Source organism: Bacillus sp. 2CMS4F (assembly GCF_023161785.1).
GTDB classification, from domain to species: Bacteria; Bacillota; Bacilli; order Bacillales; family Bacillaceae; genus Bacillus; species Bacillus halotolerans.
In genome coordinates this window covers 1-42,142 of record NZ_JALNTO010000023.1, presented here as the reverse complement: position 1 = coordinate 42,142, position 42,142 = coordinate 1, and the positions used below count along the sequence as shown (strand labels likewise).

The 42,142-nt window shown below is 42.6% G+C and carries 41 protein-coding genes, 2 tRNA genes, 3 pseudogenes and 1 riboswitch; of the genes and pseudogenes, 32 read left to right on the top strand and 14 right to left on the bottom strand.

Features of this window, described 5'->3' with window-relative positions:
• Nucleotides 1-247 precede the first annotated feature (247 nt).
• Entirely contained in the window at nucleotides 248-1,021 is a 774-nt protein-coding gene (locus MTN95_RS21035; protein ID WP_202853502.1) for a GNAT family N-acetyltransferase, read from the top strand.
• 86 nt (nucleotides 1,022-1,107) lie between these two features.
• Here MTN95_RS21035 and MTN95_RS21030 read toward each other — a convergent pair whose 3' ends face one another.
• Entirely contained in the window at nucleotides 1,108-1,869 is a 762-nt protein-coding gene (locus MTN95_RS21030; RefSeq protein ID WP_202853503.1) for an MBL fold metallo-hydrolase, read from the bottom strand.
• 285 nt (nucleotides 1,870-2,154) lie between these two features.
• On the opposite strand from MTN95_RS21030, the gene MTN95_RS21025 reads away from it, so the two are divergent.
• On the top strand, nucleotides 2,155-2,574 hold the full coding sequence (locus MTN95_RS21025; RefSeq protein ID WP_024120359.1) for an Lrp/AsnC family transcriptional regulator: 420 nt from the start codon (nucleotides 2,155-2,157) through the stop codon (nucleotides 2,572-2,574).
• 74 nt (nucleotides 2,575-2,648) lie between these two features.
• Nucleotides 2,649-2,735, top strand: a pseudogene (locus MTN95_RS21020) (methyltransferase); the annotation flags it as partial.
• Between the two features lie 129 nt (nucleotides 2,736-2,864).
• Here MTN95_RS21020 and MTN95_RS21015 read toward each other — a convergent pair.
• Nucleotides 2,865-3,449, bottom strand: coding sequence for a DUF421 domain-containing protein (locus MTN95_RS21015; protein ID WP_059291876.1), 585 nt, complete (start codon nucleotides 3,447-3,449; stop codon nucleotides 2,865-2,867).
• Nucleotides 3,450-3,778: 329 nt separating this feature from the next.
• On the opposite strand from MTN95_RS21015, the gene MTN95_RS21010 reads away from it, so the two are divergent.
• The 4 genes from MTN95_RS21010 to MTN95_RS20995 all read left to right on the top strand — a co-directional run bounded on the left by MTN95_RS21010 (nucleotide 3,779) and on the right by MTN95_RS20995 (nucleotide 5,816).
• Nucleotides 3,779-4,114, top strand: coding sequence for a thioredoxin family protein (locus MTN95_RS21010; protein WP_059291875.1), 336 nt, complete (start codon nucleotides 3,779-3,781; stop codon nucleotides 4,112-4,114).
• A 159-nt stretch (nucleotides 4,115-4,273) separates the two neighbouring features.
• Nucleotides 4,274-4,873 (top strand): TetR family transcriptional regulator, encoded by a 600-nt coding sequence (locus MTN95_RS21005; RefSeq protein ID WP_202656708.1) that lies wholly within the window; start codon nucleotides 4,274-4,276, stop codon nucleotides 4,871-4,873.
• Entirely contained in the window at nucleotides 4,870-5,214 is a 345-nt protein-coding gene (locus MTN95_RS21000) for a DoxX family protein (protein WP_202656709.1), read from the top strand. The genes MTN95_RS21005 and MTN95_RS21000 overlap by 4 nt, the downstream gene beginning before the upstream one ends.
• Nucleotides 5,215-5,342: 128 nt before the next feature.
• Nucleotides 5,343-5,816, top strand: coding sequence for a GNAT family N-acetyltransferase (locus MTN95_RS20995; protein WP_105955112.1), 474 nt, complete (start codon nucleotides 5,343-5,345; stop codon nucleotides 5,814-5,816).
• Between the two features lie 10 nt (nucleotides 5,817-5,826).
• Here the strand turns inward: MTN95_RS20995 and MTN95_RS20990 are convergent.
• Nucleotides 5,827-6,128 (bottom strand): annotated as a pseudogene (locus MTN95_RS20990) (HIT family protein).
• 272 nt (nucleotides 6,129-6,400) lie between these two features.
• Here MTN95_RS20990 and MTN95_RS20985 point away from each other — a divergent pair.
• From MTN95_RS20985 to MTN95_RS20970, 4 genes are all read left to right on the top strand, one after another.
• Nucleotides 6,401-7,426 (top strand): Gfo/Idh/MocA family oxidoreductase, encoded by a 1,026-nt coding sequence (locus tag MTN95_RS20985; RefSeq protein ID WP_248339903.1) that lies wholly within the window; start codon nucleotides 6,401-6,403, stop codon nucleotides 7,424-7,426.
• Nucleotides 7,427-7,518: 92 nt separating this feature from the next.
• Nucleotides 7,519-8,523 (top strand): LacI family DNA-binding transcriptional regulator, encoded by a 1,005-nt coding sequence (locus MTN95_RS20980; RefSeq protein ID WP_248339901.1) that lies wholly within the window; start codon nucleotides 7,519-7,521, stop codon nucleotides 8,521-8,523.
• Between the two features lie 83 nt (nucleotides 8,524-8,606).
• Entirely contained in the window at nucleotides 8,607-9,950 is a 1,344-nt protein-coding gene (locus MTN95_RS20975) for a sugar porter family MFS transporter (protein ID WP_248339899.1), read from the top strand.
• A gap of 15 nt (nucleotides 9,951-9,965) precedes the next feature.
• Nucleotides 9,966-10,787 carry a sugar phosphate isomerase/epimerase family protein gene (locus MTN95_RS20970; RefSeq protein ID WP_248339898.1) on the top strand — a complete coding sequence of 274 codons (822 nt, stop codon included), beginning with the start codon at nucleotides 9,966-9,968 and terminating at the stop codon, nucleotides 10,785-10,787.
• Nucleotides 10,788-10,840: 53 nt separating this feature from the next.
• Here MTN95_RS20970 and abc-f read toward each other — a convergent pair whose 3' ends face one another.
• From abc-f to MTN95_RS20955, 3 genes are all read right to left on the bottom strand, one after another.
• On the bottom strand, nucleotides 10,841-12,490 hold the full coding sequence (gene abc-f / locus MTN95_RS20965; protein WP_105955107.1) for a ribosomal protection-like ABC-F family protein: 1,650 nt from the start codon (nucleotides 12,488-12,490) through the stop codon (nucleotides 10,841-10,843).
• 318 nt (nucleotides 12,491-12,808) lie between these two features.
• Entirely contained in the window at nucleotides 12,809-14,188 is a 1,380-nt protein-coding gene (locus MTN95_RS20960) for an amino acid permease (RefSeq protein WP_105955106.1), read from the bottom strand.
• A 178-nt stretch (nucleotides 14,189-14,366) separates the two neighbouring features.
• A complete protein-coding gene (locus MTN95_RS20955; protein ID WP_248339897.1) occupies nucleotides 14,367-14,876 on the bottom strand; it encodes a DinB family protein in 510 nt (169 codons plus the stop codon).
• 167 nt (nucleotides 14,877-15,043) lie between these two features.
• On the opposite strand from MTN95_RS20955, the gene MTN95_RS20950 reads away from it, so the two are divergent.
• The 3 genes from MTN95_RS20950 to MTN95_RS20940 are packed head-to-tail and all read left to right on the top strand — an operon-like array spanning nucleotide 15,044 to nucleotide 18,490.
• Nucleotides 15,044-15,502 carry a MarR family transcriptional regulator gene (locus MTN95_RS20950; protein ID WP_248339896.1) on the top strand — a complete coding sequence of 153 codons (459 nt, stop codon included), beginning with the start codon at nucleotides 15,044-15,046 and terminating at the stop codon, nucleotides 15,500-15,502.
• Nucleotides 15,499-18,156, top strand: a complete 2,658-nt coding sequence (locus MTN95_RS20945; protein WP_248339895.1) for an MMPL family transporter — start codon at nucleotides 15,499-15,501, stop codon at nucleotides 18,154-18,156. Before MTN95_RS20950 ends, MTN95_RS20945 begins: the two co-directional genes overlap by 4 nt.
• A 22-nt stretch (nucleotides 18,157-18,178) precedes the next feature.
• On the top strand, nucleotides 18,179-18,490 hold the full coding sequence (locus MTN95_RS20940; RefSeq protein ID WP_312842980.1) for an SDR family oxidoreductase: 312 nt from the start codon (nucleotides 18,179-18,181) through the stop codon (nucleotides 18,488-18,490).
• A 40-nt stretch (nucleotides 18,491-18,530) separates the two neighbouring features.
• On the opposite strand, the gene MTN95_RS20935 is transcribed toward MTN95_RS20940, so the two are convergent.
• From MTN95_RS20935 to MTN95_RS20925, 3 genes and pseudogenes are all read right to left on the bottom strand, one after another.
• A complete protein-coding gene (locus MTN95_RS20935; protein WP_229150107.1) occupies nucleotides 18,531-19,160 on the bottom strand; it encodes a nitroreductase family protein in 630 nt (209 codons plus the stop codon).
• Between the two features lie 15 nt (nucleotides 19,161-19,175).
• Nucleotides 19,176-19,668, bottom strand: a pseudogene (locus MTN95_RS20930) (MarR family transcriptional regulator).
• An 82-nt stretch (nucleotides 19,669-19,750) separates the two neighbouring features.
• Nucleotides 19,751-20,308, bottom strand: a complete 558-nt coding sequence (locus tag MTN95_RS20925; RefSeq protein WP_044161601.1) for a helix-turn-helix domain-containing protein — start codon at nucleotides 20,306-20,308, stop codon at nucleotides 19,751-19,753.
• 118 nt (nucleotides 20,309-20,426) lie between these two features.
• Here MTN95_RS20925 and MTN95_RS20920 point away from each other — a divergent pair, with 118 nt between their 5' ends.
• From MTN95_RS20920 to MTN95_RS20910, 3 genes are all read left to right on the top strand, one after another.
• Entirely contained in the window at nucleotides 20,427-21,152 is a 726-nt protein-coding gene (locus MTN95_RS20920) for an AzlC family ABC transporter permease (protein ID WP_248339894.1), read from the top strand.
• Nucleotides 21,149-21,472, top strand: coding sequence for an AzlD domain-containing protein (locus MTN95_RS20915; RefSeq protein WP_059291864.1), 324 nt, complete (start codon nucleotides 21,149-21,151; stop codon nucleotides 21,470-21,472). The genes MTN95_RS20920 and MTN95_RS20915 overlap by 4 nt, the downstream gene beginning before the upstream one ends.
• Before the next feature lie 197 nt (nucleotides 21,473-21,669).
• Entirely contained in the window at nucleotides 21,670-22,875 is a 1,206-nt protein-coding gene (locus MTN95_RS20910; RefSeq protein WP_024120381.1) for a Bcr/CflA family efflux MFS transporter, read from the top strand.
• Nucleotides 22,876-22,915: 40 nt separating this feature from the next.
• Here the strand turns inward: MTN95_RS20910 and MTN95_RS20905 are convergent, their stop codons facing one another.
• Nucleotides 22,916-23,653: a sulfite exporter TauE/SafE family protein gene (locus MTN95_RS20905; protein WP_059291862.1), complete on the bottom strand. Its 738-nt coding sequence runs from the start codon at nucleotides 23,651-23,653 to the stop codon at nucleotides 22,916-22,918.
• Nucleotides 23,654-23,905: 252 nt separating this feature from the next.
• On the opposite strand from MTN95_RS20905, the gene MTN95_RS20900 reads away from it, so the two are divergent.
• The 3 genes from MTN95_RS20900 to MTN95_RS20890 all read left to right on the top strand — a co-directional run bounded on the left by MTN95_RS20900 (nucleotide 23,906) and on the right by MTN95_RS20890 (nucleotide 27,642).
• The gene (locus tag MTN95_RS20900) at nucleotides 23,906-24,580 is read left to right on the top strand and encodes a GntR family transcriptional regulator (RefSeq protein ID WP_024120383.1); all 675 of its coding nucleotides are present in this window, start codon (nucleotides 23,906-23,908) and stop codon (nucleotides 24,578-24,580) included.
• Between the two features lie 138 nt (nucleotides 24,581-24,718).
• Nucleotides 24,719-25,981 (top strand): glycoside hydrolase family 18 protein, encoded by a 1,263-nt coding sequence (locus MTN95_RS20895; RefSeq protein ID WP_248339893.1) that lies wholly within the window; start codon nucleotides 24,719-24,721, stop codon nucleotides 25,979-25,981.
• A gap of 473 nt (nucleotides 25,982-26,454) precedes the next feature.
• The gene (locus tag MTN95_RS20890) at nucleotides 26,455-27,642 is read left to right on the top strand and encodes a macrolide family glycosyltransferase (RefSeq protein WP_105955096.1); all 1,188 of its coding nucleotides are present in this window, start codon (nucleotides 26,455-26,457) and stop codon (nucleotides 27,640-27,642) included.
• A 96-nt stretch (nucleotides 27,643-27,738) separates the two neighbouring features.
• On the opposite strand, the gene MTN95_RS20885 is transcribed toward MTN95_RS20890, so the two are convergent.
• The gene (locus MTN95_RS20885; RefSeq protein WP_248339905.1) at nucleotides 27,739-28,446 is read right to left on the bottom strand and encodes a membrane lipoprotein lipid attachment site-containing protein; all 708 of its coding nucleotides are present in this window, start codon (nucleotides 28,444-28,446) and stop codon (nucleotides 27,739-27,741) included.
• Nucleotides 28,447-28,510: 64 nt separating this feature from the next.
• Complete coding sequence (gene phoB, locus MTN95_RS20880; RefSeq protein ID WP_248339892.1) at nucleotides 28,511-29,899, bottom strand: alkaline phosphatase family protein; 1,389 nt, start codon at nucleotides 29,897-29,899, stop codon at nucleotides 28,511-28,513.
• Between the two features lie 305 nt (nucleotides 29,900-30,204).
• On the opposite strand from phoB, the gene MTN95_RS20875 reads away from it, so the two are divergent.
• Both MTN95_RS20875 and MTN95_RS20870 read left to right on the top strand, forming a co-directional pair.
• On the top strand, nucleotides 30,205-31,182 hold the full coding sequence (locus MTN95_RS20875) for an HD domain-containing protein (RefSeq protein ID WP_248339891.1): 978 nt from the start codon (nucleotides 30,205-30,207) through the stop codon (nucleotides 31,180-31,182).
• Nucleotides 31,183-31,402: 220 nt separating this feature from the next.
• A complete protein-coding gene (locus tag MTN95_RS20870) occupies nucleotides 31,403-31,969 on the top strand; it encodes a YdhK family protein (protein ID WP_044161583.1) in 567 nt (188 codons plus the stop codon).
• Nucleotides 31,970-31,985: 16 nt separating this feature from the next.
• Here MTN95_RS20870 and pbuE read toward each other — a convergent pair whose 3' ends face one another.
• A complete protein-coding gene (gene pbuE / locus MTN95_RS20865; RefSeq protein WP_105955092.1) occupies nucleotides 31,986-33,152 on the bottom strand; it encodes a purine transporter PbuE in 1,167 nt (388 codons plus the stop codon).
• A 54-nt stretch (nucleotides 33,153-33,206) separates the two neighbouring features.
• A riboswitch (purine riboswitch) is annotated at nucleotides 33,207-33,306 on the bottom strand.
• 178 nt (nucleotides 33,307-33,484) lie between these two features.
• On the opposite strand from pbuE, the gene MTN95_RS20860 reads away from it, so the two are divergent.
• From MTN95_RS20860 to MTN95_RS20825, 8 genes are all read left to right on the top strand, one after another.
• On the top strand, nucleotides 33,485-33,796 hold the full coding sequence (locus tag MTN95_RS20860; RefSeq protein WP_024120394.1) for a PTS sugar transporter subunit IIB: 312 nt from the start codon (nucleotides 33,485-33,487) through the stop codon (nucleotides 33,794-33,796).
• The gene (locus tag MTN95_RS20855) at nucleotides 33,796-34,128 is read left to right on the top strand and encodes a PTS sugar transporter subunit IIA (RefSeq protein ID WP_105955091.1); all 333 of its coding nucleotides are present in this window, start codon (nucleotides 33,796-33,798) and stop codon (nucleotides 34,126-34,128) included. The genes MTN95_RS20860 and MTN95_RS20855 overlap by 1 nt, the downstream gene beginning before the upstream one ends.
• 17 nt (nucleotides 34,129-34,145) lie before the next feature.
• A complete protein-coding gene (gene celB, locus MTN95_RS20850; protein WP_202853879.1) occupies nucleotides 34,146-35,471 on the top strand; it encodes a PTS cellobiose transporter subunit IIC in 1,326 nt (441 codons plus the stop codon).
• A gap of 18 nt (nucleotides 35,472-35,489) precedes the next feature.
• On the top strand, nucleotides 35,490-36,887 hold the full coding sequence (locus MTN95_RS20845; protein ID WP_248339890.1) for a glycoside hydrolase family 1 protein: 1,398 nt from the start codon (nucleotides 35,490-35,492) through the stop codon (nucleotides 36,885-36,887).
• A gap of 150 nt (nucleotides 36,888-37,037) precedes the next feature.
• Entirely contained in the window at nucleotides 37,038-37,751 is a 714-nt protein-coding gene (gene gmuR / locus MTN95_RS20840; protein ID WP_248339889.1) for a GntR family transcriptional regulator, read from the top strand.
• Between the two features lie 28 nt (nucleotides 37,752-37,779).
• Complete coding sequence (locus MTN95_RS20835) at nucleotides 37,780-38,679, top strand: ROK family protein (RefSeq protein WP_248339887.1); 900 nt, start codon at nucleotides 37,780-37,782, stop codon at nucleotides 38,677-38,679.
• Nucleotides 38,676-39,623, top strand: a complete 948-nt coding sequence (gene manA / locus MTN95_RS20830; RefSeq protein WP_248339886.1) for a mannose-6-phosphate isomerase, class I — start codon at nucleotides 38,676-38,678, stop codon at nucleotides 39,621-39,623. Before MTN95_RS20835 ends, manA begins: the two co-directional genes overlap by 4 nt.
• Before the next feature lie 19 nt (nucleotides 39,624-39,642).
• Entirely contained in the window at nucleotides 39,643-40,731 is a 1,089-nt protein-coding gene (locus tag MTN95_RS20825; protein ID WP_248339884.1) for a glycoside hydrolase family 26 protein, read from the top strand.
• A 58-nt stretch (nucleotides 40,732-40,789) separates the two neighbouring features.
• On the opposite strand, the gene MTN95_RS20820 is transcribed toward MTN95_RS20825, so the two are convergent.
• Nucleotides 40,790-41,644, bottom strand: a complete 855-nt coding sequence (locus MTN95_RS20820; RefSeq protein WP_024120402.1) for a manganese catalase family protein — start codon at nucleotides 41,642-41,644, stop codon at nucleotides 40,790-40,792.
• A 335-nt stretch (nucleotides 41,645-41,979) separates the two neighbouring features.
• Here MTN95_RS20820 and MTN95_RS20815 point away from each other — a divergent pair.
• Both MTN95_RS20815 and MTN95_RS20810 read left to right on the top strand, forming a co-directional pair.
• Nucleotides 41,980-42,056: transfer RNA gene (locus tag MTN95_RS20815), tRNA-Arg, on the top strand.
• A 13-nt stretch (nucleotides 42,057-42,069) separates the two neighbouring features.
• A tRNA-Gly gene (locus MTN95_RS20810) sits at nucleotides 42,070-42,140 on the top strand.
• Nucleotides 42,141-42,142 lie beyond the last annotated feature (2 nt).

Below are 42,142 nucleotides of genomic sequence, written 5' to 3'. Positions count from 1 at the left end.
TAATTTCGGCTAACAATCATCCGTTTTCAAACTTGAAGGTGTTTTTTATTTGTCTCATCTTATGGGGTCAGTCCCCAATGTTGGTATGTTTTTATTTTTATACGTTCTTAGAAATTATAAGATGAATATGCAGAGGAGTAGGTATCTCTTTATCATACTGGCTGTTCTAAAAAACAGAAGTGTCCTTAAAAGAGGGGAATTCTTTTACGGGTAGAATAAAAGAGAGAAAGTGATAGGAGGGTACAGTTTGCAGGAGATAAAAAAAGAACAATATAGTGATGCCAAAACATTGATACATCATAAAGAAACATGTTGCCCGACATTTGTTTATTCAATATTAGAACAAACAGTTCCGGGAGTTGTTTATGCAGATGATCAATCGTTTCTGATAGGAACCAGCTCAGGAATTTATTATGTTGCAGGGGATGAAAGGAATCAAAATGTAAATGAATTTATCGTTGAATTATACAAAAAGAGAGTTAAATCCAAAAAAAGATTTACTCTGTTTTCTCCCAATCGCTCATGGGACAGCGTAGTAAAAACTGTACTGCATGATGAATTGAATCAAATGATGCGATATGCGTTTTCTCAACAAATTTCTGCCAAAAAGGCTTTTCAGCTTCCAAAGGGGTTTACATTAAAAAGAATAAATGAAGATATCATTTCAAGCAGCACTGAATTTCAAAAAGCTTATTATGAGGAGTATTGGGGTTCAGTCTCGAATTTTTTAAAAAACGGATTTGGATTTGCTGTTATGTATGACAATTATGTTGTCAGTGAGTGCACTTCCATATTTCTAGGCGGCGATCGTGCAGAAATGGATATCTATACACGCGAAGAATATAGAGGAATGGGGTTCGCTTATATTGCTGGGAGTAAGTTTATAAATGATTGTCTCGAAAACGGCGTCAGCCCTAGCTGGGATTGTGATGTCAGCAACAAATCATCTATTCATTTAGCAAAAAAACTAGGATTTGAGATATCAACCAAATACTCCATCTTTTTTAAAAAATCAGGTTAAAAAAGACCCTTCTAAGGAAGGGCCTTTTCTTGAGCACCAAGCTGACGGAGAATATCATGCTTATTCACATGAACTCTTTTCTCCATTTAAAATGAATATGATTCGCCATCATCCGGCACTAGTACATGAGATGACATGCCTTTTTCATGAATAAAGCCTTTTAATTCTTCTCTGGATAATGCCCAATGGTTTACCGCTTCCATATGGCTCACGATTATTTTTGCATGAGGGGCAGCTTGATGCGTTTCATAGATATCTTCTTTCCCCATGACGAGAGAGCCGCCCTCAAAGAATTGATTGTTTCCTCCGTTCACTACAATGATTTCTGGCTGGTGTGTATCGATCTCTTCTTGGATCGCATCATACCAAACCGTATCTCCGGCTACATATAACGTTTTCTCGCTTTGGTGTTTGAACACGACACCGCATACAAGACCGGCAAGTTTTAAAATGTCTCCTCTGCCGTGTTCGCCTTTGGTTTTGATTAATTGAATACCATCAAAGTCTGTGTCGGTTGTGAGAACCTCGACATTTTGAAAACCGGCGTTTCTGACTTCTTTCGCATCTTCTTCATTTTGTACAAACATTTTTATGTCTTTTGGCAACATGTCTTTGGCTGCATCATCAAAGTGATCCAAATGCAAATGAGTGACAATGACTGCATCAAGATTGTTGATGATATGATCCACTGATGTCGGCAAGCTGACTAAAGGATTTTTTTGGTCTTGTCGTGGTGAATTTGGGAATGGAGGATAAGTGCCCTTTTCTGCTAACATTGGATCTATTAAAAACGTTTTGCCTGCATATTCGACAACAAGTGTGGCATTACGAATTTGTTGAATGTTCATATTAAAACTCCTTTTCTTTGATATATGTATAGCTTATACTATGACCAATCGCCAAATACATGGATGAAATCAAGTCTTTTGGCCGTTTTACTTGAATGTTGAAAGAACCTATTACACATGAACTTCGAACGGGCTAGAGTGCATCCTGATTGAAGAGAATGCAGGAGACAACCAAAATCGTACGCGGGTTTTAAAAAAGTGAATGTGGTTTTGGAACTCGGACATAGGTGCCAATTTCCTTAGCGCATACGATGTTTTCATTTGTTTTTGAAAGGATAGGATATGATGTTGGATCACACGGATATGCAAATAATAGAAGAGTTATCTAAAAACAGCCGTATTACAATGAAAGAATTAGGGGAGAAAGTTCATTTGACGGGCCAAGCTGCTGCATCCAGGGTTGCCAAATTAGAAGATAACGGAGTGATTGAGGGTTATACCATTAAAGTGAATCAAGACAAATTGGGATATTCTATCCATGCCTTGATTAATATCTATACAAAAAGCACGCATCATCAGCCTTATCTTTCCTTTATCAAAACGCAAGAGACATACGTCATCAATAATTATAAAATCAGCGGGGATGGCTGTTATCTTCTGGAATGCAGATTTCCCTCTAACGAATTGCTGGATGAATTTTTGGTAGGCTTAAATCAGCATGTAAACTATAAATTGTCTATTATTATTAATAACATGCAACAATAAAAATGCATAAAGTAAGAATATATAAATGCTAAAAAAACCAAGGGTGTCAGCCTTTGGTTTTTGTTATAAGGCGGAAGGATACTGAAGTGATGAAGACATTTAATCAGACTGTGGCGAATCATCCGCAATTGGAATCCATTCTTATTCCAATTAGTGATTAACAAATTACGAATATCATCTGGATCTGTGGGGTTCTTTGGAACAGGAAGGCGCTGCACCAGCTGTTCAACTGAATGGCCGACAATGATGAAAAAAGGCACACAAAGACGTCAAAATCACAGGCGTCTTTTTTAATGCAGCTTTTTAGGACTGGGATTTACATTTTCATGATCGATTTCATCAAATAAATTTCGGTTCTTTGAATGGGATGGCTGAACATCTTCTTTGATAAAGTCGGGGTGAATGATCTTTTTTAAATCCCTGACTGTTAAAGGCTTGGCTTCATCAATTAATTCTAAGCCTAATAGGCCGTTTGCTTCTAACGTCGCCTTTTTGACATCCTGTAAAGTGGAAACGCCGTGCAGCCTCAATTGCATTTCCAGCTGATCTAACGTCAGTCTCATTCTCTTTAAATTGTCTAAATGTAATTGGCCATCTTCAATGATAATTGTCGCTTTCCCGGTTAACAGCTTTTCAATCAAATTAGACTTTAGCTGAATCCATTCCATAAAAAGGAGTGAGAGCGTAAAAATGACAGCTGCAACTAGTGTTTTTAATAGGCTGTTTTCGATGATCGGCTGAACAATGATGGTTCCGATCGAAATCATGACAACCGTTTGTGCTGAGGTCATTTGCGCAATTGATTTTCTTCCTGAAATTCTAAGCAAAATCACACCAGATATTATGAGGACAAATGCTTCCCAAGTAAAACTCATCCTACCACCTGACCAGTAATGTAAAGGATTATAACGCCGGAGGCTAACTGCAGAGCGTCTTTGACCATTTGAACGTTAATATATCCGAAAGCCTGGTTGTTCATTCAGCATGATGAATGACTTTGTATGTTGCCAAGCTGCCCGCATGAGAATAAACAGCGATAAAGTTGCCTTACAGCGGTTCGCGTTCCAAGCGGCTTAGATTAGATGAAAAGATTTGTCTTACAATTTTGGACAGGTTGTATAAAAATAAAGCAGATATATGGACATTCTCAAGGCTGGTCCAGTATATTTCAGGCAGGTAAATACCAATCAGCAGGAGGAATGGGATGAAAGAGGTTACTGAATTACTATCACTGAATGCAATAGAGAATTTTATAAACCGTCACCAGTTAAGTTTTATCTATATATCAAGATCAAGCTGTACAGTATGCCATGCAGTTTTGCCGCAGCTCAGAGAATTGCTGGAACAGTTTCCGCATATCAAACTAGGACACGTAAATGCTGACAGGGTGGAAGAGGTTGCCGGCAGATTTTCGGTCTTCACCGTACCTGTTCTTCTTTTATTTATTGAGGGTACTGAATTTCTGAGAGAAGCGCGTTTCGTGCATTTTGAACAGCTGGAACAGAAATTAAAAAGAGTTTATCAATTATATGAGGAATAAAATGTGCAGCTAAACGAACATGGCATCAAGTCATGTTCGTTATGTTTTTATGAAGGAAGCAGCTGAATATGAAATTCATTGACATAAAATCCAAATGCATGAAATAATACTCATGAGTAATATTACTAAGGAGTATCTTTTTGTGGAGGCTGATCCGATGTGAAAAGCAGAAAAGGACGTAAAGGGGAGGAGAGCCGGAAACGATTGCTCAAAGCTGCTGCACATGAATTTTCGATTCGGGGATTTCATGAAACGAAGGTAAGTGCCATAGTGAAAAGAGCCGGGCTGACGCAGCCTTCCTTTTATCTGTACTTTCAAAGTAAAGAAGCCATCTTTGAGGAGTTAATCAACGATTTCCACTCTCGCTTAAGAAAGCTGACAGAATCACTTCTCTTGGAAACCAGATTACATGCGAACGATGTAACAAACGGAGTGCTCTCTGCTGTGGAAGCTGTTTTTCAGTTTCTGGCGGAGGACAAGGATTTAACAAGGATCGGTTTTTTTCTCAACCCAGAAGCGAAACAATTGAAACAAGATGTCGAGATGGTTTTGAAAGACAACTTAGAAGCAGAACAGCGCCTTGGCTATTTTCGTTCCGAATTGGAAATGGAAACCGTGGCGGAATGCTTGATCGGCATGATTGAACATTTGACCGATTCATATTTGTTAACCGGAATCAAAGATCCGGCAAGTCTCGCCGAGCAGGTTGTCAATCTCTTAATATACGGGATGCTTCCAAAAGGGAGTGACGCAAGATGATATCTATGATCATGAAAGCCAGTTTGGCAGCTTTTATGCTCGCGGGAGGCATCATAAAGGTGTTCCGCGTGCCCTTTCAAGTAAAGCATTGGCGGCATTATCAATATCCGTTATGGTTTCTGACTGTTACTGGTATTCTTGAAATAGCGGGGGCATTTGCTATGACAGCGGGAATTTGGAATCGGTATGCAGCATTTGGAGCAGGCGTCCTGTTTGTCGTTCTCATGGCGGGAGCGGTTCATGCACACATTGTTCGAGCGCGCCAATCAGTACTCATGACGATCCCTGCAATAATCTGTTTGATTGTTTCTATCATTATAATCATTTGGGAGTCCACATAAGCTATTCACTTAACAAACCAATTTGCAGGAGACCTCCTTCTCTTATCGAATAATAGAAATAGATCTTCATTTGTACGTTATTCGTCCGGCACCAGCTGGACTTTTTTTTCATAAAGGAGGAATACAGGATGGCGTTAACTTTGGAAGACATGACTGTGGAGGAGTTCGAAGCATTTCGCGGGATGTCCGTGCAAAATTATGCGAAACAAAACATACAAGCGGGAACTTGGACGGAAAAAGAGGCGCTTGAGAAATCGGAACAGGCATATGAGAAAATGATTCCGAATGGACGAAACAGCAGCAATCATTTCTTTTGGAACATCACAAATGAAGAAGGGGAAAGGATGGGCTGGCTCTGGCTGTATGCAGATCCGCTTCATCCGCAAAAGGAAGCGTTTATCTATTCCTTTGGATTGTATGAAGCCTTCCGCGGTAAAGGGCTGGCTCAATTGGCGCTTCAAAGTCTGGATGAAAGAGCAAGAGAGCTTGGTGCGGAAAGACTTGCTCTCCATGTGTTTGCGCATAACGAGACAGCCGTCTATCTTTATCAGAAGATGGGATATGCCATGACCAATATACGTATGCGGAAACAGCTGTGCTGATAATAGCTGCTTATTTAAGCAGTTTCCCAAACACAATATGCCAATGCAGATGTTTAGAGTCCTGGTAAGCTCCTAAGTTGGTGATCACACGGCATGCACCTTTTTCATCCAGGGTAATCATGAGGAGATATGTTTCTTCGGGACAGCCACAATATGGACTGGATAAAAAGGGTTTGTATGACAGTAAGCCAATACGTTATCTGCCTCTAATGCCTTATTTGCTTCGTTTTGCCGCTAAATACCGTCATCACAGTAAAAGTCTTCAGTCATATGATCCATCCTCACTTTGTTGCATTTACGAGAAGTTTCCATCTGAACGATCAGGGGCCGCACACCCTTGGTATTTTTTTGCCCCTGAACCCTTAGTCATTGCTGGCTTGATCGACGGGCTAAAGGAGAGGTCTGCTTTACACACAGCAAAAAAAGATTGACCTCAAAAATGTAAGGGGTTACAATTGAAACCAATTAGGAAAGACTTTCCCTATATTAAATGTATTTAGAAATATTTTTAGGGTTAATTTTTATTATATAATGATATTAAAGAGAAAGACTTTCCTTATTTTCGCAGAATGGGAGTGGTACTGATGGGAAATGTACAGGTTGGGCTATTAGGTGCGGGACGGATGGGAGCTTTTCACGGAGAAAGTATTGCGTTCCGTGTGAAAGGAGCAGATTTGTATGCGGTTGCAGATCCGGTTCCGGGGAATGCAGAAGCATTTGCAAAAAAGCTCGGCTCAAATATTAAAGCGTTTACGGATCCGTTAGACATGCTGGAGCATCCGGATATTGATGCGGTCATCATTGCGTCGCCAGCAAGGACGCATGCCGCAAACATTATTGCAGCGGCAAAGAAGGGGAAAGCTGTATTTTGCGAGAAACCGATGGCTGTTACGCTGGAAGAAGCGGATGAGGTCATCAGAGCAGTAAATGAAGAATCTGTTCCGCTCCAGGTCGGTTTTAACAGACGTTTCGCTAAAGGCTTTCGCAGTGCATATGAAGAAATCCGTGCAGGAAAAATTGGCACACCACAGTTAATGCGTTCCATCACGCGAGATCCGGCACTCGGCGATCCGACTTCAATTCCTCAATGGACGATATTTTTAGAGACGCTGATTCATGATTTTGATACCTTACTCTTTCTCAATCCAAATGCAAAGCCAATTGAAGTCTATGCCGCGGCTGATGCGCTTGTCAGACCTGATTTTAAAGACAAAGGATTTTTGGATACTGCAGTTGTCACGATAAAATTTGATAACGGAGCGATTGCAACGGCGGAAGCGAATTTCCAAGCCGTTTATGGATATGATGTCCGCGGAGAAGTGTTCGGATCTGAAGGCATGCTGACCATCGGAGATATCCGCCATACAAACATGACAAGGTATAACAAAGACGGCGTCAGCTACAACACGATTCGCTACGATCAGGACTTATTATTTGATGCTTATGTTGATGAGTTACAATCATTTGTGGATGCCGTTCGAAATCATAAGCCAACCTTAGTTACAGGCGAAGATGCGCGTGTAGCACTTGCCATTGCCGCAGCTTGTATAGAATCTTGCAAAACGAAGCGGCCTGTTACACTAAAAAACGGAGTGCCGCAAACGGTTTGAGTTTTTGATAGAAGAAGCTCCTTTTTAAAAAGAAATTCTGGTAAGCATTCGTTTATACTAGAGAGGATCTATTTTATAAAGGTGGCCTTCTTATGAAAACAACCATTTATGATGTTGCGAAGGAAGCAAACGTTTCAATCTCTACGGTTTCAAAGGTTCTTAATAACACCGGCAATATAAGTGAAAAAACGAAAAAAAGAATTTGGAAAGTGATTGAGGAGCTTCAATATCAGCCAAGTGTTGTGACTTCAGCGAGAAAAATGATGAAGACCATCGGGCTGCTCATTCCTGACATCGCCAATCCGTTTATGGCCGAACTGGCCAGAGCCGTGGAGGACAGCGGCCGTAAAAAGGACTTCAGTGTCATCATATGCAGTACGGACAATCATTCGCTGAGAGAAGAAGAATATATCACCATGCTGAAGCAAAAGCATGTAGACGGCATTATTGTGGCGACGGGTCTCAAAAACAGTCAGGCGATACGCGAGCTGATTGAAAGCGACATGCCGGTTGTCATGCTGTCGAGAGATATACCGCATCTGCCTGTAGACACTGTAGTGGCGGATGATTTTAAAGGGGGATACGAGGCAGCTGTCCATTTAGCCCATTTAGGGCATACAAACATTGCTGTCATAGCAGAAAAGATTAACAATACATCCATTAAAAATCGTGTCATCGGCTTTAAAGAAGGACTGCAGGTTTCAGGAATCCAAATCGATGAATCAGCTATTCTGGACTGTCCATATGACTTGTCAGCCAGTAAAGACATCAGTTTAAAGCTGCTTAATCAAAAACATAGGCCGACGGCTGTCTTTGTGACGACTGAGCTGCTTGCTTTAGGGGTTTTGCAGGCTGCAAGGCAGCTTCATATTTCTATTCCTTCATCCCTTTCTCTAATTGGGTTTGACAACAGCATCCTTGCAAAGATCAGTGATCCCCAATTGACGACTATCGCACAGCCGACTGAAGAAATGGGAGAAAAGGCAATTGAACTGCTGATGGACGGCATGGCCGATTCAAAACAAAAGAAAGTGATACAGCGCGTGATGCTGTCTCCTTCATTAATCGTGCGGGATTCAACGGCGTCACTGTTATGACCCTGTATTTTGGGGGATCTTTCTCTTAAACGAAGGGATCTCCCCTACTTAAACGTTAAATACAATCAGTCGGAGGTGTCTTGATGACATCCAAAAAGGCCTATATCAGTCTTATTTATTTTTTCGGGGCATTAGGAGGTTTGCTGTTCGGGTACGATACGGGTGTAATATCCGGCGCGCTGCTGTTTATTAGAGAAGACATGGAGCTGACTCCATTTTTAGAAGGATTGGTTGTCAGCGGAGTACTGATTGGCGCTTTAGCCGGGGCAGCCTTTTGCGGAAGATTTTCCGACCGCTATGGCAGGAAAAAAACAATCATCTGGCTCGGTGTGCTTTTTACAATTGGAGCCATTGGAACAGGCTCGGCTCGTAATATCGGAATATTATTACTATTCAGAATAGAATTAGGTGTAGCAGTTGGAGGAGCTTCGGCAATTGTTCCTTTGTATCTGTCAGAAATGGCGCCTGCCGCGATCAGAGGCAGAATCGCTTCATTGAATACATTGATGAATTCTTTCGGGATTCTCATGGCGTATATTGTAAACTTTGTTTTTTCATCTTCGGGCAGGTGGGATCTGATGCTCCTATTAGCAGTGATTCCCTCCTTCATTCTCATGGCCGGCATGTTTTTTATGCCTGAAAGCCCGAGATGGGTGCTGCAGAAAAGAAGTGAGGATGAAGCACGCCATATTTTGCTTCTGACGAGAGATCCGAGAACAATCGATGCTGAGATCCGCAGTATGAAGGAGATTAAGACGAAGGAACGTGTTTCCATATCAACATTATTATCCCCGGCAATCAGGCCGATCTTATTTATAGGTATTGGGGTCGCCATCTTTCAGCAAGTAATAGGCACGAATACGATTATTTATTATACACCGACCATCCTAGAAAATGCGGGGTTCGGCGCTTCCAGTGCCATTGCAGGAACCATAGGCATCGGCATTATCAATGTCTTATTTACGATTATCGGCTTGCTGCTGATTGATATGATAGGGCGAAGAAAGCTCATGCTGATCGGCAATGTCGGAATGTCTTTGGCACTTGGTATTTTGGGCATCAGTACGCTGTTCTTTCATGCACCCGATTGGCTGCTGTTATCCTGCTTATGCTTGTTTATGGTAGCGTATTCAGCGAGCTGGGGAATGGTCGTTTGGGTTGTGCTGGCTGAAATTTTCCCGTTGCAGGTCAGGGGAACGGCGCTGGGAATTGCCAGTACCTGTCTGTGGCTGGCAAATATTGCAGTGTCGCTGTCCTTCCCGCTGCTTTTAGATCTGATAGGTACAGGTGCTTTATTTCTCATGTACGGCGCCATTGGTGTACTTGCCTTTCTCTTTGTTTATCAATATGTGCCGGAGACAAAAGGCAAATCATTGGAACAGATTGAAGGAGAAATTATGTCAAAGAATACAGTTTCATCTTTCTAAAAGGGGGATTTCAATATGGGAAGAGAATATGGGTTATGCTTATGGACTTTCGGCAGCATTCCATTTGAACAAAAATGCCGGCTGGCTGCAGAAATCGGAGTAGATGGGGTTGAGGTCGAAGGGGATATTTCGCTGAATCCGAAAGACATTGCCGACACATTGGCTGCTCATCAAGTAAAGGTTTTATCGGTAACGCCAAGGAATGTGGATATTTCAAGTGTGAATGAAGAAGTTCGGTCAAAGGCTGTACAGTATTTTTTGGATTTACTGGATTGGGCTGTGGATTTAGGGGCTCCCCGTATCTGTCTTCACGGCGATGTCGGTAAAGTGAGAGGGAGCGGTGATGATGCGCGGGATTGGAGTTTATTGGTCGAAGGCACTAAAAAAATCATGGCCAAAGCGGAGGAATTACAGATTCAGGTCGTATTCGAAGTATTAAACCGGTACGAAAATCATCAAGTGGTGACTGGCAAAGAAGCGTTACAATTAATACGTGATGTCAGCAGCCCCAATCTCGAAGTACTTCTCGATGCGTATCATATGAATATAGAAGAAGCTGATCCTGTAAAGGCCATTAAATTGGCAGGGCAGAAACTCGGAGTCTATCACGTGGCTGATTCAAATCGCCAGGCGATCGGAAACGGCCATGCGAATCTCAAAGAGCAAATCGAAGCGCTTAATTTTATCGGTTATAAAGGCCCGATAATTATGGAGATGGTGGCGGCTGGACCGGATCCGTTTACTCCGATGAAAGGAAATGCCTATTTGGAAGTAGTGGCAGGGTATTATAAGTCATCATTAGAGACATTAAGGTCATGGGAAGGCTTGAAAATATAAAGAAAAAAGGACAACGGCTGTTGTCCTTTTTAATGCCGCTTGAACATTCCCGCTCAGTTTTTTTTATCTTGATGATCAAGCTCTTTCATCCGTTTCGTAAGCTCATTGAATGCCTGATCCAGCTCCTTGTACCCTTTATCATTTGGCGTCATAAAACTGAGCTTTCCCAGCACTTCTTGTCTTTCTGTCTCAAGCTTTAAACGAAGCTCCTCCCGGTCATTTCTTTCTGAAGGAACGTCATTCAATTGCTTTTCGATACCATTGTTTGAAATAACGAGTTTGCTGTTCGTTGTTTTCTCGAGAAAATAACGGTCGTGTGATACCACAATCAGTGTGCCGCTGTATTGTGACAGTGTTTCTTCCAGCTGTTCGCGTGACGGCAGGTCGAGGTGATTGGTCGGTTCATCTAATATCAGCACGTCTTTTTCCTCTAAGATATAAGCCATCAGCTTGCACTTTACACGCTCGCCCATACTCATATGTTGAATTGGTTCTGTCCATTGAGAAGCGGTAAATCCCAATCGCGTCATGATATTCTGGACATTTCCTCTCGCCTCGAACGTGTCTTGATAAAATAACTCCTCCGGTGTTTGTTCTAAAGGCAAATCAAATACTTCCTGTGTTAAATAACCGATTTTTGCTGATGGTGATATCCACACTTTTCCCTCAGCCGTTTCCTGTCCAAGAATGACTTTCAATAAGGTTGTTTTTCCGCTGCCGTTCGGGCCTGTAATGGCAACCTTTTCTCCGTGCTGAATCGTAAAGCGGGCGTTTTGAAACAGTGTCTTTTCGCCAAATGACTTCGTCAGGTTTTGAACCTCCAAAAACCGTTTTCCTGTTTTATGAGTTGTATCAATTGAAAAACGAACAGTATATTCCGGATCGACAGGCTCAGCCTTTGTCTTTTCGAGTTCTTTTTCAAGCCGCTTTTGTTTCGATTTGATCTGGGCATCTGTGCGCTTTGCTTTTACACGATGGTATTCTTTAAACCCTTCCTTTTTCGTCGATTGTGCGTGGGCTTTTTTCGACCATGAAGTGAGTTCTGTCATTTGTGCTTCAATCCGTTCAATCATTTTCTGCTGTTTTTCATATTCGCGCTGCTGTGTCAGTCTTTTTTCTTTCCGGAACTTCATGTAACCAGAGTAATTCCCTTTGTATTCAGTCAGCGTGTGGTCCTCGATTGACCATATTTTCGTGGCAGCTTCATCTAAGAAATACCGATCGTGTGAAACGAGAATGACAGTGCCGCTAATATTTTTCAGCTGCTGAATGAGAAATTGCAAGCTTATGTCATCAAGATGGTTTGTCGGTTCATCCAGCAGGAAAAGGTCTGCATCCTCTGATAGCCCTTTTGCCAGCCGTGCTTTCAGTTTTTCTCCGCCGCTTAACTGGCTGAAATCACGGGCTGGCACGTTCCATTTCTCCAGCAGTTTCACTTCGGCAGGTGTCTGATTCTCAAAGGAATACGATTCAGTTTCCTGTTCAACCAGCACCGTTTTTAAGCCGTGCTGCATCCATTGGATTTGTCCCTGTGACGGAGTTAAGTCCTTGTTGATCAGGTGAAGCAGCGTCGATTTTCCAGCCCCGTTTTTGCCGATAATGCCAATGATATCGCCTTGCTGAACGCTGGCATTTACGTTTTTAAAAACGGTAAGATCCTTCACTTCATAGCTGACGTTTATTAGTTTTAATTGTTCTTTCATCTATACCCCTCGCTTTAAGGGAGAACAAAAAAATCCTCCCAAATGTTTTGGAAGGATTAGCCGTGCCTTTGCCATGATTAAATAAGCTATTCTTCAGAAATAGCGCGTACGTATTTAGAAAATGGGCAGACTAATCCTATTTTTTATGATTTGAAATATGCGATTTCAAACGTTAAAAATAAGATTAGTTAATCATTGTCCACCCATCATCCCTTCTCAATTTATTACAAACAATATAGCATATTTTTCAATTCGAGCAAAGGTCATTTTCATCAAAAAAACTCCTGCTCTCATTTCTGAGGCAGGAGCTTAAAAGGGTTATTGCTGCTTTAATTTTCTTACTTTATAAATCACAATCAGCAAAATAAACCAAACCGGTGTAACAAATAAGGAAACCCGAGTATCCTGTGCTAATGCCAGTACAACAAGGACAAACGCCAGGAACGCCAAAATTAAGTAATTCGTAAATGGATAAAGCGGCAGCTTAAATTTGTTTGCTTTCGCCAATTCAGGTCTTGTTTTACGGTATTTCATATGGCAGATAACAGTAATTCCCCAAATATAGATAAAACATACGGTGGAAATACTTGTGATCAAGGTGAATACGCCTTCCGGCATGATGTAGTTCAATGTGACACCGATTAAAATCACGATAGCTGAAAAGAACAATGCATTTCTCGGTACCTTGCGCGGTGTCAGTTTTGCCATTGATTCCGGCGCATTTTTGTCTTTCGCCAGTGAATAGACCATGCGGCTTGTACTGAATACAGCGCTGTTGCAGGCTGAAGCAGCTGACGTTAATACAACAAAGTTGATAATGCTTGCCGCACCGACGATGCCGACTGCAACAAAGACCTGTACGAATGGGCTTTCGCTAGGATTGATGACATCCCATGGATAGATGCTCATAATCACAAGAAGCGCCCCAATATAGAAAAGCAGCACCCTTACAGGGATATTGTTGATCGCCTTAGGGATGACTTTTTCAGGGTTTTCTGTTTCACCCGCTGTAAGCCCGACGAGTTCAATGCCGACAAAGGCAAACACAACCATCTGGAACGAGAGGATAAATCCGTGTATTCCATTCGGGAACATGCCTCCGTGGCTCCAGAGATTTGAGAAACTGGAAACACCTGAACTTGTGGAAAAGCCTTTGAAAATCATAAAAAGACCGATCACAATCAGCGCCAAGATGGCAATAACTTTAATTAATGCAAACCAGAATTCCAATTCTCCAAACAGCTTGACGGTAGCCAGGTTCATAATCAGTAAAATAATAAGAGCGATTAAGCCCGGAACCCATTGCGGCACACCGGGAAGCCAATACTGTGTATATAGCCCGACCGCAGTTAAATCGGCCATCGCGATTGAAATCCAGCAGAACCAGTAGGTCCAGCCTGTGATAAATGCGGCCATATCGCCTAAATAATCCTGAACAAAATCAACAAAAGAGTGATAGTTCAGATTAGACAACAGCAGTTCTCCAAGCGATCTCATAATTAAAAAGCAAATGATCCCCGTGATCATGTAAGCAAATAAAATTGACGGTCCTGCAAAGTGTATCGATTTTCCTGAGCCGAGAAACAGCCCTGTCCCAATGGCTCCGCCGATCGCAATAAGCTGGATGTGCCTGTTTTTCAGGCCTCTCGACAGTTTCTGCTGATTTATATTAGGATCTTGCGTCTTGTCGTCTGTCACTTTGTGTGTTCCTCCATTGAAAATTGTTTAAACATGTTTTTAGATACTATTATAACACTAAAATTTCTATCTTTTTTACTATACAGGAAATATGGAAGGAAATTTTAAGGTTTATCGATTCATCACAAGATACGAAAAAAGCGGCTCAATCGTGGGAGCCGCTTTTGTTTACGCCATTTTATGATTTTTTCATATACAGATAAAGCCCATAATCAGTCGGAGCAGATGCGTACCCTATCTGACGCAGCATCGCTGTTATGTTGCCGCGGTGATATGTCCCGTGATTTACAACATGCGGCACCAGTTCAGAAGCAGTCGTTTTCATGATTCCGCCGGCGGGATTTTCAATCTGAAGGGGTTTATGGATCTGTTCCTTTTGCTTGAAAAAAGCTGTATATCGCTCGGACAATTTTAGAAACAGGGCTTCCATTTCCGCTAGTTCCTTCGCCACTGTCTGGTCTTTAAGCTGTTCAGCTAATGCCAAAGCATGGTTCATACTTTTTCCGGAAAACACTTCCAACCAGCCGAGATCCGAAAGATAAACATGGGACAATACATGGGATATTGACGGGAACACACTTTGGATCTCCTGACGATAAACCTCCTGTGGAAGCTCTTTTAATCGATTAAACATTTGCTGATGAGCCCATACGTTATATTCATACAATTGTAATGCTAGATCAGACATGTGAATTTTCCCCTTTCGCGTTTATTGTTTCTATTGTATACGAACAAACATTCTTTAGGGAGTTTTCTGTGAATAAAATGTATTGACAGAACATAGTTTAGAGGGATAAACTATGTAGCATCGATCGAAAGTTTAGGGGTGTAAACTAAAATGCAGGAGGAAAGACGTTGAATGAAGAGAAGCTATGCCAAGCGATAAATCTTTTCGTAGAAGTTTTACTTGAAGGTACAGAGTTTGTACATCATGAAGTCGATCAGGATGTATTCAAACACATCTCCAGAGAACAGGCCGACCTGTTAAAAATTTTAAAAGTCAAGGGCCCATCTTCTCCCGGCAGCCTGGCCATGTATCAAAACGTGCATAAGAGCGCGATTTCTAACCGATTGAAGAAGCTGCTGGAAAAGGGATTGGTTGAGTGGGATGACTGTCCGGTAAAAAGTGATAAACGCACGAAACGAATCAAAATTTCAGAAAACGGTGAAAGCATTATCGAAGAATTGGATTCAGCTATCTTTAACGCGCTCAAAGAGCTGATGCACGATATAGATGAGGAGCACTTACAATCATTCATTGACATATTTACCATTCTAAAAAGCAAATTTAAAGGAGGGGATCTTCCGGAATGAAATCGATTGTCAAATTCAAATGGGCCATTGCGGCGGTTATCTTAGCGCTGACTGTTATATTGAATTTATTTTCTCCCAACTTAACGGAGCTGGCCAATCAAAAGGGGCAGTCACAGCTGCCGGCTGATTCCGTTTCAGAAAAAGCAAATGCTATTCTGAAAAAAGCCGGAGAAAACAATAATTCGATAAGCATTGTCTTTCCATTAGATCGTGCGCTAAATAAAGATACAGAGGATCAGCTCCGCAGCATGATCGATAACGTCAAAAAGATTGATGGTGTTGAAGAGGTAACATCTCCGCTGACAGGTGAAAAAGAAATCAAAGATCAATTGATTTCAAAGGATAAGAAAACCATTCTTATTCCTGTAACGATCACCGGATCTGATAAGAAAGCGGAAAATATTGCTGATGATATTTATCAAATCGTTCCCGATGATTTGACGGCATATATTACGGGAGCGTCTCTTATCAATCAGGATTTTGCGCACAGCTCAGAGGATGGGCTTAAGAAAACGGAAGTGATCACAGTCTGTTTGATTATCGGCTTGCTGCTGATCGTGTTCCGCTCTGTTGTGACGCCTTTTATCCCGATTGTGATTGTCGGTTTCTCGTATGTAATCAGTCAATCTATACTGGGCATTTTAGTTTATAATGTTGATTTTCCTATTTCGACATTTACCCAAACCTTTTTAGTTGCCATCCTGTTTGGGATTGGAACAGATTACTGTATTCTTCTTCTGACTCGTTTCCGTGAAGAACTGGCAAACGGGCATGACAAAAAAGAGGCAACCCTTATTGCTTACCGTACAGGCGGAAAAACATTGTTTATCAGTGGGTTTGCGGTATTGATCGGGTTTTCTGCCCTTGGTTTTGCAAAGTTTGCCATTTTCCAATCAGCTGTGGGAGTTGCTGTCGGGGTTGGCATTTTAATGATCATCCTCTTCACTCTGCTGCCTTTATTTATGGTGACGCTCGGTGAAAAGCTCTTCTGGCCGTCTAAGAAAGTGCTGTCGCACAATGACAATAAATTGTGGGCGTTTCTCGGCAGACATTCTGTTGCCCGTCCGTTTCTGTTTCTCGTCATAACAGTCATCATTACGCTTCCGTTCATTTTGACCTATGATGACCAGATTTCATTTGATTCAACGGCGGAAATCAGCAGCGATTACAAATCCATCAAAGGTCTTGAAGCCATTAAGGATGGGTTTGGTGAAGGAAAAGCATTTCCGGTGAATGTGGTGATAAAAGGAGACAAGGATCTCACTACCGCTGAGACGATCCCTTATCTCGGAAATATCAGCAAAGCCATTGAGAAAGTCGAACATGTTGATTCCGTCATGACCATTACCCAGCCGACGGGTGAAAAAATCAAAGATTTATATATTGATAAACAGCTAGGCTCTGTGTCAGACGGACTGGATAAGACAGTAAAGGGAATTGCTGATGTCCAAAGCGGGTTAACGGATATTGAAGATGGGCTGAATCAAATGTCCGGGCAAATCGGAACGGCTGCGAATGGCAGCTCCGGAGGCTCACTGTCAGATGCAGCTGACGGTTTGGGAAAAATCAATCAGCAACTTCAGCTTGTCAGCAAACAGCTTTCTCAAACCGGCAATACCGCACAGGCGGTGCCGCAGCTCACAGCAATCAGCGGACAGCTTGGACAAATTCAAACCGGCCTTGAGCAAGCAAATGAGCAGCTTTCAGGCCAGCAGAAACAAGCCGGAACGCTGACAGAAAGCCTGAATCAGCTTGCCGAAGGTGTGAAGAGCGCAAATAATGGACTGACAAAAATCACCGACGGGATTACGGCATCCAGTGATATGTTAGAGGACATGGGCAAAAGCTCAACCGTTCGGGATACGGGGATTTTTATTCCTGATCAAGTCATGAAAGATAAGGGTTTTAAGAAATCAATTGATCGGTATTCCTTTGCAGACGGCAAGGGAGTGCAATTAAGCGTCGTCTTGGAGTCAAACCCGTATTCAGAACAAGCGATTACGACCATAAACCAGATCAAAAAAGCGGTAGCCGGCGAAGTCGGCGGCACGCCTCTGGAGGACACTCAAATTGTTTACGGCGGGGTAACGAGCGTCAATGCCGATTTAAAAGAGCTGTCTACAACGGATTTCTCCAGAACGATGGTCATCATGATTCTCGGGCTGTTTATCGTCTTGACAATCTTGTTCCGTTCAATGGTGATGCCGATTTATATGATCGCTTCACTGCTGCTTACGTATTACACTTCAATATCAATGACGGAATTGATTTTTGTGAATATCTTGGGCAATGATGGAGTCAGCTGGGCGGTACCGTTCTTCAGTTTTGTCATATTGATCGCGTTAGGGGTAGATTACTCGATCTTTTTGCTTGACCGCTTTAAAGAAGAGGTTCAGCTTGGCATTCATCAAGGTGTCATCAGGTCAATGAGCAAAATGGGCTCTGTCATCATCACCGCGGCTATTATTTTGGCCGGTACATTCGCGGCGATGATGCCATCAGGCGTAAATACGCTGATGCAGGTGGCAAGTGTCGTCATTATCGGGCTGCTGCTGTACGGCCTTGTCATTCTTCCGCTCTTGATGCCGGCAATCATTGTGACATTTGGAGAAGGAAACTGGTGGCCGTTTGGCAGAAAGAAAAATAAAGAATAGAAAAAAAGAGTGGTGACAATTCATTTGTTCATCACTCTTTTTTGTAAATGTAAAAGGCACGTTTTTCACCTGTCAGCAAGCAATGGAGGAACAGGGGAGAATCATCAACTTTCCCTACATCTGTTGTCGGTCAAATGTTTCCGACATACAGCATATGCGGGAACAAAAGGCGCTTGGGCAATTCACCCGTCAGCTTGCCAAAGAATTAGCCGTGAAACAAATCACCATTAATGCGGTACCGGAAGATATCGCAAATGTGATTGAATTTTTAATGAGCGAACAATCCCAATGGATCACAGACCAGACGATCCGTGTGAATGGCGGATTTATTTAAAATGAAAAAGCTCCCAAGAGTCATTCTTGGGAGCTTTGTTTTATTTCCATTCTGCAATAGTATCAATCGGCAGACGGTAGGAAGCGTATCCTTCGTCCGCAGCTTTTCCGATGGAAAGAAGCATAACAGGCACATAACGCTCTTTATCTAATCCGAAGGCTTCCGCGATGTTTTCTTTATCGTAGCCGCCGATCGGGTTTGTGTCATAGCCGTGCGCGCGTGCAGTCAGCATAAGCTGCATAGAAACAAGGCCGCCGTCAATCAGGATCGTTTCACGGTTCACCTGAGCCGGAAGCTTTTCAAAATGTGCTGTCAGGGCAGCGATTTGTCTGTCTTTGACCTCCTGCGGCATGTAACCGAGCTCCACGGCTTTTGAATAAATGTCTTCTAAGTAGTCTGCATTGTTCATGTCTGCAAAAACAGCGATGACGGCAGATGAAGTTGTGACCTGTGTTTGGTTAAAGCTTGCCAGCGGCGCGAGCTTCTCTTTTCCTTCCGGGCTGTCGATGACGAGAAAACGCCATGGCTGCGCGTTGACAGAGGATGGCGCAGTTGTAGCTTCCTCTAGGATTTCTGTCATCTCTTCTTTGCTGATTTTCACTGTCGGATCATAATTGCGAATGGAACGGCGTCCTTTCATAATTTCCATAAAATCGTTTGTTTTGATCATGTTGATACACTCCTTTTAAGTTTCGATATTATCTATGTTGTTTCGCATGCGCCCAAGTACATTAATAAGCACGCGGCGCTCTTCAGCACTTACATTTGCGAGCATTTCCTTCATGAAACGCTCCTTTTCTTTCTTAGAAGACTCGATTCGTTTTCTTCCTTGATCTGTTAACCGCACAAGGGTAATCCGGTTGTCTTCGGGCTTGCGCCGTCTTGATACCATGCCTTTGGCTTCAAGCTGTTTTAGGTGTCTTGTCACGGCCGCGCTGTCGATATTGACTTTCTTTTGAAGGTCGCTTTGACTGATCTCATCCGCATGATAAAGCAATGTCAGTAATTCCAAACGAGATTGGCTGATGCCCGTGCATGCCTCGAACTTCACGCCAATCACTTTGTTCACGCCTTGCAGCTGATATAAAATCTCGGCTTCCTCAGAACAAAATGATGCCAAAACCCATCCCTTCTTTCTTGTCAAAAAATAATTGATATATCAATGATTGACACGTCAATTAATATACAACGATTGATTTCAATTTGCAAGCCATTTGCACATTTGAAAAACCTCCCAACATATAAGTTGGGAGGTTTTTGTTATCCTTGCGGCTCAGGATAAAACATCAGCAGAAAAAAGCTGGCCGTTTTCTGTGATGAATTGATGTAGCTGTGCGGCGTGGATCCCGTAAACTGCATGGCGTCTCCTGGTACCAGCGAATGCTCCTGATCCTGCAGATTGACGGTTAACTCGCCTTCTTTGATTAAAATGTATTCTTCTCCTAAATGTGTTTTTGCTTCATGTATGCATCCCGGTTTCAGATCGACAACATAAATTTCAAACTTTGTTTCAGGATTGTAGGGAAAAAAGGGGTAAACAATGTAGTTTTCTTCATTATCTGTAACAGGTTCAATATCTTTAAGATTAATTTTTCTTACTTTCGGCTTGTCTTCTTTCAGAAAAACAGAAAAAGATACTTGCAGCCCATTTGCGATCTTCCAGAGAGTGGTGACAGTCGGGGTCGATTTTTCTTTCTCAATTTGTCCGAGCATCGCTTTGCTGACGCCCGTTAACTCAGAAACTTGATCAAGAGTCAGGTTTCTGCTTTTTCTGAGTTTGACAAGATTCTTTGCGATAATGGCTTGGATATCATCCATACATGTATCTCCTTACGTCATATTCACTTTATTATAACATATTAAAATCAGCTATTACATACAGTTGTAAGCTATAACATATATGTGTATAATATGTTAGACGAGGAGGAGAATCAGAATGATATCAGAGAAGGAAATAACTCATGCCACAACTTGCGAGCCATCGTTCTTACAAGGGTTTAAAGATTGTGTCCCGACGCTGATCGGCTACATCAGTATAGGTTTGGCTGCCGGGATCGTGGGAATTGCCTCGCATTTAAGTGTCCTTGAGATTACGCTGTTGTCAGGTTTGGTTTTTGCCGGCGGCTCCCAGTTCGTTATCTGTGCTTTGTTAGCAGCGAACAGTCCGATGTCCGCTATTATCCTGACAACGTTTATCGTGAATTTACGCAATTTTCTATTAAGTGCCGCGCTTGCTCCTCATTTTTCAAAGTATTCGCTAGTGAAAAATGTGGGGATCGGCATGATGGTGACAGATGAGTCATTCGGTGTTGCTTCAAATAAGATTGTAAAAAAAGAACCAATTAGTGATCGATGGATGTTCGGATTAAATCTCACTGCATATGCGTGCTGGGTGCTCTCTTGTGTGGCAGGAGCGGTCTTTGGTAAATGGATTACCAATCCGGAAACGTTCGGACTCGACTTTGCGGTGACGGCTATGTTTTTAGCACTGCTGATTTTGCAGATGGAACATGTTGTGCCTGCAAAGATTAAACACTATGTATCTCTCATTATTTACATGGTGATTGCGATGATTGTTTTCTCTTTCTTTATGCCGTCACATCTCGCTGTGATTATTTCAACGATCATCGTAGCGACAATCGGGGTGGTGACAGATAAATGAGCATAAATACATACATCCTGATGGTGATTATCGGCTGCGCGCTGGTCACAATGATTCCCCGCGTGATTCCATTTTTAGTTGTACGGAATATTTCCTTGCCGGAGCCTGTGCTGAAATGGCTCTCCTATGTGCCGGTTTGTATATTGACGGCACTTGTTGTGAAGGATTGCATGATTCAATCCAATGATTCTCTGAAATTGAATTGGCAGGCAGCAGTTGTATTGATTCCTACTCTATTGATTGCACTGAAAACAAAAAGTTTATCTATGACAGTCATCAGCGGTGTTGTTCTTATGGCAGGCTTGCGCTTATGGGTATAACAGTTGCTTACATCAAAACTCACGATATCAGGGGGGGAGCAGACCCTGGTATTTTTTGTGTCTATGATTCAATCTTTAAGCGGCTTTCACTGGCTGAAAGTTATGGTACAATATACAAATGTTTTACAGCTTCAATCAATTGTTGGAGTGACATCTGTTTCAGATAAATAATAGATTGAAGGGAAGGTTTTGATAGAATGCTGCAAAATCCAACTGGAAAAGAGCGTTTGGCATTGGCATTTCTGCTCGGCATGCTTGCTATATTGGGCCCGCTTAATATAGATATGTATTTGCCTAGTTTTCCTGACATTGCCGATGATTTATCGGCCAGTGCCTCGCTTGTACAGTTAAGTTTAACAGCCTGTCTGATCGGGCTTACCATCGGCCAGGTGATTGTCGGGCCGGTCAGTGATGCGCAGGGAAGACGGAAACCGCTATTAATCTGTATTTTCTTATTTGCGTTATCTTCTCTGTTCTGTGCGCTTTCACCAAACATTACAACACTAGTGGCAGCCCGTTTTTTACAGGGGATTACGGCCTCTGCAGGACTTGTGCTGTCTCGGGCAATCGTGCGGGATGTGTTCACAGGGAGAGAGCTTTCTAAATTTTTCTCACTGTTAATGGTGATTACCGCAGTCGCACCAATGATTGCGCCAATGACAGGCGGTGCTCTTTTATTGCTGCCGTTTGCCACGTGGCATACGATTTTTCACTTTTTAACGATCATCGGATTTGTACTTGTACTGATTATTGCGCTGAGGTTAAAAGAAACATTGCCGCCAGAAAAGCGGATTCCAAGCTCAATTGGAACATCTGTCAGAACAATGGGGAGCCTGCTGAAGGATCGTTCTTTTATGGGCTACGCGTTAACTGTCGGATTTGTTCACGGAGGAAGCTTTGCTTATGTATCCGGTACGCCTTTTGTGTACCAGGATATTTACGGGGTGTCGCCGCAGGTGTTTAGTATTTTATTCGGCATTAACGGCCTGGCGATTATTACGGGAAGCTTTATTATCGGGCGCTTTGGCGGAATCATTCATGAAAAAAGCCTGCTCCGCATGGCGGTCATTACAGCTATGATTGCGACTGCCGTGCTTTTAACGATGACGATGATTCACGGTCCTCTCGCTGCATTGGTTATCTCTATTTTTGTCTATATGATTACGATCGGCATGGTTCTGACGAGCACATTTACGCTGGCCATGGAAAAACAGGGGCACCGCGCCGGAAGTGCAAGTGCGCTGCTGGGAATGCTCCCGCTGCTCCTTGGCTCCATCGTTTCGCCGCTTGTGGGCATTGATGAGACGACAGCTGTTCCGATGGGAGCGATCATGTTTGTTACAGCAGTTATCGGTTCGCTCGCCTTTTTTAGATTAACTAAAGAGAGCGTGAAGCAGAATTAATCAAAAAAACCTGACGGCATGTCAGGTTTTTTTGATCTTATTAAAATAGCAAAAGCAGTCCGGCGATGGCCGGAGTCAAAAAGATTGCTGATTTCAAGACGGCCTTTGGCATGAGATTGGTGAATTTCGCGCCAACATACGCACCGCACATGGTTCCGATCAAGACTTTGACCAGCAATACATAATCAACAAATCCTTCCGTGATATACCCTATACCTCCGCCTACAGCAAGAGGGATAATGACAAGCATCGTCGTTCCGACAGAATGACGGATGGAAAGGTTCAGCATAATCATTAAACCGATTTGGATAAAGGGAGCAGAACCGATGCCGAATGTGCCGGAAAGTACGCCTGATACGATTCCTAAAATCACGGCTTTTGTATACATAGAAACATTGCTTTGATTCCCTTGAGGCTTTTCTTTTAAAATAAATAATCTGATTAAAATGAGAATCGCTGATAAAAATAACATTCCCGCTGTCAAATAATGAAGCAAATCGGCGGGAATAAATGATGTCAGCTTTGCCCCGAAAAATGACCCGACGGCAGCAAAGCATCCGACCGTTAAACCGATTTTTAATTGGATGTTGCCTTCCCGGTAATGGCTGTAGGCCCCTGATAAGCTGGTGAAAGCCATACCGGCGAGGGAAGTGCCTAAAGCTGTATGAATCGGAATATGAAAAACAAGGGTTAAAAGAGCAATAACAAAGCCGGCTCCCCCGGCACCAATAAAGCCTAAAATGATTCCGAGAAGAAACATAACAAGAATAATGAGCATATTTTTTCCTCCATTGTATTCTGAACTGTAAATGTAATGAATCTGAGTGATTGTAGCTGAGGCGAAGTGTCCGGCAGCCGATGAGAGGATCATCTCACTGGTTTACAGTAGTCCGTCGACCGTCGTTTAGCAAAAATATCGTACCGCAAATTTTGGAATTTGACAAGGCAGTTTGTTGCTTCCCTTTATCATCTGTTATATGATTTTGATGAAGAACAGCCCCTGAATCTATTCAAAAGAGGTATTATTTATATGGATGATTTTAAATTAGACAAGCCGACTCCTTATTACCTGCAATTTTATTTCCAGCTGAAAAAAATGATTTTTAACGGGACTTTTAAGCCGGGGGAACGGATCAATGAAACACAGCTGGCTAAAAGTTTCGGTGTCAGCCGCTCTCCGATACGGGAAGCTATGCGGCTGCTTGAGAAAGACGGCTTGTTAAGAGCAGATGACCGGAATGGATTTTCAATCGCTTCTTTAACGGCTAAAGATGTAGATGAAATTTATAAAATCAGAATTCCTCTCGAACTGCTTGCTGTCGAATTGGTCATAGACGAAGCGAATGACGAAGAGCTTCAAACGCTTGAAAAACAGCTTGAAGAAACAGAAAACGCTATTCGTAACGGAGCGGAAGAAACTGAAATGATCAGCTTAAACCAAAAGTTTCACCAGCTGCTTGTCGATTTTAGCCATAACAGACATTTAAAAAACTTGCTTGAGCATGTAAACGATCTGATTCACTTTTGCAGAATCCTTAATTATAAAGGGGACAACCGCCCTGAAACGATCCTGCGTGAACACCGCAGCATATTTGAAGAAGTAAAAAAGAGAAACAAAGAAGCAGCCAAAGAATATATGATGGCTCATTTCAATCATGATTCAGAACATTTGAAGCGTGTGCTTGAAGAAGGAAAAGAAAATTAAATGACATGTACAGATACCGAGGATGAGTCCTTGGTATTTTTTATTGCTCTCATCCCTTTAATAAATCGTAAATCATATATAAGGAAGCCCATTAATAAGATTCTATGATGATTGACTAACGAATAATGGGGGTTAGACATGTTTATCCATATCGTCCGGCCGGGTGATTCTTTGTTTTTCATAGGCAGAAGATACGGTGCTTCTGTTGATCAAATACGGGGTGTGAATGGTTTAGAAGAAACGAATATTGTGCCGGGGCAGGCTCTGCTCATCCCTCTTTATGTATATACAGTACAGCCGGGAGACACGCTGGCAGCTATTGCGGCAAAAGCGTTTGTTCCGTCAGAACGGCTAAGAGCCGCAAATCCCGCTATAAATCCAAATGCCTTGCAAGCAGGAATGAGACTGACGATTCCTAATATCTCAAACTATATCGCGGGAACATTAAGCTTTTACGTGCTCCGCAACCCGGATCTAGATCGTGATTTAATCAATGATTACGCCCCGTATTCGTCTTCGATTTCCATTTTCGAATACCATATTGCGCCTAATGGCGACATTGCAAACCAATTGAATGACGCAGCCGCTATTGAAACTACATGGAGAAGACGGGTGACGCCGCTTGCTACAATAACAAATCTGACCTCAGCAGGCTTCAGCACGGAACTCGTACACCAAGTGTTAAACAATCCAACTGCCAGAACCAATCTGGTTAACAATATTTATAACTTGGTATCCACAAGGGGATATGGCGGCGTGACGATCGATTTTGAACAAGTGAGCGCCGCAGATCGGGATCTGTTCACAGGATTTTTGCGTCAGCTGAGAGATCGTCTGCAGCCGGGAGGGTATGTGCTGACCATAGCGGTTCCGGCAAAAACAAGCGATGATATTCCGTGGCTGAGGGGCTATGATTATGGAGGGATCGGAGCGGTTGTCAATTATATGTTTATCATGGCGTATGACTGGCATCATGCGGGAAGCGAGCCGGGGCCTGTTGCGCCGATTACTGAAATAAGAAGAACAATTGAATTTGCGATTGCCCAGGTGCCGCGGAGAAAAATCATCATCGGAGTCCCGCTCTACGGCTACAATTGGATTATCCCTTACCAGCCGGGAACAGTGGCTTCAGCTATCTCAAATCAAAAATCAATTGAAACAGCGATGAGGTACCAAGCCCCTATTCAATATTCAAACGAATATCAATCGCCATTTTTTCGCTACAGAGATGAGCAGGGACGGACGCATGAGGTATGGTTTGAAGATGTCAGGAGCATGAGCCAAAAGATGCTGATCGTCCGAGAATATGGATTACAAGCAATAGGCGCCTGGCAGTTAACACTCGGATTCACACCAGCACCGTGGCTTCTGCGGAAATTTTTTACGATCAGAAAGGTTTAAGGGCACCGAGCACGGTGTCTTTTTAGTGATGTTTTAAGCGGCTGCTGAATGCTTTTACCGTCTCAGCCTGCCTTGCGTTGTTACTCCCATCGGGCATTATCTCTAAGCTGCTTTGTTAAAATCAGATGATAATCGTTCACGGTGTTGAAATATAAGAAGCAGATAAATGCCATTCTCACACAAAGGAGGACATAGGCGTATTTTTTGACTGCGGTGCCTCGAGCAGCCCTGAGTTCCCGACATATTGTCATTTCACTGGCTGGCAGCGCTGGTGATATCCTTTATCGTAACGGATTGATAGCGTAAAACCGCATCAGCCTAAAGCGGCAGAATAATTCGATCATTTGTCACTTGCATGGCGTCAGTCTCCCCCATTATGATCGATAGTGAGAACTATCATCAGTTTAATCAGGCACAAATTGCATATCATCTTATGAACGCTTACGGAATACGAGTGAGAGGAAGTTGTCAGAATGAAAAAAGTATTGATCCTGAATTTCCCAGCAGAAGGCCATGTAAATCCTACATTAGGCATTACGAAAGCCTTTGCCGATCGGGGATATGATGTTCACTATATATCCACTGAAAAATATAAAGAAAGATTAGAAGCGGTGGGAGCGACTGTCCACCTTCATCAGGATTTGCTGAGAACAACACCTATTCAAGTCGCTTCGCCAAATGGCATTCTTGATTTCTTGAAAATACATATCAAAACCTCACTGGACATTTTACATGTCGTAAAAGAGTTGTCAAAAAGCATTCAGTTTGACTTTGTTTATTATGATAAATTCGGTGCGGGAGAGCTGGTCAGAGATTATCTCAACATCCCGGGCATCTCTTCGTCTGCTTCCTTCTTATTCGATGAAGAGCATTTAAAGATATTGCCGCTGCATCCGGATTCAGAAGTGCCTTTACAATTGGATAAAGAGTGTGAAAATCTGCTGGCAGAGATGAAAGAAACATACGGCGTATCCCCGAAAAACTTGGTTCAATTCATGAACAATAAAGGCGAACTGAATGTCGTATACACAAGCCGATATTTTCAGCCCGAAAGCGATCGTTTTGGGGATGAATGCCTGTTTATCGGACCAAGTTTTCCAAAAAGAGCAGCCAAAACGGATTTTCCTGTTGAACAGTTAAAAGATGAAAAGGTCATCTATATTTCAATGGGTACGGTACTGGACAAAACAGAAGAATTCTTCAACCTTTGTATTGATGCTTTTTCTAATTTTGATGGATTAGTCGTTATTGCAGCGGGAGAAAAAGCAGATCTCACAAAATTAAAACAGGCACCGGAAAACTTCATCATTGCCCCGTATGTGCCTCAGCTGGAAGTGCTGGAACACTCAGACGTTTTCATTACACACGGCGGCATGAATAGCGTCAATGAAGGCATTCATTTTAACGTGCCTTTGGTTGTAATGCCTCATGACAAGGATCAGCCAATGGTAGCGCAGCGTCTCTCTGAACTCCAAGCGGGCTATACGATCTCTAAGGATGAAGTAAATGCGCAGTTATTGAAACAGGGGATAGAGGAAGTTTTACAAAACGATCAATATTTGGAGGGCATTAAAAAAATCAATCAAAGCTTTCAAGAGTGTATGGACATGGACGAAGTGATGGAGCGAATTGATCAGCTGATTCATCAGAAAACCAAATAGAAAAAAGTGTATAAAGAAAACCGCTGTGTTGAATAGCGGTTTTTTTCATATCTATCCGTAGACGAAACCTCCAGTACGCTGTGCAGGAGGCAATGATTAAAATGCAATTTTGATCTTTTGAGAATCAGTGATTTTCTTATGGTTTTGGTCAAAAACGTCACTTGTTGTGATTTCAATCCATTTGATCTCTTTTTTCTTCTTCTCAGCTGATGGTTCATCATGAGCATGTCCGCTTGCTGCGTTTACAATAAAGCCGAGATTGCCGGATTTTTCGGCGCCGCCTTCTAATTCACCATTCAACTCTTCAAGGTACATATCTTTATTCCAATCAAAGCTTTCACCTGTATTTGTTCTCATCAATGCAATCGGGGCAAAATTCACTTTCTCGGAAGATGTGTTTTTGATATCAACGAAAACTTTGACGAAATCAAACTCTTCATCGTGTGTTAATACATGAAAATAATCAATCATGCTGTAATCCGGACGTAAGTGGATCAGCTTCATTTCTTTTACTGTTAACTCTACGTTTCCAATCTTATAAGTTTGATTGACTTGTTTGATATCTTTTAAGACGGCTTCACCTTTGTCATCAGAAAACGTTTGATTTACCTTCAGCAATGACCGGTCATCTGTTACCTGTGCATTAGGCTGATACTCATCTATACTGTCCTTTTGAGACGAAGTGCTTTGCGGTGTGGCTTTTGCTGTTTGCTCTCCGGCTGTATTTTGTTTTTCAGAATCGGCGTTTGATGAACAGCCCGCAAGCATGACGATAAAAAATAAAATCGATAGAAACTTTTTCATCATGAGTCCTCCATTAAGAAAAGAGCCCGTTCCTTAAACAAGCAACGGGACACCTTGTATTCTCTTACTTATCCTTGATCTTAATGTTGTATTGTAAAGCGTCGAAAACATTTTTGGCGATTTCAGTATTATCGATTTGGCCGGAAAACTTCTCACTGGACGGTCCGTACGCATAGACAGGAACATCCTCGCCGGTATGTCCGCCTGTTGTCCATCCTGTGTGAGAGCGTTTATTGAAAATCTCCTCAATCGCATTATCGATATCAAGGACTTCCTTCGATTTTGCCGCTTTTTCAACAGATTGAATTTCAGATGCAGTTAAAGCTAATTTCTTTTGATCAATATACGTTTTTAATGTTTTTTCAACATCTGCGCCGCCGGCGATTTTTTCTGCCATGAAGTCAGGCGTGCGTTTTGCCGCTTTAATTGGCTCACTGAACCAGTTGTAAATGCCGTCCGCACCGATGGAGTACCCGCCGGTTGAGTGGTCAGCCGTTGCGACAACCAATGTATGCTTGTCTTTTTTAGCGAAATCGATCGCTGCCTTGTAGGCTTGTTCAAAGTCCTCCATCTCACTCATGGCGCCGACAATATCATTGTCATGCCCCGCCCAGTCAATCTGGCTTCCTTCAACCATGAGGAAGAAACCGTCTTTGTCCTTGCTTAATTTTTTGAGAGCTGTGTTTGTCATGTCTTTTAATGAAGGAATATCCTTCGTGCGGTCGATCTTTTTAGGCAGGCCGCCGTCAGCGAATAGGCCGAGAACTTGGCTGTCCTTGTTTTTCAGCATGTCCTTGCGGTTATCCACATAGCTGTATCCCGCTTTTTTGAATTCCTTTACCAAATTACGGTCCTTGCGGTCAAAATTGCTTTTTCCACCGCCTAGAAGGACATCAATTTTGTGCTTGCCGTTCACCATTTCATCAAAATAGTCGTCTGCAATAGAATTCATGTTTTTCCGGCTGTGATCATGTGAGCCGAAAGAAGCCGGAGTGGCGTGAGTAATCTCTGAAGTGGCGACAAGGCCGGTCGATTTTCCTTTTTCTTTTGCCGCTTCAAGAACTGTTTTGACCTCTGAACCGTCATTATCCACTGCAATTGCATTATTATATGTTTTAACCCCAGCTGACATAGCGGTTGCGGCAGAAGCAGAATCCGTTACATTTTGTTCAGGGTCTTCAGGGTAAGTCGTCTGCTGGCCGACAAGGTACTGGTCAAAAGCTGTAGGCTCAACAACCTTTGTTTTTTTATTATCCTTTAAGTAACGATGAGCGGACGTATAAGACACACCCATCCCATCACCGATCAGGACGATGACATTCTTAATTTCGTTTTGATTCCCCTTTTTCTTTTCCTGGGCGCTGGCTTCAGGTACGCTGCCGCTGACTAGGCTGCTGAGCGCAATAGATGATAACACCGCAATAGGCAGCAGCTTCTTCGGGAATTTTTTCAACTGAATAACCTCCTAAAAATATGATCCTCAATGACAAACCCATTATATTTTTAAAGTGTTAAGCTAGTATTAATCGATTTTAAAGATTGAGTTTACAAGATGATAAGGAGTGAAGAGACAGTGGCGAAAGTGAATATGATGTGCGAATCTGACCGGCTAGTGATGATGTATGTGAATTGAAAGAATTACTCCAATCCCTTGATAAAGAAGAAAGCAGACAAGCTTTTTCATTCTTCCAATTTGCTAGGGATAAAATCTCTCACTGCAATGCATCCGAAGAAGAAAATAGATTTTGAGGTGACAGTATGGAAATAAACGATGTGCTTTACGGCAGGCATCAAATAGACGGAGTACTGGAAGAACTCATAAAAAGCGCACCCGTGCAAAGATTAAAAGGGGTTTATCAAGGCGGCGCCAGCTTTTTAGTCAATCCAAAGTGGAATGTGACCCGGTATGAGCACTCCATTGGCGTTATGCTTCTAATCAAAAGACTGGGGGGAACCATAGAAGAGCAGATCGCAGGTCTTCTCCACGATGTGTCGCACACAGCATTTTCTCATGTAATCGATTTTGTATTTGAAAATGAAGCGGAAGATTATCATGAAAACATTTTTCAACAAGTCATTGGCCAATCCGAGATCCCTGGAATTCTAAAAAAACACGGTTATGATGCCGACGATCTTTTATTAAATGATACAAGATGGACACTGCTCGAACAGCCCGCACCGGAGCTGTGTGCTGATCGCATAGACTACACGCTGCGTGACATGTATCAATATGGACAGATCACGCTCCGCGAAGCAGAAATCTTTTTAGATCGCCTCATTGTGAGAAACGGAAGGGTGTTTCCAGATGGTATCGGAACAGCCGAATGGTTCGTGCGAGTGTATTACAAGGAAGTAATCGATTTCTTTATGAACCCAGTGAATGTATATGGGTATGAATACTTAGCGCGAACGCTGAAGGCTGCGCTGCAGCACAATGTCATCGCCGCCGAAGATTTGCTGAAAACAGACCAAGAGGTGTTAGATATCCTGCATTCATCAGAAAATGAAGAAGTACTGAGACTGCTTGAAAAAATACATCCTCACATACAAGTAAAAGAGGATGACATTCATTACGATTTTCATCGAAAAAAGAAAATGCGTCTCATCGACCCTTCTGTTTTCCATCATAATGAATGGATCACATCCTCATCAGTATCTCAAAACATCAGAAAAATGGGAGAGACCGCTTATCAGAAAGCAAAAAAAGGCGTGTATGTCAAAGTAATCGAAAACTAACCGAAGCCGCGCAACCGCGGCTTTTATCAACCGCGTTTTATTCTGCGGAACACGGGGAATAGGACAAACAGCAGCATATTTTATGAGAATATCAGCGCATTTACATACCGTCCGGGGGTATAGTATTATTGAAAAGATCATGTTTGACAGGCAGATGTGAAGGCCATTCTGTTTCTGCGGATTAAATTCACACCAAAAAATGAAGCAAAGGAGAATGAACATGAAGATTTCGAAAAAGGCACTTGGAATTTTATTGATGTCACTTATTTTTGTTTTATCAGCATGCGGAAATAGCGACAGCAAAAAAGAAAGCACTCATGAAAGTCATTCGGACTCCGGCTCACACGAAGAAATGGATCATTCCGGATCTGCTGAAGTTCCAGAGGGATTAACGGAATCGAAACATCCTAAATATAAAATAGGCAGCCAGGTCATCATCAATGCTTCTCATATGAAAGGTATGAAGGGCGCTGAAGCAACAGTTACAGGCGCATACGACACAACGGCATATGTTGTTTCTTATACACCGACAACCGGAGGACAGCGAGTTGATCATCACAAATGGGTGATCCAAGAAGAGATAAAAGATGCAGGAGATAAACCTCTCAATCCCGGAGATCAGGCGATTTTAGAGGCCTCTCACATGAAAGGCATGAAGGGAGCAACTGCTGAAATCGACTCTGCAGAAAAAACAACGGTATACATGGTGGACTATACATCGACAACAAGCGGAGAAAAAGTAAAAAATCATAAGTGGGTAACTGAAGACGAGCTTTCAGCTAAATAAAGAAAAAATCCTCCCTTTACAAGGAGGATTTTTTTACGGTATGAACAGGTCTTGTTAAAGAAAATAAAGCAAACAGAACGGCGATCACAACAATCGATCCTCCGCACCAAGCTGTTGACACAACAGTCCCCGTCTGATCCAATACAACACCGCCAATGGCCGAACCAAGGGCAATCCCGATTTGCAGCGCAGACGTATTAAAGCTTTGCTGAATGTCAGACGTGTCCGGTGCAATCTCAATTAAATAGCTTTGCTGTGCGGGAGCCAGACTCCAGCTCAGCAATCCCCAAATGACCATAACAGGCAAAAAGAAAATCATAGACGACGTTGACAGCGGCAATAAGAACATAATGATGGCAAAGGAACCGGTCACCAGCAAGATGCTCTTAAAGGAACCGAGCCGGTCAGAAAGCGCTCCTCCAAAAGGACCTCCGCACACGGCAGATATTCCGAAAAGGAAATAGCAAATGCTGACCCAGAAAGAGCTTAGATGGAGAGTCGTCTCTAAAAACGGGGCAAAATAAGCATATAAAGTGTAGTGCCCCGCTAATGTAAACATCGTCACAAGATGCGAGCTGGCGATTTTCGCATTGGCAATTGTCTTGATTTGATCCCGGAATGGAATCATTTTCTCCGTCGGTATCTTCTCAAAAAAGATTGAAATAATCAGCATAGAGACAAGCGCCAGAAGCCCGATGCCAAGGAACAAAATGCGCCATCCGAAGGAATTGCTGATCAATATTCCAAGCGGCACACCTAATGCGATGGCAGAACTGAATCCCATAAAAATAATGCCGATTGCGCGGGCCCTGTATTCAGGCGCCACAATTTTCGGCGCAATTGTCAAGGAAAGGACCACAATCAGCCCTGTGCTCATCGCCGCCAATACCCTTGATACCATCAGCATCGCAAAGTTAGGGCTGAAATAGGCGACAAGGTTACTTAAAAAGAAAACAAATAACGCAATTAAATATAAACGCTTCCGTTCAACCTTCGCGGTCATTGCCAAAAGCAGCGGCCCTGAAACAGCATATCCCAGCGCAAACACACTGATCAGCTGTCCGGCCGAAACAATGGAAATGTGTAAATCATTTGCGATTTGAGGAAGAATCCCACCCACAATTAACTCAACCAATCCGACTGCAATCGTAGAAGCTGCAAGCAGAAAAACTTTAAAATTCATAACAAACTCCTTTACATAAATTTTTTGACAAATAAAAAAATCCTGATTACAAAAAAAGTGATACACAATTTTTGTAATCAGGATTTTACGGTTCCTGGTAGACACCCTCAATCCATATTATTGAGGTTATACAAGTAAAAATAGCTATTTAATTGATGTAGTTTCCGAGGATGAGTTTAACATATTGTGAGCGAATCTTCCATAGAAAAATTTGATAAATAGTTGAACCGAAAAATATGAATATATTTATTTTTATAAAAGTATAGACAATTAAAATTAAATGACTATAATAAATTTTGTAAGCGTTTTAAATAAAAGAGGGGGGTCATCCATTGAAGAAAATTTTACTGGCGTGCAGTTCGGGAATGTCCACCAGTTTGTTGGTGACAAAAATGAAAGAATACGCGCAATCCATCGGTGAGGAAGCGGAGATCTGGGCAGTCGGCCAGGATAAAGCGAAAGAAGATATGCAAAAGGCAGATGCGGTTTTAATCGGCCCGCAAATGAGCTTTCTGAAAAGCGAACTGCAAAAAGAAGCCGACCAATACAACATTCGGGTTGAGGTCATTGACATGATGGCTTACGGAATGGCTGATGGCAAAAAAGCTTATGAACAGGCTTTGTCATTAATGGGGCAACAATGATGGAGCAGATAAAAATCACCGATTTAACAGACGAACAAATCAGCTTTCAGCTTATTCTCCACAGCGGCAATGCCCGCAGCTGCATCATTCAATCACTGCGCGCCTACAAGGAAGGAAACAGGGGGGAGGCAGATGCCCTTATTGCCCAGGCTGAGGATGCCCTATCTGCAGCCCATGACATTCACTTTCAAATGATACAGAAAGAATCAGGCGGCGAGGCAGCCAATTTCTCATTGCTGCTTATGCACGCGGAAGATCATCTGATGTCAACATTGACCATGAAAGAATTGGTAAAAGAGCTGCTTGGCATCTTTAAAACAAAGAATATATAAAAATCGGGGTGGATAGGGTGTTCGAGAAAATCAGCCAGTTCCTTGTTCCAATTGCAGGGAGGTTAAATAATAACCGTTATTTGCAGGTGTTGCGCGATGCGTTTATGCTGGCCTTCCCGCTTACGATATTCGGATCCATTTTTGTGGTGTTAACGAACCTGCCGTTTTTAAATAAAATCATGAATGCTTCAATGCTCACATCGTTTCAGTCCAATTTTGGCATTGCGTCTACGGCGACCATGGGGATTATGTCTGTCTTCGTCGTGTTTGGTATAGGCTATTATCTCTCAAAAAGCTATCAGGTCGAAGCTGTGTTTGGCGGTGCGATCGCTTTGGTTTCCTTTTTGCTGCTGACGCCTTTTATCGTTCAGCCGGAAACAGGAGATGCCATAACCGGAGTCATTCCGGTAGACCGCCTCGGTGCCAAAGGAATGTTTCTGGGTATGATCACGGCATTTCTTTCTGGTGAAATCTACAGAAGAATCGTTCAAAAAAACCTGACGATCAAAATGCCTGCCGGGGTTCCGCCGGCTGTAGCAAAATCATTTGCCGCACTTATTCCGGCTTTTATCACATTGACTGTGTTTTTGCTGATTAACGTTCTGGTCACCCAGCTTTTCAAAACCAACATGCATGATGTCATTTATCATGCGATTCAGGCTCCACTTGTCGGACTTGGAAGCGGTATCATTCCGACGCTGATTGCTGTATTTTTTATTCAAATTCTTTGGTTTTTCGGATTGCATGGGCAAATCATTATCAACTCTGTGATGGACCCGATTTGGAATACACTGCAGGTGGAAAACCTGGCAGCCTACACAGCGGGAAAAGAAGTGCCGCACATCATCTCAAAACCGTTTATGGAGATTTATACAGTGGGAATGGGCGGAACCGGGATGACGCTGGCGATTGTATTTACGATTCTTATATTCATGAAAAGCAGGCAGATGAAGCAAGTATCAAAACTCGGCCTTGCTCCAGGGATTTTTAACGTAAACGAACCGATTATCTTCGGACTGCCGATTGTGATGAATCCGATCATCCTTGTGCCTTGGGTTTTGGCGCCGATGGTTGTTACACTCGTCACCTATCTGGCTATGTCCGCCGGACTTGTTCCGCCTCCAACAGGTGTCACGGTCCCATGGACGGTCCCGCTATTTATTAATGGCATCATGGCGACAAACTCAATCATGGGCGGCGTAATGCAGCTTGTCAATCTGATGATTGTCTTTGTGATATGGTTCCCGTTCCTGAAAGCAATGGATAAATTACATTTGGCAAAAGAAAAGGAACAGGCTGTTCAGGAAACAGCACAGCAAAATGATAACAGCATCAAAATGTGACAGAAGGAGAGAGAGAACTTGACTCAAACAGAACAGTATCGTTTTCCGAAAGATTTTTGGTGGGGATCATCCGCTTCAGCGACACAAACGGAGGGGGCCTCCGATCGAGACGGAAAAGGGAAGAATATTTGGGATTACTGGTTTGAAAAAGAGCCTCATCGCTTTTTTGATCATGTAGGACCTGCATCCACATCGCAATTTTACGACAACTATAAAGACGATATCAGGCTGATGAAGGAGCTTGGTCACAACTCGTTCCGCATGTCGATTTCGTGGTCGCGGTTAATACCGGGCGGAACAGGCGAGATCAACCCTAAAGCCGCGGACTTTTATAACAGCGTCATTGATGAGTTCACGGCTAACGGAATAGAACCTTTTGTCAATTTGTTTCATTTCGATATGCCGATGGAACTTCAGAACATCGGCGGCTGGGCAAACAGAGAAACGGTGGACGCTTATGAAAACTATGCAAGAACTTGTTTTCGTTTGTTTGGCGATCGGGTGAAAAAATGGTTCACGCATAACGAGCCGATCGTGCCGGTAGAAGGCGGATACTTATATGATTTTCATTATCCGAACAAGGTAGATTTTAAAGAAGCCGTTCAAGTCGGGTTTCACACGTTGTTATCAAGCGCCCGCGCCATTCAGGCTTACAGAGAGATGAAGCAGGATGGAAAAATCGGCATCATCTTAAATTTGACACCATCCTATCCGAGAAGCAGCCACCCGGCAGATGTAAAAGCGGGAGAAATAGCAGATACGTTCTTTAACCGATCTTTTTTAGACCCTTCTGTAAAAGGCGAGTTTCCAAAGGAACTCATACACATTTTAAAAACTGAAGGCTTTATGCCTGAATACGAGAAAGAGGATCTCGAGATCATTAAACAGCATACGGTTGACTTATTAGGTGTGAACTATTATCAGCCGAGACGTGTAAAAGCAAAAGAGCACCTGCCAAATTCGGAGGCGCCGTTTTTGCCTGACAGGTATTTCGATCCTTACGTCATGCCGGGCCGCAAAATGAATCCTCATCGGGGCTGGGAGATTTACGAAAAAGGCGTTTATGATATCCTGATCAATCTAAAAGAAAATTACGGCAATATCGAGTGCTTTATTTCTGAAAACGGCATGGGGGTTGAAGGGGAAGAGCGTTTCAGAGACGAGCAGGGGATGATTCAAGATGACTACCGAATTGAATTTATCAAAGAGCACTTAAAATGGATTCACCGCGCTATACAGGAAGGCTCAAACGCAAAAGGCTATCACTTATGGACGTTTATGGACAATTGGTCATGGACAAACGCTTATAAAAACCGATACGGATTTGTTTCAGTCAATCTGGAGAAAAACGGAGAAAGAACTGTCAAAAAGAGCGGAAAGTGGTTCAAAGAGGTTGCTGAGAAAAATGGTTTTTAGGTTGCTATAGCAAAAAGGTCTTCCGGCGGTCATGATTCCTAACAGAGACAACAAATAGCCATAACATTGATGAAACAGGAAAAAGAACTTATGATATCCGTAAAGAAGCTTATTCGATATCAAAATTTTTACAGCTGCCGGAGGATACCAATGAATAAATACGAAATCATTGCAAATGAAATGAGAAAACGAATCAAAAATAACGTATATCCCATCGATCAGCCGATTCCCGATGAAGTATCTCTTGCAAAAGAGTTCAATTCAAGCCGCATGACGATGAAAAGAGCTCTTGATAATTTAGTTGCTGAAGGACTGTTATTCAGAAAACGCGGTCACGGAACCTTTATCATTCAATCTGCGATACAGGATGATCATGTCCATGTCGTCAGCAATGAAATCCTCGGTCTGACCAATTTGTTAAAAGACAAAAAAATCAAAAGCAAGGTCATTCAGTTTGAGGTGCAATTTCCCACTGAGGAAGTGGCTGCCCATTTATCAATTGATCAGAAAACGCCGGTTTATTTTGTTGTACGGCTGCGAATTGTGGAAGGCGAGCCATATGTATTGGAAAAAACATATATGCCGACACACTTAATCCCCGGCATTAATGATGAGGTGCTGCACCACTCTATTTATGATCACATCACAAACGGGCTTCAGCTAAAAATTGCCGGAACGCACCGGAAAATCAGAGCCTGTAAATCTGATGAGATGGATCAGCAGCATCTGGGCTGCAAACAGGATGATCCCATTCTTGAAGTTGAGCACGTGGGCTTCTTAGATAACGGAATTCCATTTGAATATTCCTTTTCACGTCATCGGCATGACAAATTTGTCGTCACTTCGGTAAATGTAAGGCGCTGATCGCGGAGATAACAAGGAGGCCATCTGCATGCTTGGCGGTATTGAAGCAGGCGGCACAAAATTTGTATGTGCCGTCGGAACAGAAGATGGAACGATCATTGACAGAATAGAGATACCAACAGCGGTGCCGGATCAAACGATAGAGAAAGTCATTCAATATTTTCGCCAATTCTCGCTACAGGCAATCGGCATCGGCTCCTTTGGTCCCGTTGATACAGATGTAAACAGTAAAACATACGGAACCATTACTGCCACGCCTAAACCAGGCTGGAGACACTATCCATTTTTGAAAACGATAAAAGAAGAAATGAATATTCCTGCTGGATTCAGTACGGATGTGAACGCTGCGGCCCTCGGTGAATCTCTTTTCGGCGCAGCTAAAGACTTCGACAGCTGCTTATATATCACGGTCGGCACTGGCATTGGTGCAGGCGCGATTATAGAAGGGCGGCTTCTGCAAGGATTGTCACATCCTGAAATGGGCCATATCTATATTCGCCGCCATCCGGATGACACGTATCAAGGAAAGTGCCCTTATCATAAGGATTGCTTCGAGGGTCTGGCTTCCGGTCCTGCTATAGAGGCACGATGGGGAAAAAAGGCCGCAGATTTATCACATATTAATGAGGTCTGGGAACTTGAAGGATATTACATTGCGCAGGCGCTGGCACAATATATCCTCATTCTGGCACCAAAAAAAGTTATTCTTGGCGGCGGCGTCATGAATCAGAGTCAGCTGTTCCCTTATATCTATCAATATGTACCTAAAATAATGAACAGCTACTTTAATTTTTCTGAATTATCAGAAAGTATAAATGAGTATATTGTAGCTCCCCGTTTAGGCAGAAATGCCGGAATCATCGGAACGTTTGTTTTAGCCGATCAGGCATTAAAAGCAGAAGAAGCATCCGGGGAGGTTTCATCATGAAGCATCCTTTATTTTTAGAGCCGATTTTTAAAGAAAGGATATGGGGCGGCACAGCGCTTCGTGATAGATTCGGCTACAGCATCCCTTCAGAAAAAACTGGCGAATGCTGGTCTGTCTCGGCCCATGCCAATGGATCATCGACTGTTCAAAATGGCCGGTTGGCAGGAAAAACACTAGATCAAGTGTGGAAAGAATGCCCGGAGTTTTTCGGCTTTCCGCAAAGAAGCGTGTTTCCGTTACTGGTGAAAGTACTTGATGCCAACATGGACCTCTCCGTACAAGTGCATCCTGATGATCATTATGCCATGGTGCACGAAAACGGAGACCTCGGAAAAACAGAGTGCTGGTATATTATTGATTGCCAAGAAGGCGCGGAACTGATTTTGGGACATCACGCAAGCACGAAGGAAGAATTCAAACAGCTTATAGAAAGCGGTGACTGGAACGGACTGCTTAGGCGCATCAACATAAAGCCAGGAGATTTCTTTTATGTTCCAAGCGGCACGCTGCATGCATTGTGTGAGGGCACCCTGGTCCTTGAAATTCAGCAAAATTCTGATACCACATATCGAGTATACGATTATGATCGCTGTAATGACCATGGCCAAAAAAGGGATCTCCATATAGAAAAAGCGATGGAAGTCGTAAACATACCGCATGTGGATTCTGAATCAATACCGGCGGTGAAAGAAATGAAGGATGCCGTGATTACGTCTTATGTTCAGTCAGATTATTTCTCAGTTTACAAATGGAATGTCAGTGGCAAGCCGGTTTTTCCTTCTCCTCAAACCTATTTGCTATGCAGTGTTGTCGAAGGCTCAGGGATAATAGAACACAACGGTGTGCAGTATGAATGCAATAAAGGCTCACACTTTATTTTGCCTGCCCATTTTGGTGAGTTTTCAATAGAAGGAACTTGCGAGCTGATCATATCTCATCCTTAATAAGAACGGAGGAATTTCTGTGTTAAAGAAACCTATCATCTGTTTGTTCATCTTATTTTTATTTGCGTCTGCCGTTTTGGCTGAGCCGATTCAAGCACATACTGTGTCACCTGTTAATCCTAAGGCACAGCAGACAACAAAAGATGTGATGAATTGGCTCGCCCACCTGCCGAATCGTTCTGAAAACAGAGTGCTTTCCGGTGCGTTTGGCGGTTACAGTCATGACACATTCTCCATGGCCGAAGCAGAAAGAATCCGAAGCTCAGCCGGACAATCACCTGCCATTTACGGCTGTGATTACGCGAGGGGATGGCTTGAAACCTCAAACATTGAAGATTCTATAGACGTAAGCTGCAACAGTGATTTAATTTCGTATTGGAAAAGCGGAGGGATTCCGCAGATCAGTCTGCATCTAGCGAATCCTGCTTATCAGTCAGGACACTATAAAACACCGATTACCAACGATCAGTATAAAAAACTGTTAGACTCCTCTACAACAGAGGGGAAGCTGCTGAACGCCATGCTCAGCAAAATCGCTGACGGACTTCAAGAGCTGGAAAACCAAGGCGTGCCCGTTCTGTTCAGACCGCTGCATGAGATGAACGGCGAGTGGTTTTGGTGGGGGCTTACGTCATATAATCAAAAGGATGATGAAAGAATCTACTTATATAAACAGCTCTACATCAAAATCTATCATTATATGACTGACGAACGAGGATTGGATCATTTATTGTGGGTTTACTCTCCCGACGCTAATCGAGATTTTAAAACAGATTTTTACCCTGGAGCTTCATACGTAGATATAGTTGGGCTAGATGCATACTTTCAAGATCCATATTCGATAAGCGGATATGACCAGCTCACAGCACTTAATAAACCATTTGCCTTCACAGAAGTTGGTCCGCAAACAGCAAACGGCAGCTTTGATTACAGCCTGTTTATGAGTGCGATAAAACAAAAATATCCTAAAACCACTTATTTTCTGGCCTGGAATGATGAATGGAGCCCGGCTGTGAACAAAGGCGCTTCATCTCTCTACAATGATAGCTGGACATTAAATAAGGGAGAAGTATGGAACGGTGATACATTAACACCTATAGTTGAATAAAAAACGTTTTACTATTAAGAAAAGGTTCTCAAGGATATCCTTGAGAACCTTTTGCTCATCAGGCGTTCATATCCCCTAAGCCGGGACTATGTTCATTCGGCATTTCCGGAAGAACCGGAACAGGAAATCCAGCCGGAGGTTCAGTTACTTGCAGCTCGCCGCCATTCCTGCTTGGAGATTTCCCTTGAAAGATCTCTGCAATTCTTGTTTCATCTAATCTGAAATTAAACTGTACATTATGGTATCCTAATTCAACATACTTTCTGCACTCTGGATATTTATTAATGTCGTAATTCGGAACTGGAAAAAGCTTAGCCCAGTCAACACCCAAAGTCTCAAGCGCTTTAGCGAAAGCATTTTGATGAGCATTGTCACGAACAATAAGAAAAGCGAGTGTTTCTCGGAACGTCTGATTAGAGCTCATTTCATAAATTCTTGTTTTTTGGAGAACACCAGTAGACTCAAGCAACAAGTTATCCAACAGGTCAGTGATTAAGTTTCCGTGATTATACACCCACGACGCGTTCCAAGGATTGCCGCCAGCATCAACCGGGAGTGAACTCTGTGCGCCAATAATGTAATGATGAGGGTTAGCATGTTTAACTGCTTCATCAAGGGGGGCGTGATCTATACCCTGGCTGCCGACTCCAGCACCGCCTGATTCATCCAACAAGGCATTGATTGTATTTTGCACAAGCTCTACATGGGCAATTTCTTCTAAAAAGATGCCGCGCAGCAAATCACGATATTGTTTCTGCTTTCCTCTGAAATTGGAGCTTTGAAAGAAATATTGCATCATTGTACGCATTTCTCCGTAATGTCCGCCTAATATTTCCTGCAGTACTTTAGCTGCGGCCGGATCTGGCTTATCGGGTTTAATGATATTGATTAGTTCTTCTTTGTAGTAAAACATAACACGCCTCTTTTCTTATTTATTTTGTTTTCTATATCATCTGTACAATCAGATAAACTATACGGACTAACCAACAGCTGAAAAGAAAATGAGAAAAATGAAACAAAAATATAGAAAAGTGTTGACCGATAAAAAAACACATGGTATATTATTAAACGTCGCTGATGAACAGCGCAGAACAAAATGAAAAATAAAAAAGTTTTTCGAAGGTGTTTACAAACACTTCAAAATGTGTATAATAGATAAAGTCGAATCAAAAAGATTTGAAAAAACATTCAAAAAAACATCTTGACTTTAACATCAATTGATAGTATGATAGTTAAGTCGCTCGATAAGCGCCCGTAGCTCAATTGGATAGAGCGTTTGACTACGGATCAAAAGGTTAGGGGTTCGACTCCTCTCGGGCGCGCCAATATAATATACATGCGGGTGTAGTTTAGTGGTAAAACCTCAGCCTTCCAAGCTGATGTCGTGAGTTCGATTCTCATCACCCGCTCC

Bases quoted from the DNA above. Each gene is read 5' to 3' on its own strand.
- MTN95_RS21030 (WP_202853503.1), bottom strand. From the start codon at position 1,869: ATGAACATTCAACAAATTCGTAATGCCACACTTGTTGTCGAATATGCA.
- MTN95_RS21025 (WP_024120359.1), top strand. From the start codon at position 2,155: ATGTTGGATCACACGGATATGCAAATAATAGAAGAGTTATCTAAAAAC.
- MTN95_RS21015 (WP_059291876.1), bottom strand. From the start codon at position 3,449: ATGAGTTTTACTTGGGAAGCATTTGTCCTCATAATATCTGGTGTGATT.
- MTN95_RS21010 (WP_059291875.1), top strand. From the start codon at position 3,779: ATGAAAGAGGTTACTGAATTACTATCACTGAATGCAATAGAGAATTTT.
- MTN95_RS21000 (WP_202656709.1), top strand. From the start codon at position 4,870: ATGATATCTATGATCATGAAAGCCAGTTTGGCAGCTTTTATGCTCGCG.
- MTN95_RS20995 (WP_105955112.1), top strand. From the start codon at position 5,343: ATGGCGTTAACTTTGGAAGACATGACTGTGGAGGAGTTCGAAGCATTT.
- MTN95_RS20985 (WP_248339903.1), top strand. From the start codon at position 6,401: ATGGGAAATGTACAGGTTGGGCTATTAGGTGCGGGACGGATGGGAGCT.
- MTN95_RS20980 (WP_248339901.1), top strand. From the start codon at position 7,519: ATGAAAACAACCATTTATGATGTTGCGAAGGAAGCAAACGTTTCAATC.
- MTN95_RS20975 (WP_248339899.1), top strand. From the start codon at position 8,607: ATGACATCCAAAAAGGCCTATATCAGTCTTATTTATTTTTTCGGGGCA.
- MTN95_RS20970 (WP_248339898.1), top strand. From the start codon at position 9,966: ATGGGAAGAGAATATGGGTTATGCTTATGGACTTTCGGCAGCATTCCA.
- abc-f (WP_105955107.1), bottom strand. From the start codon at position 12,490: ATGAAAGAACAATTAAAACTAATAAACGTCAGCTATGAAGTGAAGGAT.
- MTN95_RS20955 (WP_248339897.1), bottom strand. From the start codon at position 14,876: ATGTCTGATCTAGCATTACAATTGTATGAATATAACGTATGGGCTCAT.
- MTN95_RS20945 (WP_248339895.1), top strand. From the start codon at position 15,499: ATGAAATCGATTGTCAAATTCAAATGGGCCATTGCGGCGGTTATCTTA.
- MTN95_RS20935 (WP_229150107.1), bottom strand. From the start codon at position 19,160: ATGATCAAAACAAACGATTTTATGGAAATTATGAAAGGACGCCGTTCC.
- MTN95_RS20925 (WP_044161601.1), bottom strand. From the start codon at position 20,308: ATGGATGATATCCAAGCCATTATCGCAAAGAATCTTGTCAAACTCAGA.
- MTN95_RS20920 (WP_248339894.1), top strand. From the start codon at position 20,427: ATGATATCAGAGAAGGAAATAACTCATGCCACAACTTGCGAGCCATCG.
- MTN95_RS20915 (WP_059291864.1), top strand. From the start codon at position 21,149: ATGAGCATAAATACATACATCCTGATGGTGATTATCGGCTGCGCGCTG.
- MTN95_RS20910 (WP_024120381.1), top strand. From the start codon at position 21,670: ATGCTGCAAAATCCAACTGGAAAAGAGCGTTTGGCATTGGCATTTCTG.
- MTN95_RS20905 (WP_059291862.1), bottom strand. From the start codon at position 23,653: ATGCTCATTATTCTTGTTATGTTTCTTCTCGGAATCATTTTAGGCTTT.
- MTN95_RS20900 (WP_024120383.1), top strand. From the start codon at position 23,906: ATGGATGATTTTAAATTAGACAAGCCGACTCCTTATTACCTGCAATTT.
- MTN95_RS20895 (WP_248339893.1), top strand. From the start codon at position 24,719: ATGTTTATCCATATCGTCCGGCCGGGTGATTCTTTGTTTTTCATAGGC.
- MTN95_RS20890 (WP_105955096.1), top strand. From the start codon at position 26,455: ATGAAAAAAGTATTGATCCTGAATTTCCCAGCAGAAGGCCATGTAAAT.
- MTN95_RS20885 (WP_248339905.1), bottom strand. From the start codon at position 28,446: ATGAAAAAGTTTCTATCGATTTTATTTTTTATCGTCATGCTTGCGGGC.
- MTN95_RS20875 (WP_248339891.1), top strand. From the start codon at position 30,205: ATGGAAATAAACGATGTGCTTTACGGCAGGCATCAAATAGACGGAGTA.
- MTN95_RS20870 (WP_044161583.1), top strand. From the start codon at position 31,403: ATGAAGATTTCGAAAAAGGCACTTGGAATTTTATTGATGTCACTTATT.
- pbuE (WP_105955092.1), bottom strand. From the start codon at position 33,152: ATGAATTTTAAAGTTTTTCTGCTTGCAGCTTCTACGATTGCAGTCGGA.
- MTN95_RS20855 (WP_105955091.1), top strand. From the start codon at position 33,796: ATGGAGCAGATAAAAATCACCGATTTAACAGACGAACAAATCAGCTTT.
- gmuR (WP_248339889.1), top strand. From the start codon at position 37,038: ATGAATAAATACGAAATCATTGCAAATGAAATGAGAAAACGAATCAAA.
- MTN95_RS20835 (WP_248339887.1), top strand. From the start codon at position 37,780: ATGCTTGGCGGTATTGAAGCAGGCGGCACAAAATTTGTATGTGCCGTC.
- manA (WP_248339886.1), top strand. From the start codon at position 38,676: ATGAAGCATCCTTTATTTTTAGAGCCGATTTTTAAAGAAAGGATATGG.
- MTN95_RS20820 (WP_024120402.1), bottom strand. From the start codon at position 41,644: ATGTTTTACTACAAAGAAGAACTAATCAATATCATTAAACCCGATAAG.